55 protein-coding genes and 1 pseudogene (2 of these 56 running past the window's edge) are annotated in these 57671 nt (G+C 68.1%); 25 read left to right on the top strand and 31 right to left on the bottom strand.

Annotation, left to right across the window (positions count from 1 at the left end; all coding sequences use genetic code 11):
• Nucleotides 1-1155: the 3' portion of an alpha-(1->6)-mannopyranosyltransferase A gene (locus AU188_RS07085; protein ID WP_059163023.1), read on the top strand. It extends 423 nt beyond the left edge of the window; only the last 1155 of its 1578 coding nucleotides appear in the window; its start codon lies beyond the left edge, outside the window; its stop codon occupies nt 1153-1155.
• On the opposite strand, the gene AU188_RS07080 is transcribed toward AU188_RS07085, so the two are convergent.
• The gene (locus tag AU188_RS07080) at nt 1076-1480 is read right to left on the bottom strand and encodes an Rv2175c family DNA-binding protein (protein ID WP_059163055.1); all 405 of its coding nucleotides are present in this window, start codon (nt 1478-1480) and stop codon (nt 1076-1078) included. The genes AU188_RS07085 and AU188_RS07080 overlap by 80 nt on opposite strands.
• A 67-nt stretch (nt 1481-1547) precedes the next feature.
• Between AU188_RS07080 and AU188_RS07075 the strand changes: the two genes are divergently transcribed.
• Complete coding sequence (locus AU188_RS07075; RefSeq protein WP_059163022.1) at nt 1548-2738, top strand: protein kinase domain-containing protein; 1191 nt, start codon at nt 1548-1550, stop codon at nt 2736-2738.
• A 7-nt stretch (nt 2739-2745) separates the two neighbouring features.
• Here AU188_RS07075 and AU188_RS07070 read toward each other — a convergent pair whose 3' ends face one another.
• Genes AU188_RS07070 through AU188_RS07060 form a run of 3 tightly spaced genes read right to left on the bottom strand, consistent with a single transcriptional unit; the run spans nt 2746 to nt 5562 of the window.
• On the bottom strand, nt 2746-4131 hold the full coding sequence (locus AU188_RS07070; RefSeq protein WP_059163054.1) for a class II 3-deoxy-7-phosphoheptulonate synthase: 1386 nt from the start codon (nt 4129-4131) through the stop codon (nt 2746-2748).
• Between the two features lie 34 nt (nt 4132-4165).
• A complete protein-coding gene (locus AU188_RS07065; protein WP_059163021.1) occupies nt 4166-4663 on the bottom strand; it encodes a polyadenylate-specific 3'-exoribonuclease AS in 498 nt (165 codons plus the stop codon).
• Nucleotides 4663-5562, bottom strand: coding sequence for a hypothetical protein (locus tag AU188_RS07060; RefSeq protein WP_059163020.1), 900 nt, complete (start codon nt 5560-5562; stop codon nt 4663-4665). Before AU188_RS07060 ends, AU188_RS07065 begins: the two co-directional genes overlap by 1 nt.
• Nucleotides 5563-5673: 111 nt before the next feature.
• On the opposite strand from AU188_RS07060, the gene AU188_RS07055 reads away from it, so the two are divergent.
• Nucleotides 5674-6951 (top strand): glycosyltransferase 87 family protein, encoded by a 1278-nt coding sequence (locus AU188_RS07055; RefSeq protein WP_059163053.1) that lies wholly within the window; start codon nt 5674-5676, stop codon nt 6949-6951.
• Here AU188_RS07055 and AU188_RS07050 read toward each other — a convergent pair.
• The 5 genes from AU188_RS07050 to AU188_RS07030 form a co-directional block, all read right to left on the bottom strand.
• A complete protein-coding gene (locus AU188_RS07050) occupies nt 6948-7673 on the bottom strand; it encodes a lysophospholipid acyltransferase family protein (RefSeq protein WP_059163019.1) in 726 nt (241 codons plus the stop codon). The genes AU188_RS07055 and AU188_RS07050 overlap by 4 nt on opposite strands.
• Before the next feature lie 84 nt (nt 7674-7757).
• Nucleotides 7758-8144 carry a hypothetical protein gene (locus tag AU188_RS07045; protein WP_059163052.1) on the bottom strand — a complete coding sequence of 129 codons (387 nt, stop codon included), beginning with the start codon at nt 8142-8144 and terminating at the stop codon, nt 7758-7760.
• A complete protein-coding gene (locus tag AU188_RS07040; protein ID WP_059163051.1) occupies nt 8141-9397 on the bottom strand; it encodes an ArsA family ATPase in 1257 nt (418 codons plus the stop codon). Before AU188_RS07040 ends, AU188_RS07045 begins: the two co-directional genes overlap by 4 nt.
• A gap of 17 nt (nt 9398-9414) precedes the next feature.
• Nucleotides 9415-9852 (bottom strand): SRPBCC family protein, encoded by a 438-nt coding sequence (locus AU188_RS07035; protein WP_059163018.1) that lies wholly within the window; start codon nt 9850-9852, stop codon nt 9415-9417.
• Between the two features lie 44 nt (nt 9853-9896).
• Nucleotides 9897-10286: a polyketide cyclase / dehydrase and lipid transport gene (locus tag AU188_RS07030; protein WP_059163017.1), complete on the bottom strand. Its 390-nt coding sequence runs from the start codon at nt 10284-10286 to the stop codon at nt 9897-9899.
• A gap of 91 nt (nt 10287-10377) precedes the next feature.
• Between AU188_RS07030 and AU188_RS07025 the strand changes: the two genes are divergently transcribed.
• Entirely contained in the window at nt 10378-12177 is a 1800-nt protein-coding gene (locus tag AU188_RS07025) for an AMP-dependent synthetase/ligase (RefSeq protein ID WP_059163016.1), read from the top strand.
• On the opposite strand, the gene AU188_RS07020 is transcribed toward AU188_RS07025, so the two are convergent.
• From AU188_RS07020 to AU188_RS07005, 4 genes are all read right to left on the bottom strand, one after another.
• Nucleotides 12165-13310 carry a glycosyltransferase family 4 protein gene (locus AU188_RS07020; RefSeq protein ID WP_059163015.1) on the bottom strand — a complete coding sequence of 382 codons (1146 nt, stop codon included), beginning with the start codon at nt 13308-13310 and terminating at the stop codon, nt 12165-12167. The two genes, AU188_RS07025 and AU188_RS07020, sit on opposite strands and share 13 nt — an antisense overlap.
• Before the next feature lies 1 nt (nt 13311).
• Nucleotides 13312-14178, bottom strand: a complete 867-nt coding sequence (locus AU188_RS07015) for a basic secretory protein-like protein (protein ID WP_059163014.1) — start codon at nt 14176-14178, stop codon at nt 13312-13314.
• Nucleotides 14147-15268: a peptidoglycan hydrolase RipC gene (gene ripC / locus AU188_RS07010; protein WP_059163013.1), complete on the bottom strand. Its 1122-nt coding sequence runs from the start codon at nt 15266-15268 to the stop codon at nt 14147-14149. Before ripC ends, AU188_RS07015 begins: the two co-directional genes overlap by 32 nt.
• A gap of 153 nt (nt 15269-15421) precedes the next feature.
• Complete coding sequence (locus AU188_RS07005; protein ID WP_059098908.1) at nt 15422-15625, bottom strand: hypothetical protein; 204 nt, start codon at nt 15623-15625, stop codon at nt 15422-15424.
• 112 nt (nt 15626-15737) lie between these two features.
• On the opposite strand from AU188_RS07005, the pseudogene AU188_RS07000 reads away from it, so the two are divergent.
• A pseudogene (locus AU188_RS07000) lies at nt 15738-17546 on the top strand (DEDD exonuclease domain-containing protein); the annotation flags it as partial.
• Here the strand turns inward: AU188_RS07000 and trpD are convergent.
• A complete protein-coding gene (gene trpD / locus AU188_RS24880; protein WP_286137338.1) occupies nt 17484-18551 on the bottom strand; it encodes an anthranilate phosphoribosyltransferase in 1068 nt (355 codons plus the stop codon). The pseudogene AU188_RS07000 and the gene trpD sit on opposite strands and share 63 nt — an antisense overlap.
• Before the next feature lie 69 nt (nt 18552-18620).
• Between trpD and ctaE the strand changes: the two genes are divergently transcribed.
• From ctaE to qcrB, 4 genes are read left to right on the top strand one after another with little or no spacing between them, the layout of a single operon-like run.
• On the top strand, nt 18621-19232 hold the full coding sequence (ctaE, locus tag AU188_RS06985; protein WP_059163011.1) for an aa3-type cytochrome oxidase subunit III: 612 nt from the start codon (nt 18621-18623) through the stop codon (nt 19230-19232).
• A gap of 11 nt (nt 19233-19243) precedes the next feature.
• Complete coding sequence (gene qcrC / locus AU188_RS06980; RefSeq protein WP_172799412.1) at nt 19244-20074, top strand: cytochrome bc1 complex diheme cytochrome c subunit; 831 nt, start codon at nt 19244-19246, stop codon at nt 20072-20074.
• Between the two features lie 29 nt (nt 20075-20103).
• Nucleotides 20104-21330, top strand: coding sequence for a cytochrome bc1 complex Rieske iron-sulfur subunit (gene qcrA / locus AU188_RS06975; protein WP_059163049.1), 1227 nt, complete (start codon nt 20104-20106; stop codon nt 21328-21330).
• The gene (qcrB, locus tag AU188_RS06970) at nt 21327-23039 is read left to right on the top strand and encodes a cytochrome bc1 complex cytochrome b subunit (protein ID WP_059163009.1); all 1713 of its coding nucleotides are present in this window, start codon (nt 21327-21329) and stop codon (nt 23037-23039) included. The genes qcrA and qcrB overlap by 4 nt, the downstream gene beginning before the upstream one ends.
• A 41-nt stretch (nt 23040-23080) precedes the next feature.
• On the opposite strand, the gene AU188_RS06965 is transcribed toward qcrB, so the two are convergent.
• The 4 genes from AU188_RS06965 to ctaC form a co-directional block, all read right to left on the bottom strand.
• Nucleotides 23081-23743 carry a DUF2561 family protein gene (locus AU188_RS06965; protein ID WP_059163008.1) on the bottom strand — a complete coding sequence of 221 codons (663 nt, stop codon included), beginning with the start codon at nt 23741-23743 and terminating at the stop codon, nt 23081-23083.
• Nucleotides 23743-24612 carry an MmpS family transport accessory protein gene (locus tag AU188_RS06960; protein WP_059163007.1) on the bottom strand — a complete coding sequence of 290 codons (870 nt, stop codon included), beginning with the start codon at nt 24610-24612 and terminating at the stop codon, nt 23743-23745. The genes AU188_RS06965 and AU188_RS06960 overlap by 1 nt, the downstream gene beginning before the upstream one ends.
• Before the next feature lie 195 nt (nt 24613-24807).
• A complete protein-coding gene (locus AU188_RS06955) occupies nt 24808-25227 on the bottom strand; it encodes a cytochrome c oxidase subunit 4 (RefSeq protein WP_059163006.1) in 420 nt (139 codons plus the stop codon).
• A 9-nt stretch (nt 25228-25236) separates the two neighbouring features.
• A complete protein-coding gene (ctaC, locus tag AU188_RS06950) occupies nt 25237-26283 on the bottom strand; it encodes an aa3-type cytochrome oxidase subunit II (RefSeq protein ID WP_059163005.1) in 1047 nt (348 codons plus the stop codon).
• A 129-nt stretch (nt 26284-26412) separates the two neighbouring features.
• On the opposite strand from ctaC, the gene asnB reads away from it, so the two are divergent.
• Nucleotides 26413-28344: an asparagine synthase (glutamine-hydrolyzing) gene (gene asnB, locus AU188_RS06945; protein WP_059163004.1), complete on the top strand. Its 1932-nt coding sequence runs from the start codon at nt 26413-26415 to the stop codon at nt 28342-28344.
• On the opposite strand, the gene AU188_RS06940 is transcribed toward asnB, so the two are convergent.
• Nucleotides 28345-29319, bottom strand: a complete 975-nt coding sequence (locus AU188_RS06940; protein ID WP_059163003.1) for a carbohydrate kinase family protein — start codon at nt 29317-29319, stop codon at nt 28345-28347.
• Between the two features lie 132 nt (nt 29320-29451).
• Between AU188_RS06940 and AU188_RS25250 the strand changes: the two genes are divergently transcribed.
• Nucleotides 29452-30084, top strand: coding sequence for an Rv0361 family membrane protein (locus tag AU188_RS25250; protein WP_059163002.1), 633 nt, complete (start codon nt 29452-29454; stop codon nt 30082-30084).
• Nucleotides 30085-30094: 10 nt separating this feature from the next.
• Here AU188_RS25250 and AU188_RS06930 read toward each other — a convergent pair whose 3' ends face one another.
• Nucleotides 30095-30451 (bottom strand): HesB/IscA family protein, encoded by a 357-nt coding sequence (locus AU188_RS06930; protein WP_059163001.1) that lies wholly within the window; start codon nt 30449-30451, stop codon nt 30095-30097.
• A gap of 122 nt (nt 30452-30573) precedes the next feature.
• Here AU188_RS06930 and AU188_RS06925 point away from each other — a divergent pair, with 122 nt between their 5' ends.
• The 4 genes from AU188_RS06925 to AU188_RS06910 are packed head-to-tail and all read left to right on the top strand — an operon-like array spanning nt 30574 to nt 33556.
• The gene (locus tag AU188_RS06925; RefSeq protein ID WP_059163000.1) at nt 30574-31248 is read left to right on the top strand and encodes a DUF3043 domain-containing protein; all 675 of its coding nucleotides are present in this window, start codon (nt 30574-30576) and stop codon (nt 31246-31248) included.
• A gap of 5 nt (nt 31249-31253) precedes the next feature.
• Nucleotides 31254-31778, top strand: coding sequence for a bifunctional adenosylcobinamide kinase/adenosylcobinamide-phosphate guanylyltransferase (locus AU188_RS06920; RefSeq protein ID WP_059162999.1), 525 nt, complete (start codon nt 31254-31256; stop codon nt 31776-31778).
• On the top strand, nt 31775-32830 hold the full coding sequence (gene cobT, locus AU188_RS06915; RefSeq protein ID WP_059162998.1) for a nicotinate-nucleotide--dimethylbenzimidazole phosphoribosyltransferase: 1056 nt from the start codon (nt 31775-31777) through the stop codon (nt 32828-32830). Before AU188_RS06920 ends, cobT begins: the two co-directional genes overlap by 4 nt.
• Nucleotides 32831-32833: 3 nt before the next feature.
• Nucleotides 32834-33556 (top strand): adenosylcobinamide-GDP ribazoletransferase, encoded by a 723-nt coding sequence (locus tag AU188_RS06910; RefSeq protein ID WP_059162997.1) that lies wholly within the window; start codon nt 32834-32836, stop codon nt 33554-33556.
• A gap of 60 nt (nt 33557-33616) precedes the next feature.
• On the opposite strand, the gene AU188_RS06905 is transcribed toward AU188_RS06910, so the two are convergent.
• Nucleotides 33617-34723, bottom strand: a complete 1107-nt coding sequence (locus AU188_RS06905) for a branched-chain amino acid aminotransferase (RefSeq protein WP_059162996.1) — start codon at nt 34721-34723, stop codon at nt 33617-33619.
• 23 nt (nt 34724-34746) lie between these two features.
• The gene (gene gcvT / locus AU188_RS06900) at nt 34747-35841 is read right to left on the bottom strand and encodes a glycine cleavage system aminomethyltransferase GcvT (RefSeq protein ID WP_059162995.1); all 1095 of its coding nucleotides are present in this window, start codon (nt 35839-35841) and stop codon (nt 34747-34749) included.
• 46 nt (nt 35842-35887) lie between these two features.
• Here gcvT and AU188_RS06895 point away from each other — a divergent pair, with 46 nt between their 5' ends.
• From AU188_RS06895 to AU188_RS06885, 3 genes are read left to right on the top strand one after another with little or no spacing between them, the layout of a single operon-like run.
• Nucleotides 35888-36973 carry an adenylate/guanylate cyclase domain-containing protein gene (locus AU188_RS06895; RefSeq protein WP_059162994.1) on the top strand — a complete coding sequence of 362 codons (1086 nt, stop codon included), beginning with the start codon at nt 35888-35890 and terminating at the stop codon, nt 36971-36973.
• Nucleotides 36973-38058, top strand: a complete 1086-nt coding sequence (locus AU188_RS06890) for an adenylate/guanylate cyclase domain-containing protein (RefSeq protein ID WP_059162993.1) — start codon at nt 36973-36975, stop codon at nt 38056-38058. Before AU188_RS06895 ends, AU188_RS06890 begins: the two co-directional genes overlap by 1 nt.
• Before the next feature lie 17 nt (nt 38059-38075).
• Nucleotides 38076-39596: a leucyl aminopeptidase gene (locus tag AU188_RS06885; RefSeq protein WP_059162992.1), complete on the top strand. Its 1521-nt coding sequence runs from the start codon at nt 38076-38078 to the stop codon at nt 39594-39596.
• Between the two features lie 71 nt (nt 39597-39667).
• On the opposite strand, the gene AU188_RS06880 is transcribed toward AU188_RS06885, so the two are convergent.
• Both AU188_RS06880 and AU188_RS06875 read right to left on the bottom strand, forming a co-directional pair.
• Entirely contained in the window at nt 39668-41434 is a 1767-nt protein-coding gene (locus AU188_RS06880) for an SDR family oxidoreductase (protein ID WP_059162991.1), read from the bottom strand.
• 38 nt (nt 41435-41472) lie between these two features.
• Nucleotides 41473-41829 (bottom strand): hypothetical protein, encoded by a 357-nt coding sequence (locus AU188_RS06875; RefSeq protein WP_059162990.1) that lies wholly within the window; start codon nt 41827-41829, stop codon nt 41473-41475.
• Between the two features lie 160 nt (nt 41830-41989).
• Between AU188_RS06875 and sucB the strand changes: the two genes are divergently transcribed.
• The 5 genes from sucB to AU188_RS06850 are packed head-to-tail and all read left to right on the top strand — an operon-like array spanning nt 41990 to nt 47163.
• On the top strand, nt 41990-43825 hold the full coding sequence (gene sucB, locus AU188_RS06870; RefSeq protein ID WP_059162989.1) for a 2-oxoglutarate dehydrogenase, E2 component, dihydrolipoamide succinyltransferase: 1836 nt from the start codon (nt 41990-41992) through the stop codon (nt 43823-43825).
• 28 nt (nt 43826-43853) lie between these two features.
• Nucleotides 43854-44759 (top strand): TIGR01777 family oxidoreductase, encoded by a 906-nt coding sequence (locus AU188_RS06865; protein ID WP_059162988.1) that lies wholly within the window; start codon nt 43854-43856, stop codon nt 44757-44759.
• Nucleotides 44760-44769: 10 nt separating this feature from the next.
• A complete protein-coding gene (gene lipB, locus AU188_RS06860; protein ID WP_059162987.1) occupies nt 44770-45447 on the top strand; it encodes a lipoyl(octanoyl) transferase LipB in 678 nt (225 codons plus the stop codon).
• Nucleotides 45444-46406 (top strand): lipoyl synthase, encoded by a 963-nt coding sequence (lipA, locus tag AU188_RS06855; protein WP_059162986.1) that lies wholly within the window; start codon nt 45444-45446, stop codon nt 46404-46406. Before lipB ends, lipA begins: the two co-directional genes overlap by 4 nt.
• Nucleotides 46407-46410: 4 nt before the next feature.
• Nucleotides 46411-47163 carry a DUF4191 domain-containing protein gene (locus AU188_RS06850; RefSeq protein ID WP_059162985.1) on the top strand — a complete coding sequence of 251 codons (753 nt, stop codon included), beginning with the start codon at nt 46411-46413 and terminating at the stop codon, nt 47161-47163.
• A gap of 90 nt (nt 47164-47253) precedes the next feature.
• Here AU188_RS06850 and AU188_RS06845 read toward each other — a convergent pair whose 3' ends face one another.
• On the bottom strand, nt 47254-47736 hold the full coding sequence (locus AU188_RS06845) for an RDD family protein (protein WP_059162984.1): 483 nt from the start codon (nt 47734-47736) through the stop codon (nt 47254-47256).
• A 168-nt stretch (nt 47737-47904) separates the two neighbouring features.
• On the opposite strand from AU188_RS06845, the gene glnA (AU188_RS06840) reads away from it, so the two are divergent.
• Nucleotides 47905-49341 carry a type I glutamate--ammonia ligase gene (gene glnA / locus AU188_RS06840; protein ID WP_059162983.1) on the top strand — a complete coding sequence of 479 codons (1437 nt, stop codon included), beginning with the start codon at nt 47905-47907 and terminating at the stop codon, nt 49339-49341.
• A 149-nt stretch (nt 49342-49490) separates the two neighbouring features.
• Nucleotides 49491-50042, top strand: a complete 552-nt coding sequence (locus AU188_RS06835; RefSeq protein WP_059162982.1) for a DoxX family protein — start codon at nt 49491-49493, stop codon at nt 50040-50042.
• On the opposite strand, the gene AU188_RS06830 is transcribed toward AU188_RS06835, so the two are convergent.
• The 6 genes in view from AU188_RS06830 to AU188_RS06805 are tightly spaced (at most 59 nt apart) and all read right to left on the bottom strand, a layout consistent with a single transcriptional unit that may run on beyond the window.
• Entirely contained in the window at nt 50036-50896 is an 861-nt protein-coding gene (locus AU188_RS06830) for a TIGR03619 family F420-dependent LLM class oxidoreductase (RefSeq protein WP_059163048.1), read from the bottom strand. The genes AU188_RS06835 and AU188_RS06830 overlap by 7 nt on opposite strands.
• Nucleotides 50893-51528 carry a PaaI family thioesterase gene (locus AU188_RS06825; RefSeq protein ID WP_059162981.1) on the bottom strand — a complete coding sequence of 212 codons (636 nt, stop codon included), beginning with the start codon at nt 51526-51528 and terminating at the stop codon, nt 50893-50895. The genes AU188_RS06830 and AU188_RS06825 overlap by 4 nt, the downstream gene beginning before the upstream one ends.
• A gap of 17 nt (nt 51529-51545) precedes the next feature.
• Nucleotides 51546-54506, bottom strand: a complete 2961-nt coding sequence (locus tag AU188_RS06820) for a bifunctional [glutamine synthetase] adenylyltransferase/[glutamine synthetase]-adenylyl-L-tyrosine phosphorylase (RefSeq protein WP_059162980.1) — start codon at nt 54504-54506, stop codon at nt 51546-51548.
• A 25-nt stretch (nt 54507-54531) separates the two neighbouring features.
• Entirely contained in the window at nt 54532-55872 is a 1341-nt protein-coding gene (gene glnA, locus AU188_RS06815) for a type I glutamate--ammonia ligase (RefSeq protein WP_059098876.1), read from the bottom strand.
• Between the two features lie 51 nt (nt 55873-55923).
• A complete protein-coding gene (locus AU188_RS06810; protein WP_059162979.1) occupies nt 55924-57450 on the bottom strand; it encodes an alpha/beta hydrolase in 1527 nt (508 codons plus the stop codon).
• A gap of 59 nt (nt 57451-57509) precedes the next feature.
• A protein-coding gene (locus tag AU188_RS06805; protein WP_216636172.1) for an alpha/beta hydrolase crosses the window boundary here: on the bottom strand, nt 57510-57671 show its end. It continues 1356 nt past the right edge of the window; the window shows 162 of its 1518 coding nt (coding positions 1357-1518); its start codon lies beyond the right edge, outside the window — the gene reads right to left on this strand; it ends in the stop codon at nt 57510-57512.

Raw genomic sequence — 57671 nt, 5'->3', positions numbered from 1 at the left:
CGCGACGGGCTCGACCCGTACGCGGTTGGCCCCGTCGACAACCCGAACTCGTTGCTGGACAACGTCAGCCCGATCTGGACCACCACCACCGCGCCATACGGCCCGGGCTTCATCCTCATCTCCAAGTTCGTCACGATGCTGGTCGGCGACGACGTCGTCGCGGGCACGATGCTGCTGCGGCTGTGCATGCTCCCCGGCCTGGCGCTGCTGATCTGGGCCGCGCCGCGCGTCGCCCGCCATATCGGCGCCGACGGCGCGACCGCACTGTGGATCTGCGTGCTCAACCCGCTGGTGATCATCCATCTGATGGGCGGCGTGCACAACGAGATGTTGATGGTGGGCCTGATGATGGCGGGCATCGCGTTGACGTTCAATGGCCGCCATCTGTGGGGCGTGAGCCTGATCGCGGTCGCGGTCGCGGTGAAAGCGACTGCCGGGCTGGCGCTTCCGTTCATGGTGTGGGTGTGGGCCCGCAACCTGCGCGACGGGCGCGGCTTCTCACCGGTCAAGGCGTTCGTGGCGGCGACCGCGGGCTCGGCGCTGATCTTGTCCGCGGTGTTCGCGGCGCTGTCCTTCGCGGCGGGGGTGGGGCTGGGCTGGCTCACCGCGCTGGCCGGATCGGTGAAGATCATCAATTGGCTGACGCTGCCGACCGCGGCGGCGAACCTCATCAACGTCATCGGCGGATTGTTCCTGCCAGTGAACTTCTACGCCGTGCTCGACGTCGCCAGGATCATCGGGATCGTGGTCATCGCGGTGTCACTTCCGTTCGTGTGGTGGCGATTTCGGCACACCGACCGGGAGGCGCTGACCGGTATCGCGGTGGTGATGGTGATCGTGGTGCTGTTGGTCCCCGCGGCCCTGCCCTGGTACTACACCTGGCCGCTGGCGGTGGTGGCGGCGCTGGCCCAGAGCCGCCGGTCGATCGCGGTGATCGCGGGACTGTCCACGTGGATCACCGTGATCTGGAAACCCGACGGGGCGCACGGCATGTATTCGTGGGCGCACGTGCTGTTGTCCGTGGCGTGCGCCGCGGTGGCGTGGTATTCGCTGTACAAAGCGCCACGGCGAGCCGTCAATAAGCCAACGCCTGAGCCCGGCGCACCACCTCACGGGCCTGATGCGAGTGAAGAGCGTCAACCGGCCGGGCATTAGCCAACGCGTCGGTGGTGCCGTCGCGCCTGATCGTCAACGATGCGTCGGGGGTGAACAGCCAGCGCACGATCTCGGTGTCGTGGTAACCGCCGTCGCGCAACACGACCAGTAGACCGGGCAGCGTCTTGACGACGTGGCCGGTGGCGTCGAAGAAGATCTTCGGGACCACCACCGCGCCGTCTCGGCGCACCCCGATCAGATGGCCGTCGCGCAGTTGCTGATGCACCTTGGTCACCGCCACGCCCAGCATCTCGGCGACGGTCGGCAGGTCGTAGACATCCTCGGCCGGGTCGAGGACGTCCTCCGCGGCCGGAATACTGCTCACGGCACCGAGTCTAAATCCGGTCACGCCCGGCCGGAGGCGCGAAATCGACGAGATCGCCCTCCGTAACATGTCTTCGGTGGATGCCTACCCGCACACGGACCCGCTTGCCGGGGCCGTGCTCGACGGTCGGTACCGCGTCGACACCTTGATCGCCACCGGCGGCATGTCCGCGGTCTACCGTGGGCTCGACCTACGCCTCGATCGGCCCGTGGCGCTCAAGGTGATGGACGCGCGGTACGCGGGGGACACGCAGTTCTTGACCCGGTTCCAGCGTGAGGCACGCGCGGTCGCCCGGTTGACCGATCCCGGCCTGGTCGCCGTGTACGACCAGGGCGGCGGAGCCGTAGGTGGCCATCCCCCCTTCCTGGTGATGGAACTCGTCGAGGGTGGGACGCTTCGCGAACTGCTGCGCGAGCGCGGGCCGATGCCCCCGCATGCGGCCGCGGCGGTGCTGGCGCCGGTTCTCGGCGGACTCGCGGCGGCGCACCGGGCGGGCCTGGTGCACCGCGACGTCAAGCCCGAGAACGTGCTGATCTCCGACGGCGGCGACGTCAAGATCGCCGACTTCGGGCTGGTGCGCGCGGTCGCCGAAGCGAAAATCACCTCCACCAGCGTCATCCTGGGCACCGCGGCGTATCTGTCGCCGGAACAGGTCAGCACCGGCGACGCCGACCCACGCAGCGACGTCTACGCAGTCGGGATCCTGACCTACGAACTGCTGACCGGCCATACGCCGTTCGCCGGCGACACCGCGCTCGCGGTGGCCTATCAGCGGATGGACAACGACGTGCCGGCACCGAGCTCGACGATCGCCGGCGTCCCAGCGCAATTCGACGATCTGGTGGCGCGGGCCACCGCCCGCGACACCGCGCACCGCTACGCCGACGCCGATGAGATGGGCGAGCACCTGGAGGCGATCGTCGACGAACTCGGGTTGCCGCCGTTCCGGGTGCCGGCTCCCCGCAATTCCGCCCAGCATGCGTCCGCGGCCCTGCAGACCGCCGCGGCGCGGACGGCGAATTCACCGGCGCCGCGCCAACAGACCCGGACGCTACCGCGAGACGACTGGCCGGTGCCCGAGCCCGAACTCCAGCCGGCGGTGGGACAGTTCGCTGGAATCGACCTCGACGAGTTCTACTGGGCGCGGCAGCGCGCTCGCCGCACGCTGCTGTTCTGGGTGGTCGCCGTGTTGACGCTGACGGCGCTGATCGCGGCGGCCGCATGGACCGCCGGCAGCAACCTGCCCAACCTCTTCTAGCCGCGATCTAGTCGCGCAGCATCTCCGCGACCAGGAACGCGAGTTCCAGGCTCTGCTGGGTGTTCAACCGCGGGTCACAGGCGGTTTCGTAGCGCCCGGCGAGGTCGGAATCCGAGATGTCCTGCGCTCCGCCGAGACATTCGGTGACGTTCTCACCGGTGATCTCGACGTGGATGCCGCCGGGGTGGGTGCCCAACGCCCGGTGCACCTCGAAGTAGCCCTGCACCTCGTCGACGATGCGGTCGAAGTGGCGGGTCTTGTAGCCGGTGGAGGACTCGTGGGTGTTGCCGTGCATCGGATCGCACTGCCAGATCACCTGGTGGCCGGTGGCCTGGACCTTCTCGATGATCGGCGGCAGCAGATCGCGGACCTTGTTGTTGCCCATGCGGGTCACCAGCGTCAGCCGGCCCGGCACGTTGTTCGGGTCCAGCCGCTCGACGTACTCGACCGCGAGTTCCGGTGTCATGGTCGGGCCGAGTTTGACGCCGATCGGATTCGCGATCACCTCCGCGAACGCGATGTGGGCGCCATCGAGTTGGCGGGTCCGCTCGCCGATCCACACGTAGTGCGCGGACAGGTCGTAGAGCTTCGAGCCCTGCTCGGTCTCGGACAGCCGGAGCATCGCGCGTTCGTAGTCGAGCACCAGCGCCTCATGGCTGGCGTAGATCTCGGCGGTCTCCAGATTGCGGTTGTCGACACCGCAGGCGCTCATGAACGTCAGCGCGCGGTCGATTTCACCGGCCAGCGCCTCGTAGCGGGCGCCCGCGGGGGAAGTGCGGACGAACTCGCGGTTCCAGTCGTGCACCTGATGCAGCGACGCGAGACCGGACCCGGTCAGCGCCCGGACCAGGTTCATCGCCGCGCTCGCGTTGGCGTAGGCCCGCACCAGCCGCGACGGGTCGTGCTCACGAGCCGCGGGCTCGGGTGCGAAGCCGTTGACCATGTCGCCGCGGTAGGACCGCAGTCCGAGCGCGTCGATGTCGGCCGAGCGGGGTTTGGCGTACTGGCCCGCGATACGCGCGACCTTGACGACCGGCACGCTGGCGCCGTAGGTGAGTACCACCGCCATCTGCAGCAACGCGCGGATGTTGGCCCGGATGTGGGGTTCGGTGTTGTTGACGAACGTCTCGGCGCAGTCTCCGCCCTGCAACAGGAACGCCTTGCCGCACGCCACGTCGGCCAGCAGACCCTTGAGCCGCTCGACCTCGGCGGGCACGGTCACCGGCGGAACACTCTCCAGCACGGTGCGCATGTTCTTGGCCGCATCGGCGTCCCAGCTCGGCTGCTGAACCGCAGGCTTGGCGAGCGCGGCGTCGAGCCGGTGCCGCAGTTCATCGGGCAGTGGCGGCAACGGTGGCAACTGGTCGATGGGTACGTCGACGGTCCAGTTCACCCGTTCATGGTAACGGCCCGCGACATGTGCTTTCTCACCGCTGGGCCGACGCTTCACCGGTGGTCATCAGCTGAAACCGCCGCAGATTGTGGCGAGCATCGACCAGCGCATCGTGAGAATCCCGCGGCCGCGGCGGCATCCGCGGGGAACCGCGCTCTTCCCAGTACTGACGCAACTCCCGCGTGAAACGCGGGATCGCCGGCGGAAGGTCGGTCATCGGGCCCCACAGCTGACACAGCACGACGTGGTCGTAGGCGCCCACCCAGGCCCACAGCTCGATCGGCTCGTCACCATCGATGCCGAAGAAGTCCTCCAGCTCCGAGCGGATCTGGCGCCGCGAACGCCACAGCTGTGAGGCCGGCGGCGGAAGTTTGGGCAGCACGTGCTTGCGTACCCAGCTGCCCGCCCGTTCGGGGTTGAATTCGGTTGACACTGCGTAATATTCGCGGCCGTCCTCTGCGGCAACGCCGATCGATATCAGTTCGATCGTGCGACCGTTGTCGATGAACTCGGTGTCGTAGAAGTAGCGCACTAAGCAGGTTCCTTTTCGGTTTCCGCCGCGACCGACCGGTCCTTCGGCGCCGGAGCGGCGCGGATTTCGCGGTCGAGTTGCTCGTCGACCTCCGCGTCGTCTGGGAACTTGGGCATGCCGGCGACGGCGTCCTGCAACCACAACTTGGCCTGCACGACGGGCCGCCGCAGCCACCGCTCCCGTTCCAGCGCCCGGCGCATCTTGCGGGGCCGGTTGGTGTAGCGCCAGCGCGCCCACGGCGCATGCGGGCGGGACAACCGGATCGCACCGACGACGAGCAGCGGTGTGAGGAACATCCCGATCAGCCCTGTCCACACCTTGCCCTTGAGCAGCACAACGACGGCAAGCAGCAGCGTCAGCACCGCCGCCGCGATCACCCCCGCCCGCGCCAGCAGATTGTGGTCGGTGCGCCAGATGTCGATGTCGAAGAACGACAGCGGGTTGAAACCCAGAATCAGCAGGCCGGCGACGGCGACCGCGGCGAACACCGCATCGACCGAGGTCCGCCCGTCCTCGGCCCAGTACACGTCCTCCAGATGCAGGATCAACGCGAACTCGTCGAGGACCAGCGCCGCGCCGATTCCGAAAAAGATTGCCGCCGCCGTGAATTCGGGTACTCCCCCGTCAACCGCCAACGTCACCATCGTCACACCGGAGACCATGACCAGGACCACACCGATCACCACGTGGTGGATGTGCAGCCCACTACCCTGCGCCGCCGAAACAGAGATATTGCGCGGCTGCCACCACTTGCGTGGCGCAGTGCTGTTCTGGTGGCTGCGGATGTACCGCACGATCGTGCGGGTCACGAAGAACGTCAGGATGAACGCGACCAGGCAGAACACGAGCGGCACCCGCGCCGGGGGGACGGCGAAGTCGAGGTGGATGTCCGCGAGCACTCAGAAAACTTACGCCGCCCGCTGCGGACGCGAGGAGCACAATGACCTGCGCGTGTCGTGGCCGGGATACCGGCCGACCTGCCGGTGCACCCCGATAGTCTGGTCGATGACATGAGTATGTGGCGGTCGCCCGGCGGGGCTGGTTGGGGGCCAACGCTCGCCTGGCGGCTGTTCCAGTTGCTCACCGTGGCCGCGTTGGCCTGGGCGGGTTGGCGGTTGCTCGGCCCGGTCCCTTACCGCATCGACGTCGACGTCTACCGGATGGGCGGACAAGCCTGGCTGGACGGTCGAGCGCTCTACGCCGACGGCGCGATGTTCCACACGCGGGGCGGGCTGGACCTGCCGTTCACCTATCCGCCGCTGGCCGCCGTGGCCTTCTCCCCGTTCGCGTTGTTGTCGTTGGAGGCGGCCAGCGCGGCGATCACGGTGACCACGCTGGTGTTGCTGATCGTCGCGGTGACGATCGTGCTTCACCGGTGCGACGTCTGGCCCGCGACCACGGTGACCGGCGAACCCGCGTGGCTGCGGCAGGCGTGGCTGGCCGCGGCCGTCGTCGCACCGGCGGTCGTCTACTTGGAGCCCATCCGGTCGAACTTCGACTTCGGGCAGATCAACGTGGTGTTGATGACGCTGGTGATCGCCGATTGCGTGCCGCGCCGGACACCGTGGCCGCGGGGCATGCTGCTCGGGCTGGCGATCGCGCTGAAACTCACCCCGGCGGTCTTCCTGCTCTACTTCCTGCTGCGTCGCGACACCCGCGCACTGCTCGTCACCGCGGCGTCCGCCGTCGTCGCCACGCTGGTCGGGGTCGCGTTCGCCTGGCGTGACTCGCTCGAGTACTGGACCGAGACGGTGCGCAACACCGATCGCATCGGCACCGCGACGCTGAACACCAACCAGAACATCGCGGGCGCGTTGGCCCGGCTCGGGCTGGGCGAAGGACCGCGGTTCGTGCTGTGGGCAATAGCCTGTTTCGCGGTGCTGGGGCTGACCGTGTGGGCGGTGCGACGCGTGCTCAAGGCCGATCAGCCCGTCCTCGCACTGATCTGCGTGGCCATGTTCGGGCTCGTGGTGTCACCGGTGTCGTGGTCGCACCACTGGGTGTGGGCGCTGCCCGCGCTGGTGGTCGCGGCGCTGGTGGCGTACCGAAGACGGCACGCGGCGCTGGCCGTGGTGGCGGTCGCAGGTTTGGCGTTGATGGTGTGGACGCCGATCACGCTGATGCCTGAGCACAAGGAGACCGCGGCGTCGCTGTGGCGCCAACTCGCCGGCGGCTCCTACGTGTGGTGGGCGATCGCGGTGATCGTCTCGGCGGGCTCACTGTCGGTGGCCACCGCGCAGCGCAGCAGGCCGGTCGTCGACGCCGCGCCGGTGCCCGCGGTCAACTAACCGGCGGCTACTTCCGGCATGCGGGCCGACGGCTTCATCGCGTCGTCGGCCCTACCCTCCTTGATGTCGGCGGCGTAGAGGTCGACGTACTCCTGACCGGACAACCGCATCAACTCGTACATCACCTCATCGATGACCGCGCGCTCGATGAAGCGGTTGCCCGCCAGCCCCTCGAAGCGGCTGAAGTCCATCGGCTTGCCGAACTTGACCTGTACCCGACCGAAGCGCCACATCTTGCTGCCCGGCGGATTGACGACGTCGGTTCCGATCATGGCGACCGGAATCACCGGCACACCGGTCTGCAGCGCCAGCCTGGCCAGGCCGGTCTTGCCCTTGTAGAGCCGTCCGTCGGGCGACCGGGTGCCTTCGGGATACATCCCGAGCAGCTTGCCCTCGGCGAGGATGCGCTCGGCCGTGTTCAGAGCGCTCTGCGCGCTGTCGGCATCGGTGCGGTCGATCGGCACCTGACCGGCGACGGTGTAGAACCAGCGGGTGAACCAGCCCTTGATGCCGGTGCCGGTGAAGTACTCGGCCTTGGCCAGGAACGTGATCCTGCGGCTGACCACCAACGGCAGATAAAAGCTGTCCGCGACCGCGAGGTGGTTACTGGCCAGAATCGCCGCACCGGAGTGCGGAACATGTTCAAGCCCTTGGACTTTGGGCCTACCCAGCAGTGAAAGCAGTGGCCCCATGAAGATGTACTTGAACAGCCAATACCACATGGGCCCTCCCGGTGAGCGAACACCGGCCGGTGTTCTGCGACAACTTTACCCACGCGCTGTGGATGCGACCACAGCGAGCAACACTTACTCCTCGACTGTGACGGGGATGTGTTGATAGCGGCCCGGTGCGGGCGGCGGCTCGGGTCCGTCCGGGCCGGGCTCGGTCGGCGGTGTCGGCGGGCCGTCGGGCGGTTCGCCCGACCCCGTCTGCCGCTCGGCCTGCTCGAGAACCGCCCGAACCACGGCCAGCAACGCGACGCTGTGCTCCGCGATGACCGTGAGCAGCGGATGCTGTTCGCCGGCCACCAGCGCCGCAAGCGCACAGACGGGGCACCACACCTGCTGGCACTTGCCCGCGCCGCTGCCCATCGCCCGCGCTGCGGCGAGCCGCAACGCGGGGTCGAGCTTGTCCAGGATCGTCTGCGCGAGCTGGCGCAGCTCCGGCCCGAGATCGGCGTGTGGGCCAGTCACTTCGGCCACACCTCCGGATTCGGACGGAACCGCACGGTCAACTCACACCCTCGCAATTGCGCGTCCACCACGATGCACCTACGCAGCACGGACGCTAGACGGACCCGGCGCCGTAAGCCGCCGGCGCCGATGATCAAGTCGTCGTCGACCCTGCCAAGCGAAAGCGCCGAAGAGTCGACCTGCGGTAACTCTAGCCGCAACCGGTAGACCGATTCGAGGCCAGAGCCCGACTCGCGGTCGACGATCGGACGCAGCGGCCCCGGCGGCGCCGACCCGTCCCGGCGGCGCGCGCTGTCCAGCAGCTCACCGAGCGCCTTGGCGCCGATCGGTTCGCCCGCCATATGGGGCACCAGCACCAGGCGGACGTCGCCGATCGTGGCGTCGAGCTCATCGAGGACGGTCCGCTGCTCCGAGATCCGCTCGGTGTACCAGTCGAACGCGGGATGGTCGGGCAGGTTGCGGTACTCATACGAATCGTCTTGCACGAGGATCTGATTGACGATCAACTCCGCAACCTGAACACCCATCAGCGACAGCGATCCCAGCGTCCGCGCCGCCTCCGCCGCCACCACCCGCTCGGCCGTCATCACCAGATGCGCGCTGACCTTGGACTCGTCGGTGAGCAATGTGCTCAGCCGCTCGGTTCCGGCGCCCACCCGCTCGAACAGGGCCACGACGGCAGCGGTGTGCGGGTCATCGGCTCCGGTGGACAGCCGCCGGTGCCGCGGCCACGCCCGCTCCAGATACAGACCGAACGTCGCGGGCAGGGTCAGCATGCGCAGCGCGTCGGCGGTCGACGCACAGTCCACCACGACGCGGTCCCACCGCCCGGAGGCCGCCAGCTCACCCACCTCGTGCAGCCCGAGCACCTCCTGCACCCCGGGCAGTGCCGAAAGCTCTTCCGGGGCAACGCTTCCCAACTCCGACTCGGAGAACCTGCCGGACAGTAACCCGGCGATCTCGCGCCACCGCGACTCGAGCAGCGACAGCGTGTCCAGCGCGAGCGCATCGAGGGAACCGCCACCGGGGACGGCTCCCCCGGTTTCCAGGTCGGCGAACACCCGGGTCGGCTCGCCCGATCCGGTGGGGGTCACCGTCGTGCCGAGCACGTCGCCGATGGAATGCGCCTGGTCGGTCGAGACGATCAGCACCCGCAGGCCCGCCCGTGCGTCGCGCACGGCGGTGGCCGTCGCCAACGTCGACTTGCCTACTCCGCCCTTACCGACGAACAGGCTGATTCTGGCGGCAGGCATGTCGACGGCATCGGCGCTCACTCAGCCTCGACTCGTTTCTTGAGGTCCTTGAGCGCGGTGTCGGTGAGGCGCCGTTCGGCCTTGCGCTTCAACAGCCCGATCATCGGAATGACCAGATCCACCGACAGCTCATAGGTGACGTCGGTTCCAGATCCCTTGGGAGACAGTCGATATGTCCCTTCGAGGGATCTCAACAGTGAGCTGGACACCAGGCTCCACCTCACGGACTTGCGGTCCGGTGGCCAGTCGTACGACAGCACCATCGTGTCCTTGAGTACGGCGGCGTCGAGCACCAGCCGGGCGGTCTTCGGATAGCCCTCGGCGTCGGCCTCGAGGACCTCTGTCTCCTTGTACTCGGCCACCCAGTCCGGATAAGACCCGATGTCTGCGATGACGTCCATGACCGTCGAAGGGTCGGCCTCGATGTGAATGGTCTGCGCCGTCTTGTCCGCCACGGTGAAAATCTACCCTCCCCTGCCGGCGACGGCGCCACGCTGCATCACGCCAACGGCGAGACGCCCACCGGGCGGGTGGCCTCCAGCCGCTGCTTGACCTCGAACGCCATGTTCTTACCCGCGACCCGCCGCCGGTGGTTCATCTTGGCCAGATTCATCTTGGCCAGCTGCCACGCCGCCACGCCCGAGGGCTCGGCGTGCAGGAAATAGTGCAGGACGACGCCATCGAGCACCGGTTCCAGCCAGATCTCCATCGTCCCGATCAGCGCGCCGGTGACGGTCCAGCGGTGGCCCTTCTCCCCGCGATCCTCGACCACCGTCAACCGCAGGTCGGGCCACCAGCGCCGCCAGCTCGCAGGATCCGCGACGTACCGGCCGACCTCGACGGGGTCGGCCGCGACGAAGGTGTCGTCCGCGATCTGGATGCTGTACATGGCCTACCAGCTTCACATATGGCCCTGACCCGGCAGATCGCGGCCGACTAGGCTGGTTCCAGCAGACCAGCCGGATCGGGAGGCCAAGACCGTGCGTGAGTTCAGTGTGCCCGCAACCTTCACGGTGGGCGAGCACGACAACGTCGTCAGCTCCGTGTTCGACCATGAGCGCGACGATCCCGACCATGTCATCTTCCAGCGTCTCGTCGACGGCACATGGGTCGACGTCACCTGCAAGCAGGCCGCCGATCAGATCCGGGCCACCGCACTCGGTTTAATCGCCAAGGGCGTGGCCCCGGGCGACCGCGTCGCGCTGCTGTCCGCGACCCGCTACGAGTGGCCCATCCTGGATCTTGCGATCCTGGCCGCCGGTGCGCTCACCGTGCCGATCTACGAGACCAATTCGCCCGAACAGGTGAAGTTCGTGCTTTCGGACTCCGAGGCGGTGTTGATCATCGCCGAGACCGACGCGCACGCCGACAAGATCGAGCACCTCGAAACGGAACTTCCTGCGCTGCGGGAGGTACTGCGCATCGAGGGCTCGGGCACTCCGGCGCTCGACGAGCTCGCCGAGGCGGGAAAGTCGGTCGACGCCAAGGCACTCGACGAACGGCTGGCCGCGCTGAAGGCCGCCGATCCCGCGACGCTGATCTACACCTCCGGTACCACCGGCCAGCCCAAGGGCTGTCAGCTGACCCATTCCAACCTCGTCTACGAGATCCGCGGCGCCAAGGACTGTTTCCCGACGCTGCTCGACAAGGGCGAGAAGATGCTGGTCTTCCTGCCGCTCGCGCACGTGCTGGCGCGCGCGATCACGCTCGCGGCGTTCACGTACAAGGTCACGCTCGGTTTCACCAGCGACATCAAGAACCTCGTGCCCACGTTCGCGGTGTTCAAGCCGACGCTGGTGGTCTCGGTGCCCCGGGTGTTCGAGAAGGTGTACAACACCGCTGAGCAGAACGCCCGCAACGACGGCAAGGGCCGCATCTTCGAGATCGCCGCCAACACCGCGATCGATTACAGCAAGGCGGAGGACACCGGCGGGCCCGGGCTACTGCTGCGGGCCAAGCACGCGCTGTTCGACCGCCTCGTCTACGGCAAGCTGCGCGCCGCGCTCGGCGGAGACTGCCGCGGCGCGATCTCCGGAGGCGCTCCGCTGGGCGCCCGGCTGGGCCACTTCTACCGCGGAGTCGGGCTGGCCATCTACGAGGGCTACGGCCTCACCGAGACCAGCGCCGCGATCACGGTGAACCGGATCGACGATGTCAAGGTCGGATCGGTCGGAAAGCTGTTGCCCGGCAACAGTATGCGCATCAACGATGACGACGAGCTGTTGGTCAAGGGCGGCGTGGTGTTCACCGGCTACTGGCACAACGACAAAGAGACCGAGGCCGTGTTCTCCGACGGCTGGTTCCACACCGGCGACCTCGGCGCGATCGACGACGACGGCTTCCTGACCATCATCGGCCGCAAGAAGGAGATCATCGTCACCGCCGGCGGCAAGAACGTCGCACCGGCGATCCTGGAGGACCGGTTGCGCGCGCACCCGCTGATCAGCCAGGCGATGGCGGTCGGCGACGCCAAGCCGTTCATCGGCGCGCTGATCACCATCGACCCCGAGGCGATCGAGGGATGGAAGGAACGCAACAGCAAGAACGCCGACGCATCGGTCGGCGACCTGGCGACCGACCCCGACCTGCTCGCCGAGATCGACCTGGCGGTCAAGGAGGCAAACCAGGCGGTGTCGAAAGCCGAGGCGATCCGCAAGTTCCGCATCCTGCCCGTGGACTTCACCGAGGACACCGGTGAGTTGACCCCGACGATGAAGGTCAAGCGCAAAGTGGTGGCGCAGAAGTTCGCCACCGATATCGAGGCGCTCTACGAGGGGTAGAGCAGGCTCGACAACCGCTGCGCCCGGGTGTGCCACTGCCAGTTGTCGACCACCCAGCGCCTGCCCGCCGCGCCCATCTGCGCCGCCCGCTCGGGATCGGCCAGCAGATCGCTGACCGCCGCCGCGATCGCGCCCACGTCCCAGCCGTCGACCACCACGCCCGTTTCCCCGTCGCACACGGTCTCCGGCGCGCCCCCCGAGCCGCCCGCCACGACCGGCACGCCCGAAGCGGACGCCTCGAGGTAGACGATGCCGAGCCCCTCGACGTCCAGCCCGGCGCCGCGGGTGCGGCACGGCATCGCGAACACGTCGGCCATGGCGTGGTGAGCGGGCAACTCGTCGCCGGGGACGGCGTCGGTGAAAACCACGTGTTCGGCCACCCCGAAACTGTGCGCCAGCCTGTGCAGGGATGTGCGGTACGGGCCACCGCCGACGATCACCAACGCAGCGCCGTGCACGCGTTGCCGGATCGCGGGCATCGCCCGGATCAGCATGTCCTGGCCCTTGCGGGGCACCAACCGCGACAGGCAGACGACGACCGGCCGGTTTCCGAGCCGGTAGCGGGCGCGCAGTTCGGCGCGCGCCACCTCGTCGGGGGCGAACCGGTCGGTGTCGACTCCGGGCGGCAAGTGCTCGAGCGCGGCCCGCGGCCCGAACGCCGACGCGAACCGGCGCCGGGTGTACTGGCTGACGTAGGTGATCACATCGGTGTCGGATCCGATGCGGCGCAATGCCGTTCGGGCGAGCGGAAGCATCGACCAGCCGACCTCGTGGCCGTGGGTGCTCGCGATCACCCGACGTGCGCCTGCGTCGCGGGCCAGCGGCGCCATCAGCGCCAGCGGAGCCGCCGCACCGAACCACACCGTCTCGGCGGCGCGCTCCTCGACGAGACGTCGCATGCGGCTGATCACCCGCGGCTCGGGAAGCATCAGGGTGCCCGGATGGCGCACCACCTCGTAGCCGGCGGCGGCGGCCTCGGCATCGAACGCGTCGGAGTCCTTCCACTTCGGCGCGTACACCGTCAGCTTGTGCTGCCCGGCGGCGACCAGGTGGTCGACCAGCTCCTGCAGGTAGGACTGGATACCGCCACGGCGCGGCGGAAAGTCGTTGGTGACCAAAAGAACCCGGCTCACGTCAGCTCGCCCACTGCCGCCACTGCGCCAGCAGCGAGGCTTGGTCGACGCCGAGGGCGTCCCGCACCGCGGTCGCTACATCGGGGTGGCCGGGCCCGCACGCGTGCTCATACAGGTCGCGTAACGGACCCGGACCGTACCGGTCGGCGACGAACCGGGTGAACCACCAGGCCCGGTCGTAGGCCAGTGAGCGGTCGGACCCGGCCAGCTCGGCTTCAGTGGGCAGCCGCAGCGCCGACGCGTCGGGCCGCGGCGTCGCCGGCCGGGCGACGTAGTCGGCCACACCTTCGGTGAGCCAACGCGGCGCGTCGGGCGCGGTCCTGGCGCGGGCCGCGTAGTGAAACAGTTCGTGGCGCAGCACGATTCGAAGCGCGGCGTCGCTCATGTCGGCGGCACCGGGGGCGAACATGATCCGCTCGGCCGTCGCGGTGGCCGCGGTGTGTGCGTCACCGCCGCCGACGGCCGCGAACTGTGCATCGGTGCCCGCGGCGGCGATCACCACTTCGTGTGGCCACTCCGGACCCCAGAACGCGGTGACCGCATCCGCCGCGCCGTCCATCTCGCCGGCGATGCGCGTCAACAGCTTTTCGGCGCGCGCCCCGCCCAGGCCGATCAACTGGACCGTGCGGCCGTCGCTGAGCGTCTGGACACGCGATGCGGCGGTCGGCGTGGTCCCGGAAGCGGAAGCCACCGGGGCAGCGGAGGCAGCCGGGGTGGCGACTGTCGGCGTGGACGCGACATCGGCACGGCCGATCAGGAGCAGCGCACAGATGAGCTCGGCGACGAGGAGTGCGGCGAGTCTGGACCTGCTTCTGGGATGCGCGGCCCTCCGGCGGTCAGTAGCGGCGGACGTTGTAGATCGGCGCATTGTCCACCGGAGCGACTCGCACCGGCGTGCCGTAGGTCGAGGCGTGCACCATCATTCCGTCACCAATGTAGATGCCGACGTGCGACGCATCGGAGTAGTAGGTCACCAGGTCGCCGGGCTGCATCTGGTCCCTCGACACCGGCTGCCCGCCGCTGGCCAGCGCCTGGCTGGAGTGCGGCAGCGAGATGCCGGCCTGCTGGAACGACCACATCACGAGCCCGGAACAGTCGAATGCGTTCGGACCGGATCCACCCCACGAATACGGCGAGCCGATGCGGCTCAGAGCGGCCTGGATCACGGTCGCGGAGTGCCCGCCCACCGGCGGGGCCATGTCACCAGGAGGGATGGCCCCGGGAACCGGCGCCGCGGCGATGACCGCGGGATCGGAACCCGGCGGCGGGGGCCCGGGCGCGGGCACCGGAGGCACGGGTGGCATTGCGGCCAGCGCCTCGCGCTGACGCGGTGTCAGGGCCTCGTACTGCGACTTGACCACGGCGATCTGGACCTGCAGGCGGCTCTGCTTCGATTGCAGCTCCGCACGCACAGCCGCGGCCTGTTCGGCCGCTGTCTTCGCCTCGGCGGCCGATTTCGCCGACGCCTCCTCGGCCAGGGCCGCCTTCCTGCCGATGTCGCGGTAGCTCTTCATCTGTGCCGACATCTCGGCGGCCATCACGCGTTGCACCGACAACTGGTCGATGAGACCCTGCGGCGAGCCGGCGGTCAGTATCGCGTCGAGCCCGTCGGTCCTGCCCCCCATGTACTCCGCGGCAGCAACTTTGTCCACGGCCGTCTGGAAGGTTGCCAGCTGATCTCTCGCCTTGTTTGCGGCCGCGGCGTCGGCGGCGTGCTTGGCCTCCGCGCTCTGCTGGATGGCCAGCTTGTTGTTGAGATCGAGCTGCGCCGAGTGCATCGCCTCGGTGGTCTGCTCGGCCTGCCGCGAGAGCTCGTTGAGCTTCGCCAGCGCATCGTCGGCCGGATCAGCCTGCACACTGCCGGTGAAGATGCCTGCGAGGACGGTGATACCGACTATCGCGCTGACGAAGGGACGTCGAAACCCGCGTGTGGTCAAGCGCGTACGGTCGAGCCTCAAGATTTGCGCCCTTCAACTTCCGTGACGAAGCCGCGTCGAAAACGCTATTAGGTCTCAGACAGGTTACGAAACGGCATCGGGGTTGTCCAACAGAAGACGCAAATTTAACAGTCGCCCTGCATTTCGATACCCCGCCGGCCCCACCGCGTGTCGTCAGGCGACACCGGAACTTCCGTCCCGGTGAATCGGGACCAGCCGCAGCCGCGGCGCCAAACCCACGTCGGCAAGCACCTCCAGCGCTCGCCGCTCGTCGTCGAACAAGGTGTCGGGTACGCCCAGCAAGACACTCACGACGCAGTCCTGACAGCCTGGTCCGCGGACCGCACAGTCGTCGCAGTCGATTTTCACCGTGCCCACGAATGGCTCCTCTCGGTCGGTGCTGTCCGCACGCTATCCGGGGGCACTGACATCTCGTCGCGGTCAAGCGTGGCAACCCGGTCCTGTCGGTGCCGTTTCCTACCGTCAGCGCATGAGCCAGCTCAGCTTCGCCGATGTTGACGGGCAGGCTGATCTCTCGCTGCGCGACACCACGTTCGTCGTCGTCGATTTGGAGACCACCGGAGGGCGGGCCACCGGCGACAACCACGACGCGATCACCGAGATCGGCGCGGTCAAAGTGCGCGGCGGAACGGTGCTCGGCGAACTGGCCACGCTGGTGGATCCTGGCCGCAGCATCCCACCGCAGATCGTCGCCCTGACGGGGATCACCACGGCGATGGTGTGCGACGCGCCGAGGATCGAGTCGGTGCTCCCGGCCTTCCTGGAGTTCTCCCGCGGCGCGGTGCTGGTCGCACACAACGCCGGCTTCGACATCGGGTTCCTGCGCGCGGCCGCGGAACGCTGTCAGATCACGTGGCCTCGACCGCCGGTGCTGTGCACGGTGAAACTGGCCCGCCGGGTGCTCAGCCGCGACGAGGCGCCGAGCGTGCGGCTCTCGGCGCTGGCCCGGCTGTTCGCCGCCACCACCACCCCGACGCACCGCGCCCTCGACGACGCCCGCGCCACCGTCGACGTCCTGCACGGCCTCATCGAGCGGGTGGGCAATCAGGGTGTGCACACCTACACCGAGTTGCGGTCGTACCTGCCCGACGTCACTGCTGCGCAGCGGCGCAACCGTCACCTCGCCGCGGCGCTGCCGAACCGGCCGGGGGTCTACCTGTTTCGCGGCCCTTCCTCCGGGACGTGCCCACGTAGCAGCGGAGTGCTCTACGTCGGCACCGCCGTCAACCTCCGCCGGCGCGTCGGGCAGTACTTCAACGGCTCCGACTCGCGCACCCGCATCAAGGAGATGGCCTCCCTGGCCACCGCGGTCGACCATGTCGAGTGCGCACACGCCCTCGAGGCCGGCGTGCGCGAACTACGGCTGCTGGCCGCCCACGCGCCGCCCTACAACCGCCGGTCGAAGTTCCCGCACCGGTGGTGGTGGTTGGTGCTGACCGACGAAGCGTTCCCCCGCTTCTCCGCGGTGCGAGCACCCAAACAGGACACGCCCATCGGGCCGTTCCGGGCGCGCTCCGACGCCGTCGACACCGCCGCGCTTTTGGCCCGGTTCACCGGCGTGCGAACGTGCACCAGAAAGCTCGCCCGAACCGCAGTGCACGGCCCCGCCTGCCCGGAACGTGAGGTGTCGCCGTGCCCGGCGCCGCGCGACATCGGCGCCGCCGACTACGCGGAGGCGGTGGCCTACGCGACCGACCTGATCGAGGGTCGCGACGACCGCACGGTGGCCGCGGTGCTGGCCCACATCACCGATCTCGCCGACCGCGGCCGATACGAAACGGCGGCGCGCCTTCGGGATCACGCGGCCACCGCGATCGACGTGCTGTGGCGCGGGCAGCGGCTGCGGGCGCTGGCGGCCATTCCGGAGTTGGTCGCCGCACGGCCCGACGGCGCGGGCGGATGGCAGCTCGCGGTGATCCGCAACGGCCAGCTGGCAGCGGCGGGCAACGCGGCGCGCGGCGTGCCACCGATGCCTGTCATCGACGCGATTTGTGTTGGCGCACAAGCTGTTTTGCCGACGACCGCGCCGCTGGGCGGCGCCCTGGTCGAGGAGACGGCGCTGATTGCACGGTGGCTGCAGCAACCGGGGGTGCGCATCGTGCGCGCCACCAGCGGGTACTGCTCGCCGGTGCACGCTGCCGGCCGGTGGGCGTCGTGGGCCGCGTCGGCGCGCTCGGCGCGGCTGGCCGCCGAGCAGTACGAAAGGACAGACCTCTCAAGCCTTTTGGGTGAACCGCACCCAACGCGCGAGGAGCTGTTCGGCCGCCCCGGAGTCGATGGCCTCGGCCGCCTTGGCCAGCCCCGTCTCCCAGGCCGGCACCCATTTGGCGTCGCTGGCTAGTCCGGCATGCGCCACCAGTGCCCCGGCCGCGTTGAGGATCACCGCGTCGCGCACCGCACCGGACGCACCGCTCAGCACCGCGCGCACCGACGCGGCGTTCGATTCCGCATCGCCGCCGACCAGTTCCGACAACTCCGCGCGCTTGAAGCCGAACGCGGCGGGGTCGAACGTCAGCCGCTCGACCGTGCCCGCCTGCACCCGCCAGATCGTGCTTGTCGTGGTCGTCGTCAGCTCGTCGAGGCCGTCGTCGCCGTGCACCACCAGCACGCTGGACCGGCGGGTCGCGAACACGCCGGCCATCACCTCGGCCAGGTCACCCCAGGCACAGCCGATCAGGCCGGCCCGCGGCGAAGCCGGATTGGTCAGCGGGCCAAGCAGGTTGAAGACCGTCGGCACCCCGATCTCGCGGCGCACCACGCCGGCGTGCCGGTACGACGGATGGAACTGCGGCGCGAACGCGAAGCCGATGCCGACCTCGGCGACACTGCGCGCGACATCGTCGGGAGCCAGGTCGATGCGCACGCCGAGCGCCTCGAGCGTGTCCGCCCCTCCGGACAGCGAGGAGGCGGCGCGGTTGCCGTGCTTGATCACCGGAACGCCCGCCGCGGCGACGACGATCGCCGCCATCGTGGACAGGTTCACCGTGTTGGACCCGTCGCCGCCGGTGCCCACCACGTCGACGGTTTCGTTGCCGATGTCATCGGTCGGCACCCGCCGCGCGTGCTTGAGCATGACGTCGGCCAACTCGGTCACCTCGGCCGACGTCGGGCGCTTCATCTTCATCGACACCCCGAAGCCGGCGATCTGCGCGGGGGTCGCCGCGCCGGTCATGATCTGGTCCATCGCCCATGCCGCCTCGCCGGTCGCCAGCGACTGACCGGTGGTGAGACGGCCCAGAATCCGGGGCCAGGTGAACGGATCAGGGTTTTCGGGGGAAGCCACCACGCGATTATTGACGAAACTCCGGACCCGGGTGGAGTTCGACAACTACAAAGCGTCATACTTGCTCCTGTGACGAGCGCTGTAGGGGCTTCGGGAACCGCAATCACGTCGCGAGTACATTCGCTGAACCGGCCGAACATGGTCAGTGTTGGCACGATCGTGTGGCTGTCCAGCGAGTTGATGTTCTTTGCTGGCCTGTTTGCGATGTACTTCACCGCACGTTCGCAGGCGGCCGGCGAGTGGCCGCCGCCGCCGACGGAGTTGAACCTGGTACAGGCCGTTCCGGTCACCCTGGTGCTGATCGCCTCGTCGTTCACCTGCCAGATGGGTGTGTTCGCCGCCGAGCGCGGCGACATCTTCGGTTTGCGGCGCTGGTACGTCATCACGTTTTTGATGGGGCTGTTCTTCGTACTCGGCCAGGGTTACGAGTACATCCAGCTGGTCCACCACGGCACCACCATCTCCAGCAGCGCCTACGGTTCGGTCTTCTACATGGCCACCGGCTTCCACGGATTGCACGTGATCGGCGGGCTGGTCGCCTTCGTGCTCCTGTTGGCCCGCACCCGAATGAGCAAGTTCACCCCAGCTCAGGCCACCGCTGCGATCGTGGTCTCGTACTACTGGCACTTCGTCGACATCGTGTGGATCGCGTTGTTCGCCGTCATTTACTTCGTCCGTTGATCGGCTCGCCGATGTCTCCGATGAGAAGGGGTTCGATGACCGACAAGTCGCGCCGTCGGCTGCGCCGGCGCCTGTCAGGTGCTGTGCTGTTGCTGCTCGGGCTGGGCGTCGCCGGTGGCCTGGCGGCCACCGTCACGCCGACGCCACAAGTTGCGGTCGCCGATGAATCGCAGTCGGCGCTGCTGCGCACGGGCAAGCAGCTGTTCGACACCTCCTGCGTCACCTGCCACGGCGTGAATCTGCAGGGCGTCGAGGACCGCGGGCCGAGCCTCATCGGTGTCGGCGAGGCGGCCGTCTACTTCCAGGTGTCCACCGGCCGCATGCCCGCCATGCGGGGTGAGGCGCAGGCGCCGGACAAGCCGCCGGTGTTCGACGAGGCGCAGACGGACGCGCTCGGCGCCTACGTGCAGGCCAACGGCGGTGGTCCGGTCGTCCCGCGCGACGACAACGGACGGGTCGCCCAGGAGTCGCTGCTCGGTGACGACGTCGCCCGCGGCGGTGACCTGTTCCGGCTGAACTGCGCGTCGTGCCACAACTTCACCGGGAAGGGCGGCGCCCTGTCGTCGGGCAAGTACGCCCCCGACCTCGGTGACGCCAAGCCCGCGCAGATCTACACGGCGATGCTGACCGGCCCGCAGAACATGCCCAAGTTCTCCGACCGGCAGCTGTCGCCGGACGAGAAGCGCGACATCGTCGCCTACGTCCGCGAGTCCGCGGAGACCCCGAGCTACGGCGGCTATGGCCTCGGTGGGTTCGGCCCGGCACCGGAGGGCATGGCGGCCTGGATCATCGGCATGGTGGCCGTCATCGCCGCGGCCTTGTGGATCGGAGCGCGAGCATGAGCGAGCGAGAAGCCGGAGGCGGATCGCGCATGGATGGAGAGCCGGACCACGGCACCGCGAACACCCCCAAGGGCACCGACGCGCCCGGCCACGCCGGCGTGCCGGGTCAACCCACCGACGCCGAACTGGCGGCCATGTCGCGTGAGGAGCTCCTCGAACTCGGCGGCAAGCTCGACGGCGTCGAGATCGTCTACAAGGAAGACCGGTGGCCCGTAGCCGGGACCAAGGCCGAGAAGCGCAGCGCCCGCGTGGTGTCGTACTGGCTTCTGCTGGGCGGGTTCTCGGGTCTGGCACTGGTGCTGGTGTTCCTGTTCTGGCCCTGGCAGTACAAGCCGCACGGCTCCGAGGGTGAGTTCCTGTTCAGCCTGACCACTCCCCTCTACGGGTTGACGTTCGGGCTGTCGATCCTCGCGATCGGCATCGGCGCGGTGCTGTACCAGAAGAAGTTCATCCCCGAGGAGATCTCGATCCAGGAGCGCCACGACGGCAGCTCGCCCGAGATCCAACGCAAGACGGTCGTGGCCAACCTGAGCGACGCGCTGGAGAGCTCGACGATCAAGCGCCGCAAGCTCGTCGGCCTCTCGTTGGGTATCGGCCTGGGTGCGTTCGGCCTGGGCACCCTGGTGGCGTTCATGGGTGGTCTGATCAAGAACCCGTGGAAACCTGTGGTGCAGACCGCCGAAGGCAAGAAAGCCGTGCTGTGGACGTCCGGGTGGACGCCACGCTACGAGGGCGAGACGATCTACCTGGCCCGCTCCACCGGCAAGCCCGGCGAGTCACCGTTCGTCAAGATGCGGCCCGAGGACCTCGACGCCGGCGGCATGGAGACGGTGTTTCCGTGGCGCGAGTCCGACGGTGACGGCACCACCGTCGAGTCGCACCACCACCTCGCCGAGATCGCGATGGGTGTGCGCAACCCGGTGATGCTGATCAGGATCAAGGCCCAGGACATGCCGCGGGTGGTCAAGCGCAAGGGCCAGGAGAGCTTCAACTTCGGCGACCTGTTCGCCTACACCAAGGTCTGCTCCCATTTGGGTTGCCCCGCTTCGCTTTACGAGCAGCAGTCCTATCGCATCCTGTGCCCGTGCCACCAGTCGCAGTTCGACGCGTTGCACTTCGCGAAACCCATATTCGGCCCGGCTGCGCGTGCCCTGGCGCAGCTGCCCATCACCATCGACCAGGACGGGTATCTGGTCGCCAACGGCGACTTCATCGAACCCGTCGGGCCGGCCTTCTGGGAACGGAAAACAGCATGAGTCCGAAATTGCCGAAACCGCCTGCTCTCGCCGACATAGCGGCCGACCAAGGGAACGCCATCGATTCCCGCTACCACCCATCGGCGGCGGTGCGACGGCAGCTGAACAAGGTGTTCCCCACCCACTGGTCGTTCCTGTTGGGCGAGATCGCGTTGTACAGCTTCATCGTCCTGCTGATCACCGGCGTGTATCTGACCTTGTTCTTCGACCCGTCGATGGCGGAGGTCACCTACAACGGGGTCTACCAGCCGCTGCGCGGTGTCCAGATGTCCAAGGCGTACGAGTCCACGCTCGACATCAGCTTCGAGATCCGCGGCGGGCTCTTCGTCCGCCAGATACACCACTGGGCTGCATTGCTTTTCGCAGCGGCGATCATGGTGCACCTGGCACGCATCTTCTTCACCGGCGCCTTCCGGCGCCCGCGTGAGGCCAACTGGGTGATCGGCGCGCTGCTGCTGATCCTGGCGATGTTCGAGGGCTACTTCGGTTACTCGCTGCCCGACGACCTGCTCTCCGGCATCGGCTTGCGCGCCGCGCTGTCGTCGATCTCGCTGGGCATGCCGGTGATCGGCACCTGGTTGCACTGGGCGCTGTTCGGCGGTGACTTCCCCTGCGGCGGAGTCGGATACATGTGTTCGCAGGACGGGATCTGGATTCCACGGATGTACGCACTGCACATCCTGCTGATCCCGGGAATCATGTTGGCGCTCATCGGGCTTCACCTGGCGCTGGTGTGGTTCCAGAAGCACACCCAGTTCCCGGGGCCGGGGCGCACCGAGACCAACGTCGTCGGCGTGCGAGTCATGCCGGTGTTCGCGGTGAAGTCCGGCGCGTTCTTCGCGATGACCGTCGGCATCCTCGGCCTGATGGGCGGGCTGTTGACCATCAACCCGGTGTGGAATCTGGGCCCGTACAAGCCTTCTCAGGTGTCGGCCGGCAGCCAGCCCGACTTCTACATGATGTGGACCGAAGGTGTGGCGCGTATCTTCCCGCCGTGGGAGATCTACCTCGGCAACTACACCATCCCGGCCTCCACCTGGGTGGCGCTGTTCATGGGGCTGGTGTTCGTCTTGCTGATCGCCTACCCGTATCTGGAGAAGAAGCTCACCGGCGACAACGCACACCACAACCTGTTGCAGCGTCCGCGCGACGCCCCGGTGCGCACGGCGCTGGGCTCGGCGGCCATCGCGCTGTACATGCTGCTGACGCTGTGCGCGATGAACGACATCATCGCGCTGAAGTTCCACATCTCGCTGAACGCGACGACGTGGATCGGCCGCATCGGCATGGTGGTGCTGCCGGCGATCGTCTACTACATCGCGTATCGGTGGGCCGTCGGGCTGCAGCGCAGTGACCGCGAGGTGCTCGAGCACGGCATCGAGACCGGCATCATCAAGCGGCTGCCGCACGGTGCCTACATCGAGCTGCACCAGCCGCTGGGGCCGGTCGACGAACACGGTCACCCGATTCCGTTGGAATACCAGGGCGCGGCGCTACCGAAGCGGATGAACAAGCTGGGCTCCGCGGGCGCCCCGGGCACCGGCGGCTTCCTGTCCGCCGATCCGCTCGAGGAGCACGAGGCGATCATCGCCGCGCAGCATGCGGGCGAACGCAAGGCGCTCACCGCACTGGCCGAACACCAGGCGCGTAGGGGCTCGCCGAACGGACACGGTGCGGGCGACGGGGATTCGCCCAACGGCCATCACTGAGGCGGCCGGTTGGAGTCCGAAAAGCGCCCGTTTTGAAGAACTTACGCGCTCTGCTGATCCGGCAGGGCGCGTAGTTCTTTGAGGTAGAACCACGGCACAACGGGCATGGCCAGCGTGACGAGCGCGGTCAGCACGTAGAACACCCACGCCGCGACGTTGCTGTCCACCGCCATCAGGTAGGTGGCCACGCCGATGGTCACCATGGCGACACCGATTGCGCACGCGATCACGACGGCGCAGCGCAGCCACAGTAGATCGACGGCGGCCGAGCCGGTTTCGGACGCTTCGAGCGTGCGCAACGGTCTCGGCGCCGCGTACGCCGACTGGGGATCGACGCCGGCCCTCGCCCCGGGCGGCCTCAGCTTCTCGGTGGCCGGCGCAGTACCGGAAAGGGTTGCCTGTGGCGGTTCGGCCAGGGCTTCCCGGCGCGCCCGCAGCAGCAGCGGCACGGCCCCGATGATCACCACCGCCGAGACGCCGATGACGGTGTAGAGCAGCCACGGCGTGCCGGCGTCTCCGGGGGATTCGGCGTGCCCCCGGCCCAGGTCCACCAGCGCCACGGTGGCGGCGACGCCGGTGCCGAGGGCGACCAGCCAGATCGCCGCGCAGGAGCCGAGCAGGATGCGGTCCGTGCGGTCCAGTTCACTGGGATCCAGTGCCGGGCTCAACCGTGAACGCCCCGACGCGTCGGTGTCGTAGGTCATCAGCAGCTGGTCTGCGCGGAGTTGTTGGTGTTCGAGGACAGCACCGTCCCGTCGCTCGTGGTGATCGAACAGTTGAGCCGGCTGACCAGGAACAGGCTCGACGCCTGCACCGACCCGACTTCGGACTGCGAGATGGGTGTCACGGTCAACGACCACGGGATGTAGACGTTGCGCTGGGTGCGGCTGCGCCCGGACGCGTCGATGTAGGTCACGGTGATGATGTCTCCCGGTGCTTTGGTTCCCGTCACCGAGTAGGTGACCTGGCGTGGGCCCGCGCGGGTCGTCGTGGGCGGCGGTGACGGCGGCTGTGTGGTTGCCGGCGCCGGTGGTGGCGGCGGCTCGGCGGGTGAGGGCGGCGGAGGCGGCGGAGGGGGCTCCTGGGTGACGGTGACCGTCTCCGGCGGCGGTGGTGGTGGCGGCGGCTCCGTTGTCGTGGGCGGGGGCGGGGGGGGCGGTGTGGTGGTGGTGATCTCGTCCTGCACCGGCGGCGCCACGGTGGTGGTCGAGGTTTCCGGTGTGGCGAGATTGTCGGTGTCGGTTCGCGTCACCAGTACCGACACCGATGCCACCAAGGCGATGGCCGCGACGATCGCCGCCACGCCGACGACCCACGGCCACCGGGGCGGGGTGTGCTGGTCGACCGGGTCGCCCGGTTCGTAGTTGTCGTAGTCGTACAGCGACGCGTCGGCGGGCACGTACGGGCCTGCGGTGAACTGCTCGGACTCCGGGGCCGAGTACGCCCGCGAATAGAACTCCGTTTCGCTGGTGTCCGGTGCCGGCTGGTCACCGGCGGCTTGATCCGGCTCCTGACTCGGCTTCTGACCCTGGAAATCCGCCCCTTCGTCATCCGGGGGATTCGGCCCGCTCATTTACGCCTATCCTTCTCGACTACTCAACCGGCGCGACACGCCAACAAGGTTCGCCGGCTCGGCCGGCGGCGGCTGACCGTGCCTCGGCAACATTACCCAACCGCCTCACCCGCGTGGATCACACGGCGCGGTCTACCGGCGAAGTGGTGGTCTGATTGTGACCTTGCGCCGGCACCGCAGGCTGCTTCGAGTCGGTCAGTGCTTCTCGGGACCGGTGTAGTACTCGAACACCAGGCCGGCGACCGTCGTGACCACGAAGCAGATGCCCGCCACGATGAGCCAGGGCAGCCACAGCGCGACACCGACCGCGGTGATCGACGCCGACAGCGCGATCATCACCGGCCACCAGCTGTGCGGGCTGAAAAAACCGAGCTCGCCGGCGCCGTCGCTGATCTCGGCGTCTTCGTAGTCCTCCGGCCGGGTGTCCAGGCGCCGAGCCACGAACCGGAAGAACGTGCCGGTGATCAGGGTCAGGCCGGCGGTCAGCACCAGCGCGGTGGTGCCCGCCCACTCGACGCCGCCGTACTGGAACATTGCGGTCAGTACGGCGTAGACGACGGCGGCGAGGATGAAGAACGCGGTCAGGAACTCGAACAGCCGGGCTTCGATATGCATGTGATGTCCCTACTTGCTGGCCTGCGATTGCTGGGGCGCCAGTTCGCCGCGACGGGTGTCGAACGGTTGGGTGGTGACGGCTTTCGGCGGCTGGTTGATCGCCTGCAGCGCCTGGGCATTGGTCTTGCCGTCGATGCGCTGCTGCAGATACGCCTTGAAGTCGTTGGGCTCCACGACCCGCAACTCGAAGTTCATCATCGAGTGGTAGGTGCCGCACATCTCCGTGCACCGCCCGACGAAGGCCCCGGTCTGGTTGATCTCGCTGATCTGGAACGTGTTATCGGAGTTGTTCGCCCGCGGGTTGGGCATCACGTCGCGCTTGAACAGGAACTCCGGCACCCAGAACCCGTGGATGACGTCGGCTGAGGCGATCTGGAACTCGATGCGCTTGCCCGACGGCACCACCAGCACCGGGATCTCGTTCGACGACCCCAGCGTCTCGACCTTGTCGAACGCCAGATACGAGCGGTCCTGCGGGTGCTTGCCCGCAATCACTCCGAACTCGCCGCCGTGCTCGCCCTCCAGGCCCTCCGGGCCCGACGCCACCGCGGCCGCCCGCTCGGGGTCGCCGCCCTCATAGGTGAACGTGCCGTCGGAGAAGTTCACCTTCTGGTAGCCGAACTTCCAGTTCCACTGGAAGGCGGTAACGTCGACGACGACTTCGGGGTTCGGTTCCTCGTGCAGCATCCTTTCCTGCACCACCACGGTGAAGTAGAACAGCACCGAGATGATCAGGAACGGCACCACGGTCAGAACCAGCTCCAGCGGCATGTTGTAGCCGAACTGGCGCGGCAACTCGGTGTCGGTCTTCTTGGCCCGGTGAAACGCCGAAGTCCAGAAGATCAGGCCCCACACGATCGCGCCGACGACCAGGGAGGCGATCACGGAGCCGATCCACAGTTCGCGGTTGAAGTGGGCTTCGGGGGTGATGCCGTTCGGCCACCCCAGACCCAGCACCTCGGACCAGCTGCAGCCGCTGAGCAGCAACGCCGTAGCACCCAGGACGATTGACAGCGACGCCGTTCGCGCCACCGCCTTCAGCCCGCGAGGTGTCACGTTGAAGCCTCCTAGAAGTCGGTGACGCGCGACCGCGGTGCGGTCAGTTTCCGGAGCGAATACTACGCAGCGTAGACCACGGCCGGGTGCCGGTCTGAACACACCTCATCGATTAGGCATACTGGCGCCGTGTGCGGACTGCTGGCCCTGTTGCGTGACCCGTCCGCTGAGCTGTCCCCCGGCCTGGTCGAGGCGGTGTCCGGGGCGTCGCATCTGATGCGCCACCGCGGCCCCGACGAGCCCGGAACATGGTCGGACGATCGGGTCGTGCTGGGGTTCAACCGGCTGTCGATCATCGACATCGCGCACAGCCATCAGCCGCTGCGGTGGGGACCGCCGGAAGCCCCCGGTCGCTACGTGCTGGTGTTCAACGGCGAGATCTACAACTACCTCGAACTGCGGGAGGAGCTGTCGGCACGCCACGGCGCGACGTTCACCACCGACGGTGACGGCGAGGCGATCATCGCGGCCTACCACCACTGGGGCACCGACGCGTTGACGCGGCTGCGCGGCATGTTCGCGTTCGCGCTGTGGGACTCCGAGCGCGGTGAGCTGTTCTGCGCCCGCGACCCGTTCGGCATCAAGCCGCTCTACCTGGCCGGTGGCGCCGGGGGCACCGCGGTGGGCAGCGAGAAGAAATGCCTGCTCGACCTGGCCGACACGCTGGGCATCGACCTGTCGATCGACGAGCGCGCCGTGCAGCACTACACCGTGCTGCAGTACGTCCCGGAGCCCGAAACCCTGCAACGCGGTGTGCGCCGGCTGGAGTCCGGCTGCTACGCGCGCATCCGTCCCGGCGGCCAACCCGACGTGACGCGCTACTTCAATCCCCGGTTCGCCGCAGTGCCCTTCGTGGCGGGACGCGAGCAGGAGCGCTACGACGAGATCACCGCGGTGCTCGAGGATTCGGTCGCCAAACACATGCGCGCCGACGTGACCGTGGGCGCATTCCTGTCCGGTGGCATCGACTCGACTGCGATCGCGGCGCTGGCCATGCGGCACAACCCGCGGCTGATCACGTTCACGACGGGTTTCGAGCGTGAGGGCTTCTCCGAGGTCGACGTCGCGGTCGCCTCGGCCGAGGCGATCGGCGCCAGACACGTCGCCAAGGTGGTCAACCAGGCCGAGTTCGTCGCCGCGCTGCCCGAAATCGTCTGGTATCTCGATGAACCCGTCGCCGATCCCGCGCTGGTACCGCTGTTCTTCATCGCCCGCGAGGCTCGCAAGCACGTCAAGGTGGTGCTGTCCGGCGAGGGCGCCGACGAGCTGTTCGGCGGCTACACCATCTACCGGGAGCCGTTGTCGTTGCGGCCTTTCGAGTATCTGCCGCGTCCGCTGCGGCGGTCGCTGGGGCGGGCGTCGCGACCGCTGCCGGAGGGACTGCGCGGCAAGAGCCTGCTGCACCGCGGCTCGCTCACGCTCGAAGAGCGCTACTACGGCAACGCGCGCAGCTTCTCCGACGCGCAGCTGCGGGCGGTGCTGCCCGGCTTCCGCCAGGAGTGGACCCACACCGACGTGACGGCGCCGATCTATGCCGCATCGGCGGGGTGGGATCCCGTCGCCCGCATGCAGCACGTCGACCTCTTCACCTGGCTGCGCGGCGACATCCTCGTCAAGGCCGACAAGATGACCATGGCGAACTCGTTGGAGCTGCGGGTGCCGTTCCTGGACCCCGAGGTCTTCGCGGTCGCGTCCCGACTCCCCTATGACCAGAAGATCACTAGGGCGACAACCAAATTCGCATTGCGTCGGGCGCTCGAGCCGATCGTCCCGGCGCATGTGCTGAACCGTCCGAAGCTGGGCTTCCCGGTGCCGATCCGGCATTGGCTGCGGGCCGGCGAGCTGCTCGAGTGGGCTTATTCGATGGTCAACTCGTCACAGGCCGGTGGCCTGATCGACCTCGCGGCGGTACGCACCATGCTCGACGAACATCGCAGCGGCACAAGCGATCACAGCCGCCGGTTGTGGACCGTCCTGATCTTCATGCTGTGGCATGCGATCTTCGTCGAGCACAGCATCACTCCGCAGATCGGCGAGCCGACCTATCCCGTGCAGCTGTAGCTACTTGAGCGCCTGCGCGATCTCCGCGGCGGCCTCGTCGCCGTAGGCGTCGCCGAGCCGCTGCACCGCCTCCTGAGGGTCCCAGCTCCACTCCTGCGGGCCCGGCGCCTCGAACACCAGCACGGCCACCAGCGAGGCGAGCTGAGCGGAGCGCTCCAGGTTGAGCCCGGCGCTGCGACCGGTCAAGAAGCCGGCGCGGAACGCGTCCCCGATGCCGGTCGGATCTGCCTTGTGCTTTTCGGGCACCACCCCGACGTGGATGAACGTGCCGTCCGAGCTGACCAGGTCGACGCCCTTGGGGCCCAGCGTGGTGACGCGCAACCCGATCTGGCTCATCACCTGCGCCTCACTCCAGCCGGACTTCTGCAGCAGCAGGTCCCACTCGTAATCGTTGGTGAACAGATAGGTGGCGCCGTCGATCAGCTTGCGGATCTCCTCACCGGTCAGCCGGGCCAACTGCTGGGACGGATCGGCGGCGAAGGCCAGGCCGAGCCGGCGGCACTCCTCGGTGTGCAGGAACATCGCGTCGGGATCGTTGGCGCCGACGATCACCAGTTCCGGCGTGCCGATCCGTTTTGTGAGGTCGGCCAGAGAGATGTTGCGCGCCTCGGACATGGCGCCCGGATAGAACGACGCGATCTGCGCCATGGCGTCATCGGTCGTGCAGACGAACCGAGCGGTGTACGCGGTCTCGGAGACGAGCACGCTCTCGGTATCGACCCCGACGGACTCCAGCCAGCTGCGGTAGTCGTCGAAGTCGCGGCCGACGGCGCCCACCAGCGCCACGTCACCGCCCAGCACACCGATGGCGAACGCCATGTTGCCCGCGACCCCGCCGCGGTGCACGACCAGATCGTCGACAAGGAAACTCAACGAGACCTTCTGTAGATGATCGGGCAGCAGTTGTTCGGAGAATTTCCCAGGGAACCGCATCAGATGGTCGGTTGCAATCGATCCGGTCACCGCAATTGTCACGAACTGTCACCCTTCATTTGTTAAGTCGCCTAGGTATTCTAGTGCGCTAACCTGCCTACAAAGACATGCCCGCCCTGTACGACAGCACTGTAGACAGGCGCCTTTCAACCCACGTCCCTGGGGAGCAAATCGATGACCGGTCCGTACCCGCCCGAATACGGCGCTGGACCGACCACCCCGCAAACGTATCCTCAACCGTTCCCGTATCCGGAGAACATGCCCTCGGCGTATCCGGGCACTCTGCCGCCGCCGGTGCAGTACCGGAAACGGCGGCGGTGGCCGATCGTGGCCGCAGTGGTGTTGGCGGTGGCGGTGATCGCGGCGGTGGTGGCCGGAATCGTCTTCGCCGGCGGCGGCGAGGATGCACCGCAGGCGAGTGCGCTGAGCGAGGCGTCGGCCAAGGGCGCGATCCAGGAGTATCTGGACGCGCTGACCAACGGCGACACCGAGACCGTGGCGCGGCACACCCTGTGCGGGTTGTTCGACGCGGTCAAGGAGAAGCGCTCGGATCTGGCGCTGGCCAGGTTGTCCGGCGATGCGTTCCGCAAGCAGTACAACAGCGCCGAGGTGACGTCGATCGACAAGATCGTGATGCCCTCGCCGAATCAGGCGCAGGTGCTGTTCACCATGCGGGTGACACCGGCCAGCGGCTCACGACGGGACCGGCCCGACACCGACGAACAGCAGGCCGTCGCCCAGCTGTTGGCGCAGGGCAACGAGATCCTGGTGTGCTCTTACCTGCCGCGCACGGGCGGCCAGTACTGATCTGTTCCGGTCAGTTGAACGAGTCGCCGCAGGCGCACGAACCCGTGGCGTTGGGGTTGTCGATCGTGAAGCCCTGCTTCTCGATGGTGTCGACGAAGTCGATGGTCGCACCCTGCACATACGGCGCGCTCATCCGGTCCACGGTCAGGTTCACGCCGCCGAACTCCACGGACAGGTCACCGTCGAGCGACCGGTCGTCGAAGAACAGGTTGTAGCGCAGGCCGGCGCAGCCGCCCGGCTGCACGGCGATACGCAGGGCGAGGTCGTCGCGGCCCTCCTGGTCCAGCAACGCCTTGGCCTTGGCGGCGGCAGCGTCGGTCAGGATCACGCCGTGGGTGGCGGTTGCCGACTCTCCCTGAACTGTCATTACGTCTCCTGTGAGGCCTCATCGGGTGCGCGTTACTGGTTCAACGGTACCCCGTTCGGCCGCTATTCCCGAGTCTGTCCCCAGGCCGTCGCCGCATTCCGCGGCAGAAGTAACCTGGCAGCGTGAACCTGCTGGGCCGTAAGAAAGACAAGGAACCCGACTCGGGCGCCGGTGTGGCTGACGCCACAGTGGAGACCGAGTTGGGCGACGACGCCAGGACGGCGCGCACCACGGCCCCCAAGGGCAGGCCGACGCCCAAGCGCGACGCCCGCAAGCGTGGCCCGGTGGCGCCCGCGCCGATGACGGCCGCCGAGGCGCGTCGGCGCCGCAAAGAGATGCGCTCCAAATTGAGCCGCGAGGAACGCCGAGCGGACAAGGCCGCGCGCCGCGAACAGATGACCCAACGCCGCGAGAAGATGATGGCCGGCGAGGAGGCCTACCTGCTGCCGCGGGATCGGGGACCGGTGCGCCGCTATGTGCGCGATCTGGTGGACTCCCGCCGCAACGTCCTCGGGCTGTTCATGCCGTCGGCCCTGGGCCTGATCTTCGTGATGCTGGCGGTGCCCTCGGTGCAGGTGCAGCGCCTGATCTCCCCCGCGATGCTCGTGCTCGTGCTCATCATGGTGATCGACGGCTTCATCCTCGGCCGGCGCGTCAACCGCAGGGTCGACGCGAAGTTCCCCGACAACGCCGAAACCGGCTGGAAGCTCGGGTTCTACGCGGCCAGCCGGGCCTCGCAACTGCGCCGGATGCGGGCACCCCGGCCGCAGGTGAACCGCGGCGACAAGGTCACCTGAGCCCGGTGCGCACCCTGGTGCTCGGCGGCATCCGGTCGGGTAAGTCGCAGTGGGCCGAAGCGGCGCTCGCCGACACCGGTCCGCCACCGCTGCGCTACCTCGCGACCGGGCCTGCGCCCGCGGACGATCCCGACTGGGCCGCCCGGATCGCCGCCCATCGGGAGCGTAGGCAGGATCGGTGGTCTACCGTCGAAACAGCGGATGTCGCAACGCAATTGCGGGATCAACCGATCGCAACCCTGGTCGACGACATCGGCTCGTGGCTGACCGCGGCGATGGACAGGTCGGGCGCGTGGACCGGCGGCTCGGTCGCCGCGGACGTCGACGATCTGCTCGACGCGGTCGGCGGGTTCTCCGCTCCACTTGCGGTGGTCAGCCCCGAGGTCGGGCTGACCGTGGTGCCCGCGACGGCGGCGGGCCGCCGGTTCGCCGACGAACTGGGTTCGCTCAACCAGCGGCTCGCCGCGGTGTGCGAGCGGGTGGTGCTGATCATCGCCGGGCAACCGGTCTCGGTGAAGGAGCCGGTGTGACGGACTTTCCCGCCGTCGAGACACCCGACGCCGACGCGGCCGCCGCCGCGCGGGCGCGGCAGAACCGGCTCACCAAGCCGCCCGGATCGCTGGGCCGGCTGGAGGACCTCGCGGTCTGGGTCGCATCGTGTCAGGGGATCTGCCCGCCCCGGCAGTTCCAGCGGGCCCGGGTAGTCGTGTTCGCCGGTGACCACGGCGTCGCCGCGGCCGGGGTGTCGGCCTACCCGGCCGATGTCACCGCGCAGATGGTCGCGAACTTCGATGCCGGCGGCGCCGCGATCAACGCGCTCGCCGAGGTGGCAGGCGCAACCGTTCGAGTGGTCGACATCGCGGTCGACACCCAGCAATCGCATTCGCCGTCGATCGGTGCGCACAAGGTGCGCCGCGGCAGCGGCAACATCGCCGTCGAGGACGCCCTGAGCGCCGACGAACTCACCGCGGCGCTCGAGGCCGGCCGACGGATCGCCGACGACGAGGTGGACTCCGGCGCCGATCTGCTGATCGCCGGTGATATGGGCATCGGAAATACAACTCCGGCAACAACTTTGGTTGCGGCACTCAGCGACTCGGAACCGGTCGCCGTGGTCGGTCGCGGCACAGGCGTCGACGACGCGGGGTGGGCGCGCAAGACCGCCGCGGTCCGCGACGCGCTGTACCGCGGCCGCGCCAGCGTCACCGATCCTGCTGCGCTACTGCGGATCTGCGGCGGCGCCGATATCGCGGCGATGGCCGGCTTCTGCGCACAGGCCGCCGTGCGGCGCACGCCGCTGCTGCTCGACGGCCTGGTGGTGACCGCGGCGGCGTTGGTGGCCGAGCGTCTGGCGCCGGGCGCCCGCCTGTGGTGGCAGGCCGCACACCGGTCCCCCGAACCGGCGCACGCGGTGGCACTGGATCGGCTCGGCCTCGACCCGATCCTGGACATGCGGATGCGCCTCGGCGAGGGCACCGGGGCGGCGGTCGCGTTGCCTGTCGTGCGGGCGGCGGTGGCCGCGCTGGCGTCGATGGCGACGTTCGACGAGGCGGGCGTCACCCCCGCGTCCGAGGAGCACTGACCCGTGATCCGTTCGCTCACCGGGGCGTTCGCGTTCGGCACCGTCCTCCCGGTGCGTACCACGGCGGGCATCGGCCGCGGGGCACTGACCGCGTTGCCGGTGGCCGGCGCCGCGATCGGCGGGCTGGCGGCCGCAACGCTGTGGGCGGCGTCGTGGGCGTTCGGGCCGGGACCGCTGGCCGGTGTGTTGGCGGTGGCGGTGGTGGTGGCGCTGACCCGCGGACTTCACGTCGACGGGCTCGCCGACACCGCCGACGGGCTGGGCTGTTACGGGCCGCCGGCGCGCGCCCTCGAGGTGATGCGCGACGGCTCGGCGGGTCCGTTCGGCGTCGCCGCCGTCGTCGTTGTCGTCCTGACGCAGGCTTTCGCGTTTGCCGGGTTGACCTCCGTGGGGTTGGTGGCGGCGGTCGTGACGGGTCGCGTCGCGGCGGTGCTGGCGTGCCGGCGCGGAGTGCCCGCCGCAGCGGGCAGCGCGCTGGGCGCACGGGTCGCCGGCACGCAACCGGTCGCGGTGGCCGCCGCGTGGATCGTCGCGGTCGCGGCGTTGGCCGTGTTCGCCGGCCCACGGCCGTGGCAGGGGCCGCTGGCGGTGATCGTCGCGGTGTCGTGCGGGGCGCTGCTCGTGGCGCACTGTGTCCGTCGCTTCGGCGGCATCACCGGAGACGTGCTCGGCGCCGCGATCGAAGTGACTACGACGGTCGCCGCACTGGGTCTGGCCATCGGCTGAGCGGGCACTAACTGGTTGATCGCCTGCACCCTGGTACGAGTAATCAACCCCGTTAGCTCACTAGCCGAGTCGGGCCATCCAGCCGTGGGTGTCGGCGAAGGTGCCGCGCTGGATCCCGGTGAGCGTGTCGCGCAGCGCCATCGTGATCTCCCCCGGCCCGCCGTCGGCGATGGTGAACTCGCCGTCGGCGTGTTTGACCCGGGCGACCGGGGTGATGACGGCCGCGGTGCCGCAGGCGAACACCTCGGTGATCTCGCCCGCGGCCGCTTTCTTCTGCCACTCGTCCACATCGATCTTGCGCTCTTCGACCGTGAAACCGGCGTCAGAAGCCAACTGCAGCAAGGAATCTCGCGTGACACCAGGCAGGATTGAGCCGCTCAGCTCGGGCGTGACCAGCCGTGCGGACCCGCCGCTGCCGAACACGAAGAACAGGTTCATCCCGCCCATCTCTTCGACATAGCGGCGCTCGGCGGCGTCCAACCACACCACCTGGTCGCAGTCGTTGTCCGCGGCCTGCGCCTGCGCGAGCAGCGAAGCGGCGTAGTTGCCGCCGAATTTCGCGGCGCCCGTGCCGCCCGGGCAGGCCCGCACGTATTCGGTGGACAACCACACGCTGACCGGCTTGATGCCGCCCTTGAAGTAGGCACCGGCGGGTGAGGCGATGACCAGGTAGCGGTATTCGGTTGCGGGCCGCACGCCGAGACCCGGCTCGGTCGCGAACACGAACGGCCGCAGATACAGCGATTCCTCACCGCCGACGCCCGGCACCCAGGGCTCGTCGACGGAGATCAGCTGACGCAGCGACTCGATGAAGACTTCCGCGGGTAGTTCCGGGATCGCGAGTCGACGCGCCGAGAGACGTAGCCGTCGGGCGTTCGCCTCGGGCCGGAACGAGACGATCGAGCCGTCACCCCAGCGGTAGGCCTTGAGCCCCTCGAAGATCTCCTGCGCGTAGTGCAGCACGATTGCCGAGGGGTCGAGCTCGATGGGGCCGTACGGGATCACCCGCGCGTTGTGCCAACCCTCACCCTCCGCGTAGTCGATCGACACCATGTGGTCGGTGTGGTACCGGCCGAATCCGGGATTGGCCAGTATCGAGGCCCGTACCTCGTCGCTCGCCGGGTTCGCGTTGCGCTCAACCGTGAACTCGAGGGGGCCGTCAGTCATGCAGCGATTGTATATCCGAAGCGCTACCGGGTTTTTGCCGCGACGAACGGCGGTTTGACCACCTCACACTCGACGGCGCGGCCGCGGACGTCGACCGTGACCAGCTGCCCGTCGGCGATGTTGCGGTCGGTGTCGATCAACGCCAGCGCGATGCCGACTTTCAAAGTCGGAGAGAAGGTTCCCGACGTCGTCACGCCCACCTGACGGTCGCCGTCGAGCACCGTGAGCCCGGCGCGCAGCACGCCCCTACCAACGGCCTTGAGGCCCCGCAGCAGCCGACGCGGGCCACTCGCCTTCTCGGCCAGCAACGCCTCGCGTCCCCAGAACGCGTCTTTTTTCCAGCCGATGGCCCACCCGCAGCGCGCCTGCAGCGGGGAGAAATCCGGCGAGAGCTCATGGCCGTGCAGCGGATACCCCATCTCGGTTCGCAAGGTGTCGCGGGCGCCGAGACCCGCCGGCTCGCCGCCCGCCGCCGTCACCGTCTCGAGCAGTGCGTCGAACACCACGTCCGCGCGGTCCCACGGCGGCAGCAGCTCATAACCGTGCTCGCCGGTGTAGCCGCTGCGGCAGACGCGTACGGGAACCCCGCCGAACTCCGCGTCGGCATAACCCATGTAGTCCATGTCGGTCGGCAGCCCGAGCGCGCCGACGATCTGCGCCGATTTCGGACCCTGGACCGCGAGCACCGCGTAGGACCGGTGTTCGTCGGTGATCGTCAACTCGGTAGGGGCCCGGCGCCGCAGCGCCTCGACGACCGCGGCGGTGTTGGCGGCGTTGGGCACCAGGAAGATCTCGTCATCCGAGACGTAATACACGATCAAGTCATCGATGACCCCGCCGGACTCCGTGCAGCACAACGTGTATTGCGCCTTGCCCGGGCCGATACGGCGCAGGTCGTTGGTGAATGCGGAGTTGACGTACTCGGCCGCGCCGGGCCCTCGCACCAACGCCTTGCCGAGATGGCTGACGTCGAACAGCCCGACCGATGTCCGGGTCGAGGTGTGCTCGCTGACCGTCCCGGCGTACGAAACCGGCATCAGCCACCCGCCGAACTCGGCGAAGCTCGCCCCCAGTTCGCGGTGGCGCTCTTCCAGTGGGCCGTGTTCGACTTCGCTCACGGAAATCCACCCTAACCGGGACTTCGACGCTGGCAGACTCGGGTGCGTGGTCGATTTCGCCGCACTGGAGGCGGCCGGAATTGCGAACGCGCGAGAACGCGCGGGGCTCATCGAGTACCTCGACAGCCTCGGGTTCACCGCTGAGGACATGGTCGAGGCAGAACGCAAGGGCCGCCTGTTCGGCCTGGCGGGCGATGCGCTGCAGGGGCCGGGCCGCCCGGTGCACAGCTTGCGCACGGCCGCCGAGGCGCTCGACGTGCCCCTCGAAGAGGTTGCGACGGCGTGGGCCGTGATGGGTCTGAACATCTCCGATCCGGATGCACTCGCGCTGAGCCGGGCAGACGTCGACGGACTGGCGGCGTGGGTGGCGATGAAGGCTCTCGTCGGCGACGATGCCGCGCTGGCCTTTCTGCGGGTCCTCGGCAACACGATGGCCCGGCTCGCCGAGGCCGGCGGGACGATGGTGCGCATGGCCCAGCCCGATCTGCTGATGACGCACAGCGGGAACGAACTCACCACGGCGAAGGCCTATCGCGCGGTCACCGAGATCACCCAGCGGATCAGCGTGCTGATCGACGCCGTCTTCCGGGAGCACATCATCAGCGCCCGAACGCATTTCGAGGGCGTGCTGCACGACTCGTCGCCCATCGTCACCTGCGGGGTGGGATTCGCCGATCTCACCGGTTTCACCGCCCTGACCCAGCGGCTCACGCCGGACGAATTGTCCGATTTGTTGATCGAGTTCGGCGGCATCGTGTCCGATCTCGTGCACGCCGACGGTGGGCGCGTGGTGAAGTTCATCGGCGACGAGGTGATGTGGGTGTCCTCGACCCCAGAACTGTTGGCGAAGGTCGCTCTCGATCTCGTCGAGCTGCCGCAGGCACACGAGGCCGGTCTGCTGGTGCGCGCGGGTCTCGGCTACGGGGACGTGCTGGCCATCGGCGGCGATTACTGGGGCACCCCGGTGAACCTGGCCGCCCGGTTGGTGGCGGCCGCCGCACCGGGGCAGATCCTCGCATCGACCGACGTTCGCGATGAGCTGCCCGACTGGCCCGCCATTGCGCAGAACCCGTTGATACTCAAGGGCTTCGATGTTCCGGTCACCGCCTACGATTTGCACCTGAGTCGCTGATGGTCGACCTTGACGCGCTCGAAGCCGCCGGCCTCGCCGATGCACGAGGACGAGCGGCGCTGATCGAGTACCTCGACGGCCTCGGATTCTCCGCCGAAGCGATGGTCGATGCGGAGCGACACGGACGAGCCCTGTATCAACTCGCCGGCGACGCCATTCGGCGCTCAGGGCCTCCCAGCTGCAGCCTGCGAACCGCGGCTGAGGCGCTCGGATTGCCGGTCGACGACGTCGCTCATTTCTGGGCGATGCTGGGCTTGACCGCGGCCGACCCTGACCAGGTCGTGCTGAGCGAGGCCGACGTCGCCGCCATGGCCACCTGCGCCGCGATGGAGGAGTTGTGGAGCGCGGACGGCACCGCCGGATTGCTACGCCTCATCGGCGCCGCGATGGCCAGGTTGGCAGAAGCCGAAGTGACGCTGACACGAACGACCCAGCCGGCATTGTGGATCACCACCAGCCATGACGAACTCATCACTGCGCAGACATACCGCGCGCTGGCCGAATTGATTCCCCGCATCGGGGCGATGATGGACGCCGTCCATCGGCAGCATCTCGAGCGGCCCAATCTGTTCGCGAACGTGGTCAGCGATCCGTCGTCCGCCTTGGAGTGCGGAATCGGGTTCGTCGACCTTTCGGGTTTCACGGCGATGACGCAGATACTCAACTCGGCCGATCTGACAGCACTACTCAGCGGGTTCAGTGCGACCGCCAGTGACGTTGTGCACGATGACGACAGTCGGCTGGTCAAATTCATCGGAGACGCGGTGATGTGGGTCAGTTCGACGCCGGACCGCCTGGTGCGGACCGCCACCGATCTCGTGAACCACCCGAATGTCCGAAAAGCGGGACTTGGTCTTCGGGCGGGGCTGAGCTACGGCGCAGTTGTCGCCATCAACGGCGACTACTTCGGCAACCCCGTCAACCTGGCCGCGCGGCTTGTGGCGGCGGCAGCACCGGGGCAGATCCTGGCATCCACCGATGTTCGCGACGCGCTACCCGACTGGCCGGCGGTTCGGCTGGATCCTTTGACCCTCAAGGGCTTCGACGCCCCGGTCACGGCCTACGATCTGCACGGCGGCCACTGAAGCTAGGGTTAGGCCTCGTGAGCCCTGCAACCGTCGGATACCAGGTTCCTACCGTCACCGTCAGCTCGTCGCTGCCCAAACGCAAAGCCGGCTCATCGGTGCTGATCGTGCCGGTGGTCAACGGTGACGACGACTCCCCTGCGAAGGTGGTGTCGAGCCCGTTTCTGGACGCCGCTGCGGTCGCTGAGATCGAGGGTGCGCTCGAGGCGCTCGGCGCCAAAGGCGGCAGTGAGCAGCTCACCCGCATCGTCGCGCCATCGCTTCCGGTGGCCAGCGTGCTTGCAGTGGGCCTCGGCAAGCGATCAGAGGCGTACTCCGCCGACACCATCCGCCGCGCCGCGGGAGCGGCGGCCCGCTCGCTCAACGGCACAGAGGTGGCGCTGACGACGCTGACGGACGTCGACCTGACAGCCGCGATCGAGGGCCTGATCCTCGGCGCCTACCGGTTCGCCGACTTCCGCAGCGGCAAGACCGCGCCCAAGGACGCCGGCCTGCGCGAGATCACCGCGCTCACCGCGGACACCAAGTCCAGTACCAAGGAAGCCGCGCAGCGGGCGGCCGACATCGCGACCGCGGTGGCCACCGCCCGCGACCTGGTCAACACCCCCCCGAGCCACCTCTTTCCCGCCGAATTCGCTCGGCGCGCAAAGGATTTAGCCGAGGCAGCCGGACTGCAGGTGGAAATCCTCGACGAGAAGGCCTTGGAGAAGGCGGGTTACGGCGGCATCATCGGCGTCGGCAAGGGTTCCTCCCGCCCTCCGCGGCTGGTACGGCTGACCCACAAGGGCGCCAAGCGAAAAGGCAAGCGCGTCGCGCTGGTCGGCAAGGGCATCACGTTCGACACCGGCGGCATTTCGATAAAGCCCGCGGCGAACATGCACCACATGACCTCCGACATGGGTGGCGCAGCCGCTGTCATCGCGACCGTGGTGCTGGCCGCCAAGCAGAAGCTGCCGATCGACGTCATCGCCACGGTGCCGATGGCCGAGAACATGCCGTCGGCCACCGCGCAGCGGCCCGGCGACGTGCTGACCCAGTACGGCGGCACCACAGTCGAAGTGCTCAACACCGACGCCGAGGGCCGGCTGATTCTGGCCGACGCGATCGTGCGGGCCGGCGAGGACCAACCGGACTACCTGATCGAGACCTCGACGCTGACCGGTGCACAGACCGTCGCGCTCGGCGCCCGCACCCCCGGGGTGATGGGCAGTGACGAATTCCGCGACAGGGTGGCAGGGATTTCGCAGGCGGTCGGCGAGAACGCCTGGCCGATGCCGCTGCCCGAGGAACTCAAGGACGACCTCAAGTCGACGGTCGCCGACCTCGCCAACGTCAGCGGTTCGCGGTACGCCGGCATGCTGGTGGCGGGTACGTACCTGCGCGAGTTCGTCGCCGACGGCGTGCAGTGGGCCCACATCGACATCGCGGGTCCGGCGTACAACACGGGCGGCCCGTGGGGTTACACCGGCAAGGGCGGCACCGGCGTGCCGACCCGGACCATGTTCGCGGTCCTGGAGGACATAGCGGCTAACGGGTAGGCCCATATCGCCGAGACCGACGAAATGGCGGTTTTCACTCGCACAGATCCGCCAAAACGTCGGTTTCGGTACTAGACGACCCTGCCGCGCGCGGTGCTGCGCATCACCTGCGGGAGCAGGTGCGCGACGCCGTAGACAATGTGTGCCTCCGGGGCGACCGGGCGGATCGGCTTGTTCTTCTTGACCGCCGAGACGATCGCATTGGCGACCTTGTCGGGGCCGTACCGGCGCTTGGCGAACACCTTCTCCAGTTGCGCGCGGCGGGCTTCGACCTTGTCCCGCTTGCCGGCGGGCGCGTCGAACCGGGTGGTGTGCACGATGTTTGTGTCGATCACGCCGGGGCACACCGTGGTGAGCCCCACGCCGGCCTGGTCCAGCTCGGCGCGCAGACAATCGCCGAACATGAACACCGCGGCCTTGCTGGTGGCGTAGGCGTTCATCGACTGCTGCGGTGAGTAGGCCGCCATCGAGGAGATGTTGACGACGTGCCCGCCCAGTCCTCGGTCGACCAGTCGGCGCCCGAAAGACCTGCAGCAGTTGACAACTCCACCGAAGTTGATGGCCAGTACACGGTCGTACTCCTCGCGCGGGGTGTCGAGGAACATTCCGGCGTGCCCGACGCCCGCGTTGTTCACCACGATGTCGGGTACGCCGTGTTCGGCGCACACCCGGTCGGCGAACCGCTCGACGGCGTCGGCGTCGGACACGTCGACGGTGTAGGCGTGCGCGACTCCTCCGCGGGCGGTGATCTGGGCCGCGGTCTCCTTGGCGGTGCCCTCGTCGAGGTCGCTGACGACGATCTCGGCACCCTCCCGCGCGAACGCGAGCGCCGTCTCGCGACCGATGCCACTTCCCGCACCTGTCACGGAAACCAGTGTGTCGCTGAAGTATTCGCGTGGCCGGCCGACCTGTGCGCGCAGCAGTTCACGCGCCGGCGGGTTGCCGTCGAGGAAATCGACGAGCTGCTCGACCGACCGTGCGATCGCATGCGGGTGCGACATCGGCGACCAGTGCCCGGCGGCAATATCGCGCCGCCACAGCCGCGCAACCCAGTTCTTGGTGTCGTCATAGACATACGGCCGCACGAACGGGTCCCTGAGGTTGACGATGAGCTGCACCGGGACATCGACGTAGTGATCCGTGCGCCCCGTCTTCATCGACGCCAGATAGTTGGCGCCATAGACCTTGACGCTCTTGGCGGCGTCGTCCTTGTAGGTCGCGGAATGGTGCAGTTGGTCGGCAGGGATTCCATCGCGCAGTAGCAGGATCTGTCGGACCAGGTCTGCGACGAAGCCGCGCACGGCCAACGGTGCGATGCCCGGGATCGAGAAGAAGCCCATGTAGGAGAAGGACAGGAACTGGCTGAGCGCGCGAACGAACCGCCGCGGACGCCACGGACGCCGCAAGCTGCCGATGACGAAGCGGTTGAGGTGGTCGATGCTGGGACCCGCAATGGAGGTGAACGACGCGACGCGGTCGCTGGCACCCGGCCGGGCCAGGTACTCCCACATGGCCGCCGAGCCCCAGTCGTGCGCGAGTACGTGCACCGGTTCGCCGGCGCTGACGGCGGCGGTGACGGCTTCGAAGTCATCGGCGTACCGGGCCATACGATGAGCCGAAACACGCTTGGGCACAGTCGATTCGCCGACTCCCCGGTTGTCGTAGCGCACGATGCGGAACCGGTCGGCCAGCAGCGGCACAACGCCGTCCCACATTACGTGCGAGTCCGGCCAGCCGTGTACGAGAACCAGCGTGGGGCCGTCGGGATTGCCTTCTTCGTAAACGGCGATCCGCACGTCATCTGAGCTGTCGACGAACCGCAGCGCGTTCTGCCCCATCACACCTCCCAGTGGTTGGCGGAACCGTCGGTACCGTATCAGCGCTCGTCGAGCTCCCGACGCTGCGCGCGACGGCGTTCGATGCGGCGACGTTCGTCGTAGTCGCGCATCCGCTGCGGGTAGCCGACCTTCTGCACGTCGTAGACGGGGATATTGAGCCGTTCGGACAGCCGACGGGCACCGGCGTCTCCCCCGGCGCGGCGCCGGGTCCACTCGCCGTCGGCGGCCACCAGGACCACGGTGACGTCGGTGACCGTGGTCTTCGGTTCGACGAAGGCTTCCACGCCGGTGTGTTCGGCGACCCACTGGCGCAGGTAGTTCAGATCCGCGGCGGGGTCGTCCCCCGGCCCGTTGCCCGCGCGCTTACCGCGGCGAAATCTGTCGAGAACTCCCACTCCCGTCCGTGCTCCCTTCGGTCACCTGTCTCGATAGTGCCAGAGCGACGGGTCGGCCGGTCTGCGGCGAACTGTGTAAGCGGACGTGACAGGATGGGTTGCGAAGACATCGACCCAGCACGACTGACCGACCGTTCAAGGGAGCGAGGGAGTCAATCACATGGCCATCTCCGTCCAGATGCCAGCACTCGGCGAGAGCGTCACCGAGGGGACTGTCACGCGTTGGCTCAAGCAAGAGGGCGATACGGTCGAACAAGATGAGCCGCTGCTGGAAGTCTCCACCGACAAGGTTGACACCGAGATTCCCGCGCCCGCTTCCGGTGTGCTGAAGAAGATCATCGCCCAGGAGGACGACACCGTTGAGGTGGGCGGTGAGTTGGCGGTCATCGGCGACGCCGGCGAGGATGGCGGCTCCGACAGCTCCGACGACTCGGAAGACGAGGGCGTCTCCGGCGGAGGCGAGCAGGCCGCCGAAGAGGAGAAGCCCGCAGAGGAGCCGGCGTCTCAGCCCGAGCCCGCCGCCGAGGAAGAGGAAGAGGACTCGTCGCAGCCCGAATCCAAGCCTGAATCCAAGCCGGCTGCGAAGTCTTCGGGGGACGCGACGCCGGTGCTGATGCCCGAGCTCGGCGAGTCCGTCACCGAGGGCACCGTGACACGCTGGCTGAAGAAGGTCGGCGACACCGTCGAGGTCGACGAACCGTTGCTCGAGGTATCCACGGACAAGGTGGACACCGAGATCCCTTCGCCGGTGGCGGGCACACTCCTGTCCATCACCGCCGAGGAGGACGACACAGTCGAGGTGGGCGGGGAGCTGGCCAAGATCGGCGATGCCGACGCGGCGCAGGACTCGAAGCCCGAGCCCGAGCCCAAGCCTGAACCTGAACCAGAGCCCGAACCGGAGCCCAAGCAGGAAGAGAAACCCAAGCAGGAACCCAAGCCTGAGCCCAAGCGGGAACCCGAGCCCGAGCAAGAGGCCAAACCCGAGCCGAAACCGGAAAAGAAACCGCAGCCCGAGCCGCAACCCACGGGTGAATCCGGCCCGTATGTCACCCCGCTGGTGCGAAAGCTGGCCGCGGAGAACAACGTTGACCTCGCCAACGTGAAAGGCACGGGCGTCGGCGGACGGATCCGCAAGCAGGATGTGCTCGCCGCGGCCGAGGCCACCAAGGCGCCGACGACCCCGACCGAACAACCGGCCGAAGCAGCGGGCAAGACGCCCGCTGCGGCGTCGGCCTCCGCGGACGGCGACACCTCGTCGGCTCGGCTCGCGCACCTGCGCGGCAGCACGCAGAAGGCCAACCGGATCCGCCAGCTGACCGCCAAGAAGACCCGCGAATCTTTGCAGGCGACAGCGCAATTGACCCAGACCCACGAAGTCGACATGACCAGGGTGGTGTCGCTGCGAGCACGGGCGAAGGCCAGTTTCGCCGAGCGTGAAGGCGTGAACCTGACGTTCCTGCCCTTCATCGCGGTCGCGGTGGTGGACGCGCTCAAGGCGCACCCGAACGTCAACGCCAGTTACAACGAGGAAACCAAGGAGATCACCTACTACGACGCCGAGCACCTCGGCTTCGCGGTCGACACGGAGCAGGGTCTGCTCTCGCCGGTGATCAAGAACGCCGGCGATCTGTCGCTGGCCGGCCTGGCCCGCGCGATCGCCGACATCGCTGCGCGCGCACGCTCGGGCGACCTCAAACCCGACGAGTTGTCCGGCGGAACGTTCACGATCACCAACATCGGCAGCCAGGGCGCGCTTTTCGACACGCCGATCCTGGTGCCGCCGCAAGCGGCGATGCTGGGCACCGGCGCCATCGTCAAGCGGCCCCGCGTTATCGCCGACGAGTTCGGCAACGAATCGATCGGTGTCCGCTCGGTGTGCTACCTCCCACTGACCTACGACCACCGGCTGATCGACGGCGCAGATGCCGGCCGCTTCCTGACCACCATCAAGCGCCGGCTCGAGGAAGGCGCGTTCGAGGCCGACTTAGGCCTGTAGAGGCTCAGAGGGAAGGCTTGCGCCTGTCGTGTCCGAAGCCGTCATCGCGATCGCGGGATCGTCGGGTCTGATCGGCACGGCGCTGGTGTATGCACTGCGTGCCACCGACCGCCGTGTCGTACGCATCGTCCGGCGTGCACCGTCCAACGCCGACGAGGTGTTCTGGAACCCGGACACCGGCGAATTCGACCCTCAGACGTTGGCCGGGGTGGACGCGGTGGTCAACCTGTGTGGCGTCAACGTCGGTGAGAAGCGGTGGTCGGGAGCGTTCAAGCAGAGCCTGCGCGACAGCCGCATCGGACCCACGGAGGTGCTCGCCAACGCGGTCGCCGAGGCCGGCGTACCCGTGCTCGTCAACGCCAGCGCGGTCGGGTTCTACGGCGACACCGGCCCGCAGATCACCGACGAGAACGCACCCGCCGGTGAGGGGTTCCTCCCCCACCTGTGCGTCGATTGGGAGGCCGCCACCTGGGCGGCTCGACAGGACGGCGCCCGGGTCGTGCTGGCGCGCTCCGGCCTGGTGTTGGCCCCGGCGGGCGGGATGCTCGGCCGGCTCAAACCGCTGTTCTCGCTGGGGCTGGGCGCCCGGCTGGGCAACGGCCGCCAGTACATGCCGTGGATCAGCCTGGAGGACGAGGTCCGCGCGCTCCTGTTCGCGATATCGCATGACGAGCTGTCCGGGCCGGTCAACCTGACCGGCCCCGCCCCCGTCACCAACGCCGAGTTCACCGCGGCGCTGGGCCGCGCGGTCAATCGGCCGACACCGCTGATGATTCCGGGATTCGCGCTGCGCACCGTACTCGGCGAGTTCGCCGACGAGGGCCTGCTGGGCGGTCAGCGCGCCATCCCGGCGGCGCTCGAGCGGGCCGGATTCGTCTTCCACCACAACACCATTGGCGAGGCGTTGGCGTTCGCCACCGCCCCGCGGGAGTAGCGTCGGTATCGTGACGGGTTCGATTCGCTCGGTGTCGACGCAGATCGACGTGCGCCGGCTGGGTTTGATCGACTACCAGGACGCCTGGCAGTTGCAGCGCCAGATCGCCGACGAGCGGGTGGCCGGCGGACCGGACACCCTGCTGCTGCTCGAGCATCCGCCGGTGTACACCGCGGGTCGGCGCACGCTGCCCAGTGAAAGGCCGAGTGCGGCCGCCACCCCGGTCATCGACACCGACCGCGGCGGCAAGATCACCTGGCACGGGCCCGGGCAACTGGTGGGCTATCCGATCGTCGGCCTGGCCGAACCGCTCGACGTGGTCAATTTCGTTCGGCGTCTTGAGGAATCGCTGATCAAGGTCTGCGCGGATCTCGGCGTGCAGACCGGTCGGGTCGAGGGCCGCTCCGGGGTGTGGGTGCCGCCCGATGCCAGGGGTCCGGCGCGCAAGATCGCGGCAGTCGGCATCCGGGTGTCGCGGGCGACGACCATGCACGGGTTCGCGTTGAACTGCGATTGCGACCTGTCCGCGTTCTCGGCGATCGTGCCCTGCGGCATCTCCGACGCCGGGGTCACTTCGCTGACGGCTGAACTGGGGCGGCGGGTCGGCGTCAGGGACGTCATCGGACCGGTGGCAGACGCGGTGGCGGACGTCCTGGACGGACGGCTGAGGGTAGCGTTGACGCCGTGACCGTCACTCCCGAAGGCCGCAAACTGCTGCGTCTCGAGGTGCGCAACGCCGAGACGCCGATCGAGCGCAAGCCGCCGTGGATCAAGACCCGCGCGAAGATGGGCCCGGAGTACCAGGAACTCAAGGCGCTGGTCAAACGCGAAGGACTGCACACGGTGTGCGAGGAGGCCGGCTGCCCCAACATCTTCGAATGCTGGGAGGACCGCGAGGCCACCTTCCTCATCGGCGGTGAGCAGTGCACCCGTCGCTGCGACTTCTGCCAGATCGACACCGGTAAACCGGCCGACCTCGACCGTGACGAACCGCGCCGGGTGGCCGAGAGCGTGCAGGCGATGGGGCTGCGCTACTCGACCGTGACGGGCGTGGCCCGCGACGACCTACCCGACGGCGGTGCCTGGCTCTACGCCGAGACGGTGCGTGCGATCAAGGAACTCAATCCGAACACCGGCGTGGAACTGCTGATCCCCGACTTCAACGGCGACCCCGGCCAATTGCGCGAGGTCTTCGAGGCGAATCCAGAAGTGTTGGCGCACAACGTCGAAACCGTTCCGCGGATCTTCAAGCGGATCCGGCCCGCATTCCGCTACGAGCGCAGCCTCGGGGTGCTGACCGCGGCGCGCGACTTCGGGTTGGTCACGAAGTCGAACCTGATCCTCGGCATGGGTGAGACGCCCGAAGAGGTACGCACCGCGCTGACCGATCTGCGCGACGCGGGCTGCGACATCGTCACGATCACCCAGTACCTGCGGCCTTCGGTGCGTCATCACCCGGTGGAGCGCTGGGTACACCCCGAGGAGTTCGTCGAGCACGAGCGTTTCGCCCAGGGGCTCGGGTTCGCCGGCGTGCTGGCCGGACCACTGGTGCGGTCGTCGTACCGGGCGGGCCGGCTGTATGCCCAGGCGAAGGCGATGGCGCACACGGGAGCCGCGGCGGCGTCGACATCGCACTCCGTATCCTGAAGCAATGGCGAAAACCCGCAATCCCGAGGCCGTCAAGGCCGCGAAGGCCGAGGCCAAGGCGGCCCGCAAAGCGGCGTCCAAACAACGCCGCAGCCAACTGTGGCAGGCCTTCCAGATCCAGCGCAAAGAGGACAACCGGCTGCTGCCGTACATGATCGGCGCATTCGTGCTGATCGTCGCCGGCTCCGTGGCGCTCGGGATCTTCGCGGGCGGCTACACCACTTACGTGATGATTCTGCTGGGCATCATCCTCGGAGCCCTGGTGGCCTTCATCATCTTCGGCAGACGCGCTCAGAAGTCCGTCTACCGCAAGGCCGAGGGTCAGACCGGCGCAGCGGCGTGGGCACTGGACAATCTGCGCGGCAAGTGGCGGGTGACGCCCGGCGTCGCGGCCACCGGCCACTTCGACGCGGTGCACCGGGTGATCGGCAGGCCCGGGGTCATCTTCGTCGGCGAGGGCTCCCCGACACGGGTGAAGCCGCTGCTTGCCCAGGAGAAGAAGCGCACGGCCCGGTTGGTCGGCGACACCCCGATCTACGACGTCATCATCGGCAACGGCGAAGGCGAAGTGCCGCTGGCCAAGCTGGAGCGCCACCTCAACAAGCTGCCCGCCAACATCACGGTCAAACAGCTCGACGCGCTGGAGTCGAGGCTGGCCGCGCTCGGCACCAAGGTGGGCCCGGCCGCGATGCCGAAGGGTCCGCTGCCGACGCAGGCCAAGATGCGCGGCGTGCAGCGCACCGTCCGTCGCCGCTGAGTCCACGTTCCGGGTTCCGCCGACACCGACGAAATGGTCGTGATCCGGCCGGATTTTCAACCAATACGTCGGTTTCGGCGCGCGCAGAAGTTACCGGCGAACCACCGCGGTGTTGGTGAACCGATCCTGATAGCCGCGGAAGTCTTTGTCGGTGAACAGGGCGGGGATCACAAAGAACACCAGCAGCCCGCGCACCGTGGCGCGGCCGATCCCGACGTGCATCCGGTGATCGATCGAGGCGACCCGCAGGCCCAGCGCCCACTGACCGGGCGTGAAGCCGAACAACCGCACCGAGACGATGCCCAGCACCAGCCACACCACCGCGATCGACGTCGAGCCCAGTGGGCTGTACAGGAAGGCGTCGCGGCTGATGACCCCGACGTTCACCGCAAGCCCCACCAAGCCGTAGGCGATGAACCAGTCGATCATCAGCGCAGCGATCCGCCTGCCGAACCGGGCGATCGAACCGGGTCCGGACTCCGGCATGCCGAGGCGCTGACCGGGATAGTCGTTGGGTCCGGCTTCGCTGGTCGGATCCGGACCCGACAGCCAGGACCCCAGTGATCGGGCCATACTGTCAGGATAGGGCGGGACACCAGGTGGTCCACGGGAGCCCATGGCCGCCGGCGACGAGGCACTGAGGTGAGATTGCGTAACTTCGGCGCAACATTCGGTTGACGACCGTGCAACATCGTGTCCTTAGCGTCAACGCGCGGGTTACCAGATAAAGGAGAGAACTCAGTGGCAGAAAAGACGGCCGACGACATTCTCAAGCTGATCAAGGACGAGGATGTCGAGTACGTCGACATCCGGTTCTGCGATCTGCCCGGCGTCGTTCAGCATTTCTCGGTTCCGGCTTCGGCCTTCACGCAAGACGTCTTCGAGGACGGCCTGGCCTTCGACGGCTCGTCGGTTCGCGGGTTCCAGTCGATCCACGAGTCCGACATGATGCTGCTGCCGGACCCCGAGACCGCACGCATCGATCCGTTCCGCGCCGCCAAGACGCTGAACATGAACTTCTTCGTGCACGATCCGTTCACCCGCGAGGCCTACTCGCGCGACCCCCGCAACGTCGCCCGCAAGGCGGAGAACTACCTCGTCAGCACCGGGATCGCCGATACGGCCTACTTCGGCGCCGAGGCCGAGTTCTACATCTTCGACTCGGTGACCTTCGACTCCCGGATCAACGGCACCTTCTACGAGGTGGACTCCGAAGCCGGATGGTGGAACACCGGCGAACCGGTCGAGGCCGACGGCAGCGCGAACCGCGGTTACAAGGTGCGGCCGAAGGGCGGCTACTTCCCCGTTGCGCCGTACGACCACTACGTCGACCTGCGCGACAAGATGGCCACCAACCTGATCAACGCCGGATTCACGCTCGAACGTGGCCACCACGAGGTTGGTACGGCAGGCCAGGCCGAGATCAACTACAAGTTCAACACGATGCTGCATGCGGCCGACGACGTGCTGCTGTTCAAGTACATCATCAAGAACACCGCGTGGCAGGCCGGCAAGACCGTGACGTTCATGCCCAAGCCGCTGTTCGGTGACAACGGCTCCGGCATGCACGCACACCAGTCGCTGTGGAAGGACGGCCAGCCGCTGTTCCACGACGAGTCCGGCTACGCGGGCCTGTCCGACATCGCCCGCCACTACATCGGCGGCATCCTGCACCACGCGCCGTCGCTGCTGGCGTTCACCAACCCGACGGTGAACTCCTACAAGCGCCTGGTGCCGGGCTACGAGGCGCCGATCAATCTGGTGTACAGCCAGCGCAACCGCTCGGCGTGCGTCCGCATCCCGATCACGGGCAACAACCCGAAGGCCAAGCGCCTCGAGTTCCGCTGCCCCGACAGTTCGGGCAACCCGTACCTGGCGTTCGCGGCGATGCTGATGGCCGGCATCGACGGCATCAAGCGCAAGATCGAGCCGCAGACTCCGGTCGACAAGGACCTCTACGAACTGCCGCCGGACGAGGCCGCCAGCATTCCCCAGGCGCCCACCTCCCTGTCTGCGGTCATCGACAAGCTCGAAGAGGATCACGACTACCTCACCGAGGGCGGGGTGTTCACCGAAGATCTGATCGAGACCTGGATCTCCTACAAGCGCGAGAACGAGATCCTGCCCGTCCAGATCCGCCCGCACCCGTACGAGGTGGCGCTGTACTTCGACGTGTAAGCCGTCATCGTCGAACGGGGCCGGATGGCGCACGCCATCCGGCCTCGTCCGTCTCGTCTGGCCGACGGTGTGCGAACAGTCAGCGACGGTCCGGTAACGGTGCTGTTCAAGCGCTCAACAGAACGGGTCGGCGCGCGTAAGGTCGGTCCATGGCGACCAACTTCGACGCTCGCCTGGCGAGCTACTCCTCTCCTGCTTTGAGTGCGTTCCGGATCATCGCCGGATTGCTGTTCGCGTTGCACGGTTCCCAGAAGCTGTTCGGCTGGCCGGTGGCCGCGCCGGTGCCGATCGAGGCGGGTTCGTGGCCGTTGTGGTGGGCCGGGCTCATCGAACTGGTGGCCGGCCTGCTGATCGCCGTCGGGCTGTTCACCCGCATCGCGGCGTTCATCGCCTCCGGCGAAATGGCCGTGGCCTATTTCTGGAAGCATTGGCCGCCACTGGAGGGTCCGTCGAAGAGCTTCTGGCCGATGGAGAACGGCGGCGAGGTCGTCCTGCTGTACTGCTTCGGTTTCCTGGCCCTGGCCGCGCTCGGCGCCGGCGCCTGGTCGGTCGACGCGCGACGACGCACCGGTTTGGGGCGCACTGCACCGGGCGGCGTGGTCAGCGGCACCGCGGCCCCGGCGGCGACCACCGCCGGAGGTCGGCCAGTGGCGGTGCGCCGGGGCGGGCTGCTCAGCCGCTTCCGCAGACCGCGCTACTGATCCAGGCCGAGGTCCTTACGGAAACGCTTCATCCCGTCGATCTTCTCCGGACGCGTCGCCTGCGGCCCGGCGTAGAACATCCACGGCATGGTCACAATGCCCGCGATGCCGCCCGCCTCGGCGCGCTCGTAGTGCTCGGGGGTGAACGCGTCGGTCAGCGGCGTGATGACAGTGAAATCGTCCATCGTCAAGCCCTTTTCGGCGCGTAGCTCACGCAGCTTGGCGACGCGTTCGAGCGCCCGGTCGGTGGTGATGAGATCGCCGATCCAGCCGTCGTGGCGCGCCGCGCGGCGCAGCGCGATGTCCGAGAGCCCGCCCACATACACCGGGATCGGCGGGGGCGTCGGCTCCATCTCCAGCCGCGGCGTCTGATAGAACTCGCCGTCGAATTCCGTCCATCCGGGCTTCCACAGCTCCTTCATCAGCGTGAGCATCTCGTCGGTGCGTTTACCGCGCCGCGTGAACTGCTGGCCCATCAAGGTGAACTCTTCCTCGCACCAGCCCACACCGATGCCGAGTTCGAGCCGACCACCTGCCAGAACGGCCGCGGTGCCAATCGATTTCGCGGCCGAGTACGGGTCCCGCATCGCCGGCAGATACACGGTGGTGACGAACCGCAACCGCGAGGTCACCATGGCCAGCGCCCCGATCATCACCCACGGGTCCGGCCAGTCGGTGAAGGCCTCCCACCGCCGCCGACCGTCCTTGGTGTAGGGATACGGCGTCTGCAGCGTCTCCAGGTTGACGACGTGATCGGGTATACCCAGGCCGTCGTAGCCGAGATCATCTGCCGCCCTGGCGATCTCGACGATCTCGCTGGTGTCCAGGAACGCCGCGCTGACGTAGAACTTCATCCGGCGTCCCGCGCCCACGCCGGCCGGATGAAGACGCCCTCGGCCTCGACCGTGGTGCCGTCGGCGTCCATCAGGTATCCGCGGGCGAATGTCTTCACACCCTCGGACCGCTCCACGAACGCCTCCGCGCGCAGTCGGCCCAGCGGGGTTCCGCGCAGATACCGAAGCGAGATCGTGCCGGTGAACTTCGGCGTGGTCAGGCCCTCGCTGGCCGCCTCGCCGAGCAGGTGGTCGAGCACCAGCGCGCAGATGCCGCCGTGCACCCACCCCGGTGGCCCCTCGTACGCACCGCTCAGCGTGAACTCGCTCCAGCAGTGGCCGTCCTCCTCGTGCTGGATGACCATCGGTGGCGCGATCGCATTGCGCAGTCCCACAGCCGGATTCGCCCACGCCAGCGGGCGCCCGGTGAGCTCGTGACGCTGCGTGTTGGAGACCGCACGCTGCCTGCTCTCGAGGATGTCGGTGACGGCTTCGATCTTCGCTTGCGCGCCGGCGACGGCGGCTTCGTCGATCTCGGTGTGCAGGCTCGCATAGATCAGTTTGCGCACCGCATCGGTCAGCGGGCCGTACAGGGCTCGCTGTCGCTGATACTCCTCCTCGGTGATGACGTCGAACCCGAAATCCATGCTCATGTGTTCATCACTCCGTCTCATCCACCGAAGATCTTCTTGACGACAGCTTTCGCCCGGCGCGTCACCCGCAGATAGTTGTCGAGGAACTCACCGCCGTCGTCGGTGTCCCAACCCGCCGCCACCGCAACGGCATTCAACTGGCGGCCCGGTCCGGGCAGCTGGTCGGTCGGCTTGCCGCGCACCAGCACCAGCGCATTGCGCGCACGGGTCGCGGTCAGCCAAGCCTGGCGCAGCAACTCGACGTCGCCCTCGGCGATCAGCTCGGCGGCGCCGATCACGTTGAGCGACTCCAACGTCGACGTGTTGTGCAGCGCGGGCACTTCGTGCGCATACCTCAGCTGCAGCAACTGCACCGTCCACTCGATGTCGGCCAGGCCGCCGCGGCCCAGCTTGGTGTGGGTGTTCGGGTCGGCGCCACGCGGCAGCCGTTCGGCGTCCACCCGCGCCTTGATCCGCCTGATCTCCTGCACCGCTTCGGCCGACACCCCGCCGGGTGGGTACCGGACCTTGTCGATCATGAGCAGGAACCGCTCCCCCAGGTCCAGATCGCCGGCCACACGATGGGCCCGCAGCAGCGCCTGCACTTCCCACGTCTGCACGTACCGCGCGTAGTAGGCCTCGTACGAGGCGAGCGTCCGCACCAGCGGGCCGTTGCGGCCCTCGGGCCGAAGGTTCGCGTCGACCTCCAGCGGCGGGTCGGCGCTGGGCGTCCCGAGCAGCGAACGCACCTGCTCGGCGATCGTCACCGACCATTTGACCGCGGCCGACTCCTCAACTCCCGCTTCGGGTTCGCACACGAACATCACATCGGCGTCCGAGCCGTAGCCCAGCTCACCCCCGCCCAGCCGGCCCATTCCGATCACCGCGATACGGGCCAGCGGCCCCCGGTCACCGGTGTTGGCCCGGATCACCGCCTCGAGTGCGGCCTGCAACACCGCGACCCAGACCGATGTCAGCGCGCGACACACCTCGGTGACTTCCAGCATGCCGAGCAGGTCGGCCGAGGCGATCCGCGCCAACTCCTGCCTGCGTAGTGTGCGCGCGGCCGCGATCGCGCGCTGCGGGTCGGAATACCTTGCCGCCGAGGCGACCAGGGCCCGCGCCACGGCTTCGGGTTCGACGTCGAGCAGTTTGGGGCCGTCGGGGCCGTCGGCGTAGGACTGGATGACCTCCGGCGCGCGCATCAGCAACTCCGGAACGTACGCCGAGGTGCCCAGCACCTGCATGAGTCGCTTTGCGACGGCGCCCTCGTCCCGCAGCGTCGCCAGGAACCAGCGTTGTTCGGACAGCGCATCGCTGATGCGGCGGTACGACAGCAGACCCGCATCCGGGTCGGGTGTGTCGGAGAGCCATCTGAGCAGGGTCGGCAACAGGATCTGCTGCACGCGGCCACGACGGGCGCTGGTACCGGTCAGCGCGGCCAGGTGCGTCAACGCGCTCTGCGGCCCCTCGTATCCCAGCGCCGCCAGCTGGCGTTCGGCGGCCTCCTGGGTCATGCCCTCCGAAATACTCAGTGCCGGTTGCCCAACCGACTCCAACAGCGGTTGGTAGAACAGCTTTTCGTGCAGCCGCGACACCCGCAGGCTCTGGCGCTTGAGCTCTTCGCGCAGCACGCCGAGCGCATCGCGGGTGCCGTCGGGGCGCACGTGGGCGGCCCTGGCCAGCCAGCGCAGTGACTCATCGTCGTCCTCGTCGGGAAGCAGGTGGGTGCGCACCAGGCGCTGCAGCTGCAGCCGGTGCTCGAGCAGCCGCAGGAACTCGTAAGAGGCGGTGAGGTTCGCGGCGTCGTCGCGACCGATGTATCCCCGTTGACCGAGCGCGGCCAGCGCGCCGACCGTCGATGCGACGTGCAGCGCCTCGTCGTTGCGGCCGTGCACCAATTGCAGCAGTTGCACGGCGAATTCGACGTCGCGCAGCCCGCCGGTGCCGAGCTTGATCTCCCGCGACCGCTGCCCGGCGGGCACCAGTTCCTCGACGCGCCTGCGCATCGCCTGCACCTCGGGGACGAAGTCCTCGCGTTCGCTCGCGGTCCACACCATCGGCATGAGCGCCTCGATGTAGGCCCGGCCCAATTCGTCGTCGCCGGCGGCGGGTCGCGCCTTCATCAACGCCTGGAACTCCCAGGTCTTGGCCCACCGCTGGTAGTACGCGACGTGGGATTCCAGGGTGCGTACCAGCTGGCCGTGCTTGCCCTCGGGCCGCAGCGCCGCATCCACTTCGAAGAACGCGTCGGCGGCGAACCGCATCATCTCGCCGGCCACCCGGGTGGCGAGCGCGTCTGCGGTCTCCGCGACGAAGATGACATCGACGTCGCTGACGTAATTGAGTTCGCGCGCACCGCATTTGCCCATCGCGATGACCGCCAGGCGGGGCGGCGAGTCACCGCCCGCCGTCTTGAGAGCCAGGTGCAGCGCGGCGGCCAGCGCCGCATCGGCGAGATCGGACAGGTGCTCACCGACGGTCGGGAAGGGCAGCACCGGTTCGTTCTCCACCGTCGGCGCGAGATCGAGAGCCGCCAGCACCAGCAGCCGGTCGCGGTAGAGCTTGCGCAGCGGCTGAAGCGCGGCCGAGGTGTCCGAAGCCTCGTCGGCGTGCGCGACGAACATCTCGCGCAGCTCCGCGGCGGGCGGCAACCCCACGTCACCGGCGAGCAGGCGCCAGTTCTCCGGATGGGCGACGAGGTGGTCGCCGAGGGCGAGCGAGGAACCCAGCACACCGAACAGCCGGCCGCGAAGACCGCGGTCGGTGAGCAGCGCCCGGTTGAGTTCGTCCCAGCCGGTGTCCAACGCCTCGGCCAGCCGGACCATCGTGTGCAGCGCGGTGTCGGCGTCGGGCGCCCGCGACAGCGACCACAGCAGCTCCACATGGGCCTCGGAATTCCAGCCCAGCCGATCCAGGTCCGCGGGCGCGGAGGGTTCGACCAGCCCGAGCCGCCCTACGCTCGGCAGCTTCGAACGCTGCGTCGCAGGTTTGGCCACCAGAGAAAGGTAGCGCGAGCTCCGGTCAGAGAGACAAGTAGGCCTTCAGCTCGAACGGCGTGACGTGGCTGCGATAGTTCTCCCACTCCGCGCGCTTGTTGCGCAGGAAGTAGTCGAAGACGTGCTCGCCCAACGCCTCGGCGACCAGCTCGGAGTTCTCCATCTCGGTGAGCGCCACGCCGAGGCTGCCCGGCAGCTCCTTGTAGCCCATCGCGCTGCGCTCCTCCGGTGTGAGGGTCCAGACGTTGTCCTCGGCTTCGGGCGCCAACACGTAGTTCTTCTCGATGCCGCGCAGCCCGGCGGCCAACAGCACCGCGAACGTCAGATAGGGATTGCACGCCGAGTCGGGGCTGCGCACCTCCACGCGCCGCGACGACGCCTTGCGCGGTGTGTACATCGGAACCCGCACCAGCGCCGAGCGATTCGCGGCGCCCCAGGAGGCCGCGGTCGGCGCCTCACCACCGTGCACCAGGCGCTTGTAGGAGTTCACCCACTGGTTGGTGACGGCGCTGATCTCCTTGGCGTGCTCGAGGATTCCCGCGATGAACGACTTGGCGACGTCGGAGAGTTGCAGCGGGTCGTCGGGGCTGTGGAAGGCGTTGGTGTCGCCCTCGAACAGGCTCATGTGCGTGTGCATCGCCGAACCGGGGTGTTCCGCGAACGGTTTCGGCATGAACGATGCCCGCACCCCGTCACCGAGGGCGACCTCCTTGACGACGTAGCGGAACGTCATGACGTTGTCGGCCATCGACAGCGCGTCGGCGTAGCGGAGGTCGATCTCCTGCTGGCCCGGCGCGCCCTCGTGGTGGCTGAATTCCACCGAGATGCCCATCTGCTCGAGCGCATCGATGGCGTGGCGGCGGAAGTTCGGCGCCGAATCGTGCACGGCCTGGTCGAAGTACCCGCCGTTGTCCGCGGGCACGGGCGCCGAGCCGTCGTCCTCACCGGGCTTGAGCAGGAAGAACTCAATCTCCGGGTGTACGTAGCAGGAGAAGCCGAGATCGCTGGCCTTGGCCAGCTGCCTGCGCAGCACATGACGCGAGTCGGCCCACGACGGCGAACCGTCGGGCATGGTGATGTCGCAGAACATCCGCGCCGAGTGGTGCCGGCCAGAGCCGTCGGCCCAGGGCAACACCTGGAACGTCGACGGGTCCGGGCGCGCGACCATGTCGGCTTCCGAGACACGCGCGAAGCCCTCGATCGCCGAGCCGTCGAAGCCGATGCCCTCCTCGAACGCCCCCTCGAGTTCGGCGGGGGCGATCGCGACCGACTTCAGGTATCCGAGCACATCGGTGAACCACAGCCGGACGAAGCGGATGTCGCGTTCCTCCAGCGTGCGCAGCACGAATTCCTTCTGCCGATCCATGACCGCAGCGTAGGCACCGGCTGTTAATTCTGTGTTACACGGCGGCTGCGATTAACAGCGCAGTCCGGCCGGCGGGACCACCGAGCGGACCAGGAACTCGACCACCGCGGTATCGACGCACGCGTCGCCGTTGAACACCACCGTGTGCTGCGTGCCGTCGAACGTGATCAGCCGGGCGTCCATCTGACGAGCGAGGTCGACGCCCGCCTGGTACGGCGTGGCCGGGTCGCGGGTCGTCGAGACGACGACGACCTTGCCCGGTCCGGGCGATGTGGCCGGGTGCGGCGTCGAGGTGGGCGGCACCGGCCACATCGCACACACGTCGCGCGGGGCGAAGCCGGTGAAGGTGCCGTAGGACAGGAACGGCGCGACCTCGCGGATTCGGCGGTCCGCCTGCGCCCACGCGGCCGGGTCGCCCGGATAGGGCGAATCGACGCAGCCGATCGCCGTGAACGCGTCCTGCTGGTTGGTGTAGTGCCCGGATTCGTCGCGGCCCTGGTATTCGTCGGCGAGCAGCAGCAGGTCGCCGGCGTCCGTGCCGCGCTGCAGGCCGAGCAGCCCGCTGGTGAGGTACTTCCAATACCGCTGGGAGTAAAGCGCGTTCACCGTTCCGGTGATCGCGTCCTGGTAGCTCAGCCCGCGCGGGTCCGAGGTCTGGCCCGGGCGCTGAACCAGCGGATTGACCAGCTGGTGGTAGCGCTCGACGAACCGGCCGGGATCGGTGCCCAGCGGACAGCCCGCCGACTTGGCGCAGTCGGCCGCATAGTCGTCGAACGCGGTCTGGAAACCGGCCATCTGGCGGACCCGGCCGTCGATGGGGTCGAGCTGCGGGTCGATCGCGCCGTCGAGCACCATGGCCCGAACCCGGTCGGGATACCGCTCGGCGTAGGCGGCGCCGAGTTGGGTGCCGTAGGAGAACCCGAGATAGTTGATCTGGCTGTCGCCGAGTGCAGCCCGCACGACGTCCATGTCCCGGGCCGAGGTCGCGGTGCCGACGTTGGCCAGTAACTCGGTGCCCATCCTGTCCACGCATGACTGCACGAACTGCTGGTACAGCCGCTCGATGTGCGCGACACCGGCGGGGCTGTAGTCGGCGAGCGGTTCCCGTCGGAACGCGTCGAACTCCGCGTCGGTGCGACAACGCAACTCGGGTGTCGAGTGCCCGACGCCGCGCGGATCGATGCCGACGAGATCGAAGCGGCGGCCGATCTCCGAGTCGGCCAGCGCGGCACCCATACCCGCGACGGTCTCGACCGCCGATGCGCCCGGCCCACCGGGATTGACCACCAGCACGCCGATCCGGTCGCCGGTGGCCGGCACCCGGATGACCGCCAATTGCGCTTGTGCGCCAGCCGGTTTCGCGTAGTCGACCGGCACCGAGACCGTGCCGCACCGAGCGGCCGGAACAGCCGCGGTCTTCTCGGCGCCGATGAAGCGTTCGCATCCGCTCCATTCCGGCGGCTGCCCGTACGTCTGCGCGGATTGACCTTCGGGACTCGCCGAACCGACTGGACAGGCGATGACGGACACCACAGCGAACGCGGACACCATCCGCCCCACCCGCCACATGGCTGACATCGTTGCACGCCGACCGCGCGCCGGTCTCTACTGTCGATGCAACGGTGACCGGGCCGTGATCAGGCAGATGAACACGTGGTGCCCGGCGCCGGCAACGTCAGGTCGACGAGATAGCGCGCGGCGATGTCGTCGACGCACTGGTTGCCCTGGAATACCACCGTGTGCTGCGTTCCCTCGAACGTCACCAGCGTGCCGCCGAGTTGGTCGGCCAGTTCCACACC

The sequence above is a fragment of the Mycobacterium sp. IS-3022 genome, assembly GCF_001500065.1.
GTDB lineage: Bacteria > Actinomycetota > Actinomycetes > Mycobacteriales > Mycobacteriaceae > Mycobacterium.
The sequence above is the reverse complement of the archived record's forward strand: the minus strand, read 5'-3'. Positions and strand labels throughout refer to the sequence as shown.

Excerpts from the sequence above, each read along its gene's own strand:
- AU188_RS07075 (WP_059163022.1), top strand. The coding sequence starts at position 1,548 with ATGTCTTCGGTGGATGCCTACCCGCACACGGACCCGCTTGCCGGGGCC.
- AU188_RS07055 (WP_059163053.1), top strand. The coding sequence starts at position 5,674 with ATGAGTATGTGGCGGTCGCCCGGCGGGGCTGGTTGGGGGCCAACGCTC.
- AU188_RS07050 (WP_059163019.1), bottom strand. The coding sequence starts at position 7,673 with ATGTGGTATTGGCTGTTCAAGTACATCTTCATGGGGCCACTGCTTTCA.
- AU188_RS07040 (WP_059163051.1), bottom strand. The coding sequence starts at position 9,397 with ATGCCTGCCGCCAGAATCAGCCTGTTCGTCGGTAAGGGCGGAGTAGGC.
- AU188_RS07030 (WP_059163017.1), bottom strand. The coding sequence starts at position 10,286 with ATGTACAGCATCCAGATCGCGGACGACACCTTCGTCGCGGCCGACCCC.
- AU188_RS07015 (WP_059163014.1), bottom strand. The coding sequence starts at position 14,178 with ATGCGCCGATCTACAACGTCCGCCGCTACTGACCGCCGGAGGGCCGCG.
- qcrC (WP_172799412.1), top strand. The coding sequence starts at position 19,244 with ATGTCTCCGATGAGAAGGGGTTCGATGACCGACAAGTCGCGCCGTCGG.
- qcrA (WP_059163049.1), top strand. The coding sequence starts at position 20,104 with ATGGATGGAGAGCCGGACCACGGCACCGCGAACACCCCCAAGGGCACC.
- qcrB (WP_059163009.1), top strand. The coding sequence starts at position 21,327 with ATGAGTCCGAAATTGCCGAAACCGCCTGCTCTCGCCGACATAGCGGCC.
- AU188_RS06965 (WP_059163008.1), bottom strand. The coding sequence starts at position 23,743 with ATGACCTACGACACCGACGCGTCGGGGCGTTCACGGTTGAGCCCGGCA.
- AU188_RS06960 (WP_059163007.1), bottom strand. The coding sequence starts at position 24,612 with ATGAGCGGGCCGAATCCCCCGGATGACGAAGGGGCGGATTTCCAGGGT.
- AU188_RS06955 (WP_059163006.1), bottom strand. The coding sequence starts at position 25,227 with ATGCATATCGAAGCCCGGCTGTTCGAGTTCCTGACCGCGTTCTTCATC.
- AU188_RS25250 (WP_059163002.1), top strand. The coding sequence starts at position 29,452 with ATGACCGGTCCGTACCCGCCCGAATACGGCGCTGGACCGACCACCCCG.
- AU188_RS06930 (WP_059163001.1), bottom strand. The coding sequence starts at position 30,451 with ATGACAGTTCAGGGAGAGTCGGCAACCGCCACCCACGGCGTGATCCTG.
- AU188_RS06905 (WP_059162996.1), bottom strand. The coding sequence starts at position 34,723 with ATGACTGACGGCCCCCTCGAGTTCACGGTTGAGCGCAACGCGAACCCG.
- AU188_RS06890 (WP_059162993.1), top strand. The coding sequence starts at position 36,973 with ATGGTCGACCTTGACGCGCTCGAAGCCGCCGGCCTCGCCGATGCACGA.
- AU188_RS06880 (WP_059162991.1), bottom strand. The coding sequence starts at position 41,434 with ATGGGGCAGAACGCGCTGCGGTTCGTCGACAGCTCAGATGACGTGCGG.
- sucB (WP_059162989.1), top strand. The coding sequence starts at position 41,990 with ATGGCCATCTCCGTCCAGATGCCAGCACTCGGCGAGAGCGTCACCGAG.
- AU188_RS06850 (WP_059162985.1), top strand. The coding sequence starts at position 46,411 with ATGGCGAAAACCCGCAATCCCGAGGCCGTCAAGGCCGCGAAGGCCGAG.
- AU188_RS06845 (WP_059162984.1), bottom strand. The coding sequence starts at position 47,736 with ATGGCCCGATCACTGGGGTCCTGGCTGTCGGGTCCGGATCCGACCAGC.
- AU188_RS06835 (WP_059162982.1), top strand. The coding sequence starts at position 49,491 with ATGGCGACCAACTTCGACGCTCGCCTGGCGAGCTACTCCTCTCCTGCT.
- AU188_RS06830 (WP_059163048.1), bottom strand. The coding sequence starts at position 50,896 with ATGAAGTTCTACGTCAGCGCGGCGTTCCTGGACACCAGCGAGATCGTC.
- AU188_RS06825 (WP_059162981.1), bottom strand. The coding sequence starts at position 51,528 with ATGAGCATGGATTTCGGGTTCGACGTCATCACCGAGGAGGAGTATCAG.
- glnA (WP_059098876.1), bottom strand. The coding sequence starts at position 55,872 with ATGGATCGGCAGAAGGAATTCGTGCTGCGCACGCTGGAGGAACGCGAC.
- AU188_RS06810 (WP_059162979.1), bottom strand. The coding sequence starts at position 57,450 with ATGTCAGCCATGTGGCGGGTGGGGCGGATGGTGTCCGCGTTCGCTGTG.